This is a genomic window from Pseudomonas fuscovaginae SE-1 (assembly GCF_000364705.1).
In the GTDB taxonomy this organism is placed as follows: domain Bacteria; phylum Pseudomonadota; class Gammaproteobacteria; order Pseudomonadales; family Pseudomonadaceae; genus Aquipseudomonas; species Aquipseudomonas fuscovaginae_A.
The window spans coordinates 1-56,287 of the sequence record NZ_AQOH01000015.1 but is presented as its reverse complement, the minus strand read 5'-3'; the positions used below and the strand labels follow the sequence as shown (position 1 = coordinate 56,287).

Sequence of the window (56,287 nt, the reverse complement as noted above, 5' to 3'; positions counted from 1 at the left end):
CGGCTCGCCCAGCATCAGTCGCACCTCGAGCTGCCCATTGGCCTCGAACAGCTGCAATTGGCCGGTGCGCGCGTCGGCATTGCCCTTGAGCAGATAACGCAGCAGCGCCTTGGCGCTGTAGCTGAAGGTCGAAGGCGTCATCTGCGCCAGCACGCTCCACAGCCAGACGTCACCGTCAATCACGTCAAGGCATATATTGGGCTGCTCCTTCATTTCCAGCTCGATGGTACTGTGGCCGTCGAAGCGTCCCAGTTGCGTATCGGTGCAACCGCTGTACAACAGCGCGGCCCGCAGGCGTTCGGCGATATCCATATTCTGCATGGGTACTTTTTCCTTCACAGGGTCTTGATGACATTGACGGAAACGGTCTCGCTGATCTCGCCGAAGGACATGACGTCCAACTCGCGAAATCGTCCTTCGACCAGTTTCTTGATATAGCGCCGCACATCCACCGAGCACAGCAGCACCAGGTCTTTCTGCGGCACATGCAGGCCTTCCAGGCCCAGGCTCAGCCGATCGATCAGGTCCTCGGATTGCGCCGGCTCCAGATTGAGAAAGCTGCCGCTGGAGGTCTGGCGGATGCCCTGGCGCACTACGTCCTCGAACTCCGCTGACAGCAACAGCACGCGCAGGTCGTTGCCGTGGGCGAACTTGTTGCTGATGTAGCGTCCCAGGCCGCCACGCACATGCTCGACCAGAGCGATGCTGTCCTTTTCCCTGGATGCCCAGTGGGCCAGGGATTCGAGGATCAGCTTCAGGTTGCGCACGGAGATCCGCTCGCCGACCAGGCGCTGGAGGATCTCGGCGATCTTCTGCACGGTGACGTGGCGATAGACCTCCTTGAGCAGGTCCGGGTAGCGCCCTTCCATTTCGTCCAGCAGCGCCTTGGTTTCCTGCACGCCGAAGAACTCGTTGATGTTGCGCGCCAGCAGGATCACCAGGCAGCGGTAGCACTCGTCGTAGGCGGCTCGCAACCGATAGCCCAGCTCGCCGACGGTGCCCTTGCCGGCCGCGGCGATCCAGATGCTTTCCAGGTTGTTGCTGTCGCGCCCGCGGACCAGCGGCAGGCCCATGGCGGCCAGTTCCGGCGAATAGTCGAGGATCCGCCAGTGATCGAAATGGATATCGAACTGGTCGGCACGCACTTCGTTGATCAACACCGCGACCTGGTGGCCAGGCAGCAGCTCGGAGGCGCGCAATTGCGGCAGTGGGATCTTCAGCCCGTAATCGACGAAGAACTGGCTGCGAAAGCGTTCGGCGATCCTCGCCGCACGCAACTCGTCCAGCCGCACCGTGGGCACCAGAAGGATCAGTGCCACGGTCTCGGTGGCGATCTCGTCGACGCTGTCCAGCAGCCCCAGTTCGCCATCCGCCAATGGCTCCGCCGGCGTCGGCAACTCGCCCTGCCGGGCCTCGCCAACGGCGGCACGTGGCTTGCGCCAGCGCAGGAACACCACCAGCGCCAGCACCGCGGCAATCACCACGAAGGTCCCCAGCGGAAACCCCGGCAAGGTCCCGACCGCCACCGCCAGCAAGGCGGTGACCCCGACCACGAACGGGTTGGCGAACATCTGCGTGAGCATGTTGCGCCCCAGGTTGGCCTCGTCGCCATTGACCCGGGTGACGATGAAACCGGCGCCGATGGCGATCAGCAGCGCCGGGATCTGCGCCACCAGGCCGTCGCCGATGGTCAGCAGGGTGTAGATCGACAGGGCCGCGCCGAAGTCCATGCCCAACTGGCCGACCCCGATGGCGATGCCGCCGAGAAAGTTGACGAAGATGATGATGATTCCGGCAATCGCATCGCCCTTGATGAACTTCATCGCCCCGTCGAAGGAGCCGTAGAGCTGGCTCTCGCGCTCCAGCACGTTGCGCTTCTCGCGTGCCTGGTCGGCGTCGATGGCACCGGCCTTGAGGTCACCGTCAATGCTCATCTGCTTGCCCGGCATGCCGTCCAGGGAAAAGCGCGCCGCCACTTCGGCGACCCGCTCCGAGCCCTTGGTGATGACGATGAACTGCACCACGGTGACGATCGCGAAGATCACGAAGCCCACCACCAGGTTCTCGCCGATCACGAACTCGCCGAACGAGGCGATGATCTCGCCGGCATCCGCCTGGGTCAGGATCAACCGGCTGGTACTGATCGACAGCGCCAGGCGGAACAGCGTGGTCAGCAGCAGCAGGGCCGGGAAGGTGGAAAAGCCAAGGATGCGTTCGATGTAGAACGAGCCCATGAAGATCAGCAGCGAAATGACGATGTTCAGGCCGATCAGGAAATCCACCAGGGACGTCGGCAGGGGAATGATCAGCATCGCGATGATCATCACCATCAGCGACAGGATCAGCAGTTCGGGGCGGGCCGAGACCGCGCGCAGGAATCGATCGGGCATGGCCGGCTAGTTTCCCGACGCGTCAATCGGCGACACGCCGCGCCGCCGCTCGATCTGCTCATGGACCAGCACCCCTTCGGCCAGCGCAAGAAACCGTTGCGCCAACTGCTGCGGGGCGTCACCCTCGGCGAACAGCTCGTGGGGCAGCCGCAGGCAGGCCCGCCGCACCACCTGCAGCAGTGCCGAACGCTCGCGGTACAGCGCCAGCAGCAACCGTTCGCCGAACACCCCGGACAACAGCTGGTCGAGCTCGCCGGGGTACCTGAGCACACCGAAGAAAAACACCAGCCAGTCGGCTTCCTCGTCGTTGAACCGGCACACCAGTTCATCACCCAACAGCCTGGCGACAAACCCGGCATCGGCCGAACGCAGGCGTTTCAGATCGGTGAGACGGGCCAGCAGGGGGCCGAACTCCTGGCGCGAGCAACTGGGGTCCTGGGCGGCGATATCCGTCAGCAGCGCCGCCTCGATGAAGGCCAGCACCGTGGCCCGCCGCCCGGCACCGAACAGGGCCACCCAGTCCTCGTAGCAGGCGACCGCCGCGGCTTCGCTCTCCAGGTAGTCGCGGTAGGCCTCGCGCAGCAGCCCGGCGCGCAACGCCATCGCCTGGCCAAACAAACGGGCTTTCAGCGCACTGTTGATACCGGCCTTGAGTCGCCGGGGCGACGCCTGGGCGACCACGGTTTCCAGCAACTGTTCCAGGCGCTGGCGGGTGTCAGCGTGCAGCTTGCCGCGTCGCAGCAGTTCACGCAGTACCAGCACCAGATCGCTGTCATCGGGGAATAACCCACGGGCTGCCTGCAACAGCCACTCGACAGGCTTGTCCGTCGACTGGGCCAGCGCCAGCACCTGACGGGCCTTGGGCAGCACATCCTCGTCGAGGACCGACTCGAAGCTCTCCGGCCGGTTTTCAGCCTTGAGCTCGAAATGCCGGCGCTGGCGAAAACGCGCCAGTGCCGCGGACATCTCGTCGCTGTTCTGGATAAAGCGCTGCAACAGTGCCACCGGGTTCGCATCCGGGTCATTCGATTCGGTGTCGGGCTGCGCCCGGGCATCCTGCCGGGCGGCGTCGAGGCGGGCCAGGAAGGCACGGTTCGAAAGGGAATCGATCGCCGCCATCAGCCATCCACCGCCCGCATGAAAGCCCGGCGCACCGCTTCCTGCTGTTCGGCGCTCATCAGGCCCTTGCCCAGGTCCTGGGTACCTGCCTGCAGCGCGCCGAGAATTTCCCTCGGCTGGATCAGGAACACCCGGGCGGTGTTCGCCGAGCTGTCGACCCGGTAACGGAACAGCCCGCCGATCAGCGGGATAGAACCGAGCAGGGGAATTCGCGCGACCTGCTCGCTGTAGTCGTCACGGGTGAAGCCGCCGACCAGCAGGCTCTTGCCCTGCGGCACCCGGGCCACCGTGTTGATGCGGGTACGTCCGACCACCGGCAGCGCGCTGCCGTCGCCCTCGCTGCGCTCGACTTCACTGCCGTCCTCGATGTTCAGCGACATCTCGATTTCATCGGCGATGGCAAAGCGCGGCAGCACGCTGACCAGGGTCCCGTAGGTCACGCTCTGCAGATCGACGCTGCGCTCGCCAAGCAGTTGGGTATAGAAGGTGCGGTTATTGTCGAACAGCGCCGGTACGTTTTCCTGGGTCAGGATCACCGGCCGCGCCACCACGTTGGCGCGTTTCTTCCGGGCCAGGGCCATGACGCGGGTCATGAAGGATACGCCATCCAGGGTGGTCACCGAGCCGGCGTTGAGCGACACCTGCAACTGCGAACCGACCTTGATCCCGCCCTGCCAGCTCACCCCGAGCTGATTCAGCTCGTCCTGGTTCAGGTCGATGATCCACAGTGACAGTTCGACATGACGCTTGGGCACATCCAGCGCCGCCACCAGGTTCTCGATGAAACGCACCTGTTCGGGCAGGCCCTTGACCAGCAGGCTGTTGGTATCCGGGTACGCCACCACGCGGATATTGCCGGCAGCGGCTTCCCGCGCCAGTACCCGAGGAGCGGTGGGGTCGTCCGGGGAAATCGGCGTCGCCAGCCCTTCCAGGGGGAACTGCGGCATGCGCAACGGGCTGCCGGAGACCGTCTTGACCTCGACCTGGGGCTCGACTCCGCCAGGTTCGTTCTTGAGCAGACTCTCGATCACCGTGGCCATGCCGGGAATCGACACCTTGCGATCGCGCTGTTCGTACTCGCGGTCACCGACGAAGGTATTGAGCAGATGGATCACGCCGATCCGCTGCTGGCCGAGCAGCAGCTCCGAAGGCCGGTTGTCCATCAGTTGCGCCGCCTGCATGACCAGATCGACATAGATCGGCGGGCCGGAGACGTAGAAGGTCCGGCGCCCGTCATTGCGCAGGGGATAACGCGAATCCTCCAGGCCCGACTGGCGCAGGAACTGCTTGAGGGTGTCGACGCTGATCACCCGCAGCGCCACCACCGAGCTTTTCACCTCGGAGGCGTCGTACAGGTAGATGGCCTGGCCGTCGCTGTACCAGATCAGCCCCAACTGGGCGACGATGCGGTCGAAGGTCTGACGGGCCGAATGCAGCGCAAACTCGCCAGTGATACGTTTGGCGGCGGCGGCCTTGCTGACAATGATCGGTTTGCCCAGCGGGGCCGACAGGGCGGAAAAGAAACTGCGCAGGCCTTCTTCGCGAGCCACGTAATCGCCGCTCTTGCCCGGCGCGGCACTGACGCTCCAGCACAACGGGCAAAGCAGCAAGGCGCCAAGCCAATGCCGCATCGCTCGCAACGCGCGCCCTCTCAATCCGGCTGCTCCACGATATCGAGCAGCCGGCTGGGGGCGACGCCGAGCAACTCGCGCACCTCCTTGGAGAAATGTGACGAGGAAGCATAGCCATATTCCAGTGCCACGTCGGTCAGCGAGCTGCCCCCGCGGATCATCCGCAGCAGCGCCTTGGCCGCGCGCCAGTCACGCAGTTCCGGCTTCGCCGCGCCCCCCAGCGCCTGATGGCACAGACGCCGGAAATGCGAGACCGAGACCCCATAGCGTCGGGCCAGGCCGATCAGTTTTTCACTGGCGGTCCCCTGTTCCAGCAGAAACCTTACCAGCCAGTAGCTCGCACTCTGGCGCAGGACACTGGCGAACAGCCGGTAGTCGGGATCGTCACGCAGGGCACGTTCGATGTACCAGCGCTCCAGGCACGCCCGGCTGCGCCCCGCCGCCATCGGCATCGGCAAGGCGGCCCAGGGCTGCGCGCACGGGCGATCGCGTTCGAAGGCGACCCCCATGTCGATGAACACCTGCAGCTTCACCAGACAGGTGCCGGGCAACACCGCGCTGCTCCAGCTTCCGGAGAGCACTTTCAACGCACTGCGCCCCACTACCAGACCCTGCCATCCGGGCGGCAGGTACCAGCAGACCATGAGTTCGTCGAGGGACAGACATACCCCGGCATCGCCGGCCCGCATGAACGACACCCGCTGCGCGGAGAGCCCTCCGGGACACATCATCGCGAAGCGTTCGTCAGCCTGCACCCTGCACACTCCACCTGTCTGTCGATCAATCGAGACCGATGATGGCTCGATCGCCGCAACAGATCATGATGAGAAGCTGATGGCCGCCCAAGGCCGCCGACGACAGTGGCATATGCCTTGCTACAACCCTGAAAACCCTGGCCAACGGCGGCCCGGCTGCAAGGACAAAGACGTCGTGACCCGCCAGTGCCCAGGGCACCGGCCGGGTACGACGTTTTTTTATGAAGAGTGAAAGCCGATGAACGAACTCCCCGTCTCTCCCCTCGCCTGGGTTAACGGTAGCGATGCGCCGGAGAAGCCCAGCCTGGAACTCGGCTTCATGCCCCTGAGCGACTGCGCCTCGCTGGTGGTCGCCGCCACCCAGGGCTTTGCCCAACCGTACGGCCTGACCCTGAATCTCAGGCGCCAGCCGTCCTGGGCCAGCCTGCGCGACAAGCTGGTCAGCGGTGAGCTGGACGCCGCCCACAGCCTGTACGGACTGATCTACGCCGTGCACCTGGGTATCGGCGGCAGCCCGGCCACCGACATGGCGGTGCTGATGGGGCTGAACCAGAATGGCCAGAGCATCAACCTGTCGCCGGCCCTGCAGAAGGCCGGCGTGACCAGCCCTGAAGCATTGACCCGGCACGCGCACCAGAATGGCGCAAGGCTGACCTTTGCCCAGACGTTCCCCACCGGCACCCACGCCATGTGGCTGTATTACTGGCTCGCCAGCCAGGGCATTCACCCCTTGCGCGACGTCAACAGCGTGGTGGTGCCTCCGCCCCAGATGATCGCGCACCTGCGCGCCGGACGGATCGACGGCTTCTGCGTCGGCGAGCCCTGGAGCGACAGCGCGGTCAGGCAGGGGCTGGGCTTCACCCTCGCCACCAGCCAGACGATCTGGCCCGATCACCCGGAGAAGGTGCTGGGCTGTACCCGGGCGTTCGTCGAGCGATACCCAAATACCGCGCGGGCCCTGGTGATGGCGGTACTCGAGGCCAGCCGGTTCATCGAGCAGAGCCCGGAGAATCGCCGCGGCACCGCGCAACTGCTCAGTGGCAGCGACTATCTCGATGCACCGCTGGAGCACATCCTGCCGCGCCTGCTCGGCGACTACGAGAACGGCCTCGGCCAACGCTGGCAGGATCCCCACGCCTTGCGTTTCCACGCGGCCGGCGCGGTCAACCTGCCGTATCTGTCGGACGGCATGTGGTTCATGACCCAGTTCCGCCGCTGGGGACTGCTGCGCCAGGACCCCGACTACCTCGGCGTCGCCCGCCAGGTGCAGCAACTGCAACTGTATCGCCAGGCCACCACCGCGCTGGGCATCGAGCACGGACCTGACGCGATGCGCGGCAGCCGCCTGATCGATGGCCAGGTCTGGGACGGCAGCGACCCGGCCGGCTATGCCCGCAGCTTCCGGCTGCACGCCATGAGCGACGAGCCCGCCGTGCTCGTCCGTCACTGATCGGAGGACTGAAGATGCTGCGTATCCTGCTGATCAACGACACCGCGAAAAAGGTCGGGCGTCTGCGAACCGCCCTGGTCGAGGCCGGCTTCGACGTCATCGACGAGTCGGGACTGACCATCGACCTGCCCGCACGCGTGGAAAGCGTGCGCCCCGACGTGATCCTGATCGACACCGAATCCCCCAGCCGCGACGTGATGGAGCAGGTGGTGCTGGTCAGCCGCGACCAGCCCCGGCCCATCGTGATGTTCACCGACGAGCACGACCCGGGGGTGATGCGCCAGGCCATCAAGTCCGGGGTCAGCGCCTACATCGTCGAAGGCATCCAGGCCCAGCGCCTGCAGCCGATCCTCGACGTGGCCATGGCCCGTTTCGAGAGCGACCAGGCCCTGCGTGCCCAATTGCAGGCACGGGACCAGCAGTTGGCCGAACGCAAGCGCATCGAACAGGCCAAGGGCCTGCTGATGAAAATGAAGGACTGCAAGGAAGAAGAGGCCTATACCCTGATGCGGCGCCAGGCCATGAGCCGCCAGCAGAAACTGATCCAGGTCGCCGAACAGATCATCGCCATGAGTGAGCTGCTCGGCTGAAGCCCCACGGGTATGGCCCGCCTCTTGCTTATTCGAACCTGCAGGTAACCAACGGCGGTTGCCCCACTTTACGACAAAGACGTCGCCCACCCCTTTCGCGCCAGCGCAGCGGGTGGCGACGTCTTTTGCGTTTCGGTCCCGCAAACGGGGGCCAGTGGTGCAGCCGTGCAGGCGCATCACCGGCCCCTTGCGATAGCCCCCCTGAGACTCTTACCGCTGAGGTGCGTGATGAATGCAAGTTTCTGGAAGTCCGGCCATACCCCAACCCTGTTTTCGGCCTTTCTGTATTTCGACCTGAGTTTCATGGTCTGGTACCTGCTCGGCCCCCTCGCGGTGCAGATCGCCGCCGACCTGCACCTGACCACCCAGCAACGCGGGCTGGTAGTGGCCACGCCGATTCTGGCCGGTGCGGTCCTGCGCTTCCTGATGGGCATGCTGGCCGATCGGCTGTCGCCCAAGACCGCCGGGATCATCGGCCAGGTCTGCGTGATCGTGGCGCTGCTGGGTGCCTGGCAACTGGGCATCCACAGCTACGAACAGGCACTGCTGCTGGGCCTGTGCCTCGGTATGGCCGGGGCCTCGTTCGCCGTGGCCCTGCCCCTGGCCTCGCAATGGTACCCGCCACAGCACCAGGGCAAGGCCATGGGCATCGCCGGCGCCGGCAACTCGGGCACCGTGTTCGCCGCCCTGATCGCGCCGCTGCTCGCCGCTTCCTTCGGCTGGATCAACGTCTTCGGTTTTGCGCTGATTCCGCTGGTCGCCACCCTGCTGGTGTTCGTCCTGCTGGCGCGCAACGCCCCCCAACGGCCCAAGGCCAAGTCCATGGGTGACTACATGAAGGCTCTGGGTGACCGCGACAGTTGGTGGTTCATGTTCTTCTACAGCGTAACCTTCGGCGGTTTCATCGGTCTGGCCAGTGCGCTGCCCGGCTACTTCAACGACCAGTACGCCCTGAACCCGGTGACTGCCGGCTACTACACCGCCGCCTGCGTATTCGGCGGCAGCCTGATGCGTCCGCTGGGCGGCGCCCTGGCCGATCGTTTCGGCGGTATCCGCACCCTGCTCGGCATGTACGCCGTGGCCGCGACCTGCATCGCCGCCGTGGGCTTCAACCTGCCCAGTTCCTATGCCGCCCTGGGGCTGTTCGTCCTGGCAATGCTCGGCCTCGGGGCCGGCAACGGCGCGGTGTTCCAACTGGTGCCACAACGCTTTCGCCTGGAAATCGGCGTGATGACCGGGCTGATCGGCATGGCCGGTGGCATCGGCGGCTTCGCCCTGGCGGCCGGCATGGGCGCGATCAAGCAGAGCACCGGCAGCTATCAGTTGGCCTTGTGGTTGTTCGCCAGCCTGGGCTTGCTCGCCTGGTTCGGACTGCATGGGGTCAAGCGCCGCTGGCGGACCACCTGGGGCTCGGCGGCCGTGACCGCGGCCCGGGTCTGAGCGGCCGATGGCCTTGCAACTGAGCTTCGCCCAGGCCAGCGCCACCGGCCCGCGCACGGAGAACCAGGACGCCGTGCGTCTGGTCACACCGGCACCGGAGCTGGCAGCGAGCAAGGGTTACCTGTTCGCCATCGCCGACGGGGTCAGCCAGTGCGCCGATGGCGCGCTGGCGGCGCAGGCGACCCTGCAGGCGCTGGCACTCGACTACTACGCCACACCGGCGACCTGGGGCGTGGCCCAGTCGCTGGACCGCCTGCTGCTGGCGCAGAACCGCTGGCTGCAGGCCAATGGCGGCGGACAACCGCTGCTCACCACCCTGAGTGCCGTGGTCCTGCGCGGACGGCGTTTCACCCTGGCCCATGTCGGCGATTGCCGGGTCTATCGCTGGCATGGCGACCAGTTGCAGCGGATCAGCCAGGACCACGTCTGGGACCAGCCGGACATGCGGCACGTGCTCAAGCGCGCGCTTGGCCTGGACCAGCATCTGGTGGTCGACTATCTCGATGGCGAACTGCGCCAGGGTGAGAGCTTCGTGCTGCTCAGCGACGGCGTCTGGGCCACCCTCGGCGATGGGGCGATTGCCAGCATCCTGCGTGAACAGCCCGAGCCGAACGATGCGGTGAAGACCCTGGTCAGTGCCGCACACCTGGCCGGCAGCCAGGACAACGCCAGCGCCCTGCTGGTGAAGGTCGAAAAACCGGGGGAAAACAGTCTCGGCGATACCCTGATCCAGTTGCAGCAATGGCCATTGCCGCCACTGCTCAAGCCCGGCCAGCCGTTCGAGGGTTGGCAGGTCGAGAGCCTGCTGAGGCAGACCCGGCAATCGCTGCTCTATCGGGTCCGGGATCCCCAGCAGCAGCCCTGGCTGCTCAAGACCCTGCCGGAAAGCCGGCATGTCGAGCCCGACGCGGGCCAGGGTCTGCTGCTGGAAGAGTGGTTCCTGCGCCGGGTCGCCGGACGGTGTTTTCCCGAAGTCCACCCCGCCCCGCAACGCCAGCACCTGTATTACCTGATGCGCGAGTATCCGGGGCAGACCCTTGCCGAACTGTTCCGGCAGCTCGGGCCGTTGCCGCTGGCGCAGTGGCAGGAGTTGGCCAGGCGCACCCTGCAGGCGGTCGGCATGCTGCATCGGCGCAATATCCTGCATCGCGACATCAAGCCGGAAAACCTGCACCTGGGCAGCGATGGCGAATTGCGCTTGCTGGATTTCGGCCTGGCCTATTGCCCTGGGCTGAGTGCGGAGCCTGGCCCGGAACTGCCGGGCACCCCCGGCTACATCGCACCGGAGGCCTTCGACGGACAGCCGCCGGATGTCCGTCAGGACCTCTACAGTGTCGGCGTCAGCCTGTTCCATCTACTGACCGGGCATTACCCGCACGGTGAAATCGAGGCTTTCCAACGCCCGCGCTTCGGTACGCCGGTCAGTGCCGCCCGTTACCGCCCGGACCTCCCCGAATGGCTGGCCCACAGTCTGAATCGGGCGGTCACGGTGGATCCCGCGGAACGCTACGAGACGGCCGAGCAATGGCTGCTGGAGTTGGAGAAAGGCGAGCGCAACGTGCTGGACGTGCGCCCGCGACCGCTGCTGGAGCGCGAACCGCTGAAAGTCTGGCGCACGGTGGCGCTGCTGTCGTTGCTGGCCAACCTGGCCCTGCTGCTCTGGATGCTGAAACCCTGAGCGTTGAATCGCAGGCAAAGAAAAGCCCGGCAAAAGCCGGGCTTTTCGCAACACCAGGCTAATTACTTAGCTTGGGCTTCAACGGAAGCTTCTACGCGACGGTTGATCGCACGGCCAGCTTCGGTAGCGTTGTCAGCCACTGGACGGGATTTACCGTAGCCAACCGACTGAACGCGGTCAGGAGAGATGCCGTCTTTGACCAGGATTTGCTTGACAGCGTCAGCACGACGCTGAGACAGCTTCTGGTTGTAGGCATCGGTACCGATGCTGTCGGTGTGACCGGCAACGGTGGTGGTGGTTTGTGGGTACTGCTTCATGAAGTCAGCCAGGTTCTTCACGTCGCCGTAGCTGTTAGGCTTGACCACAGCCTTGTTGAAGTCGAACTTCACGTCCAGCTCAACCTTGACCACTTCAGCAACTGGAGCTTCTGGAGCAGGAGCTGGCTCTTGAGCAACTGGAGCTGGAGCAGGTGCTGGAGCAACCTTGCCGCCGTTGCCACCGAAGTTCACGCCCAGACCAACCAGAGCAGCGTAGTCCCACTTGCCGTTGTCCAGCTTGTAGTCGGCTTCAACGCCAGCACGGGCGTAGAAGTTGTCGGTGATGTACCACTTGGCGCCAGCGCCGGTGGTCAGGAAAGTCGACTGGTCACGACCGGTGTGGCCGTCAGCAGCAACGTTGGTCAGGCTGCCGTGGGCAACGCCGCCTTCAACGTATGGACGGATCGCATCGCCAACGGTACCGAAGTGGTACTGACCTTTCAGACCGAACTTGTCACCGCCCAGCTTCTGGTTGCCGGTGCCGTCGTTCGAACGGGTGTGGTTGGTCTTGTCGTAGGTCAGGTTGACCGATACGTCGTCGGTGATGAAGTAGCCCAGCGAAGCGCCTGGGTTGTAGCCGTCTTCGACGTGCTTGACGCTGTCGTTGTACTGCTTCTTGTAGAACAGCTCACCCTCGACTGCGCCTTGGCCTTGTGCCAGAGCGCCGAACGAAGTTGCGGCTACAAGTGTACCAACGGCAATGCCCAAGGTGTTTTTCAGTTTCATCCGTTAAATCCCCATCTGGTGATTGTGAATCAGTCCCCAAACCGGGGGACAACTCGGCGACAAGTCTAGCAGAACTTGCCTGAACGTAAGAGGTATTTGCGTCGAACTAAGTTTCAGCAATGCCCGCAAATTTCTCACGCAATTTATCAAGCGCCCTCTTGTAGCGCATTTTCGTAGCACTCAGGCCCATGTGCATGATGTCGGCGATCTCCTGAAATTCCAGCTCTGCGACAAAACGTAGCACCAGGATCTCCCGATCGATCGGATTCACATGCACCAGCCAGCGGTCAAGACCACCTTTTTCTTCGGGCGCCGGCGTCTTCTCCTCGGATGCCTCCTCGAGCGGATCGAGGCTCAGGGCATCCATCAGACGACGCTTGCGCCGCTCCTTGCGATACTGGGTAATGCATTCGTTGTAGGTGATGCTGTAGAGCCACGTCTTGAACTTCGATTTACCCTCAAAGTTCTTAAGGCCATACAAAACCTTCAACATCACTTCCTGACAGACATCATCCGCATCACGATCGTTCCCTAAATACCTTGAACAAACGCTGAACAAAGTTCGTTGATAGCGCCGCATCAACTCTTCGTAGGCGCGAGTCACGTGAAACAGCTCCGCATGCGAACGCGCCACCAGCTCCTCATCGGTGAGCTCGCGGGGGTCGTAACGCATCGATAGCGATTGGGTTTTATTCAAAACGAGTCTTGCCGACAGTCAGGTCAATGTCCGCCGCCGCCCCAGGCTGGGGGGCTTTTTTGCGGCGGCATACATTAGCAGGGTTTGCCGGATTAGCGGCTACTCACATGCTGTTCCAGCAGGATCCGATTGGAGAGAGAGACTAGCTCCCCCTCATCGGTCAGCAATGTGGTCTTAACCGTGCCGATCTCTTCGATCTGCCCTTCGACCTCGCCAACTCGCACTTGTTGCCCAACCTGATACAACTCGCGCACATAGATGCCCGCCAGGATCTGCCCGGCAATTTCCCGGCTGCCCAGGCCCAGGGCCAGCGCCACGGCCAGACCGACGGTAATCAGCACGATCACGATCACGTGGTTCAGCAGGTCGGTCTTGACCTCCAACTGACTGATCGCCACCGAAATACTGATGATCACCACCAGGCCCTGGGCCACGCGCCCCAGGCCACTGGCGTAATCCAGGCCCACTCCTTCGGCGGCACCACGCACCAGGCCATTGACCAGTTGCGCCAGCAGCATGCCGACCAGCAGCACCAGCGCCGCACCGAACACCTTGGGCAGGTACAGCGCCAGCATGTCGAGCGTTGCCGAAACCCGCTCCAGGCCCAGCGACTCCGCCGCGGAAACCAGGAAAATCAGGAGGATGAACCAATAGACGATCTTGCCGATCAGCGTCGAGATCGGCACCTGGATGCCCGCCCGACCAAGCAGCTTGGTCAGGCCGGTACCGGCCATCAGGCGGTCCAGCCCCAGTTTGGCCAGCAGTTTGGACAGCAGGGTATCGAGCAGCTTCGCCACGACGAAGCCCAGCAGTACCACGACCAGGGCGCCAAACAGGTTCGGGATGAAGTTCGCGACCTTCGTCCACAACGCTGTCATCGCCGTCACCAGACTCCGAGTCCAGAGATCAAGTTCCATATTTTCAATCAGCCTTATCCGCAGAGCGGGAACCAGGGGTACGACGAGAAACCGGCATCACATGGGCCGATCCATTGTTCAGGGCGATCATCAGCGCCTGCAGCCAGCGCCCCAGCAGACTGAAGAGATCACCCGCGCCAACCTGGCGGTTGGCGGTTTTCAGCACACGCCCCAGGCACGCATCGTCGTCACGGGGAGTGGACGGCGAGGCCTTGAGCATGTCGCGCAGAGACTGTTCAAACGGATCGTGCATAAGCACCTCTCGGGATGTCTTGAAAAGACGCGATCGGATTTTTCCGGGTCACATGCAACATCCTTCAGAACCAGCGCAAACGACGAAACAGCCACCACTGCCCGAGCGCCACGGCGACGATCAGCAGGCAGGCGATGACAAAACCATAGGGGTCCTGCGACCCCGGAATTCCGCCGACGTTGATCCCCAGCAGGCCGGTGAGAAAGCTCATCGGCAGGAAGATCCCGGTGATGATCCCGAAGCGGTACATGATCTTGTTCATGTGCTGGTTCAGGCGCCGGTCCTCGGCGTCAAGCAGCAGCCCCACGCGCTCGCGGGTCAGTTCGAGCTCCTCGAGGTAGCGGGTCAGGCTGTTGTTCAACTCGTTCCAGTAGTCGGCATCGTCATCGGCGAACCAGGGTAAGCGGATCCGGGTCAGTTGACCGAAGATGTCCCGCTGCGGAGCCAGGAAACGCTTCAGTCCGGCGGCCCGACGACGGATCTGCAGAACCGCTCCGTGCTCGGGACAATACCGTTCGTCGGAATCTGCCTTTTCTTCCTCGGCATCGACCACTTCCGAGAGTTCGCCGACCAGATCCTGGACCTTCATCGTCAGGTGCTGGGCAATGTACAGGATGAGTTCGGAAGCGGTTTTCGGCCCCTGCCCCTCCTCCAGTTGCGCCAGCAACTCATCGGTGGCCCGCAACGGGCGCAGGCGCAGGGAAATCACCTGGCGGGCCGAGGCGAAGATCCGCACCGAGACCATATCCTCGGGCTCGGCCCCCGGATTGAGGTTGACCCCGCGCAGGAACAGCAGCAATTCGCTGTCCGGTAGCGGCAGCAGGCGCGGGCGGGTGTTCTCCTCCAGCAGCAGATTGCAGCTGAACTCACTCAGGCCGCTGGAATGGCGCAGCCAGGTGCGGGTCTGCGGATGGCTGCGATCCCAATGCAGCCAGAGGCTTTCCTCCGGCTGCAACTGCAGGTCATCCAGCTCGGTCCGAGCAATCGAGCGCGCACCACCCCTACCATCGAGAACCAGGGCATGGACCAGCCCCCACTGCGCGTTGTCTTCCTCGAACATCCCTACCCCTGTGGTCGACTTTCGAAAAAATTACTCAGGCATCTTCAACGCACTGGGCGAGACGATAATTCCGTTGTTGTCCGCGTAAACGTACTCGCCCGGGCGGAACGTGACGCCGGCGAAAGTGACATTCACGTTCAAGTCACCGATTCCGCGCTTGTCGGTCTTCATCGGGTGGCTGGCCAGGGCCTGTACGCCCAGATCGGTCTGCGCGATCACATCGACGTCGCGAATGCAGCCATAGACCACCAGACCTTCCCACCCATTCTTCGCCGCCTTCTCGGCCAGCATGTCCCCGAGCAGCGCGCGACGCAGCGACCCCCCACCATCGACGACCAGGACCTTGCCGCGACCATCGGTCTCGACCTGCTCCTTGACCAGGGAGTTATCCTCGAAACACTTGATGGTCACGATCTCGCCGCCGAAGGAGTCACGACCACCAAAGTTACTGAACATCGGCTCGAGCACCTGCACCAGTTCGGGATAGGCATCGCACAGGTCGGGAGTGACGTAATGGTTCATGGACAAACTCCTGTAGATGAGACCGCAATCGAGGTGCCAATCCTTCCCGGCATCTCCTGAAGAAACGCTCTACCCGGCCGATTGTTTAGACAATGACCAGAAATGCTCAATGCGTCATATGTTAGCCGCAACGTCCCTGAAGCGGAATGCCCTTCTCAGGACGCTTGCTGAACCTCGCCTGACTGAGGCGCCATAAAAGCCTGCTGATCGCGCAACCAGTCCGCCACCAGCGGCCACACCTCGGTTTGGGCCGGCTTGCTCACCAGCATCTCCACATGCCCGAATGCCGAGCTGAAACCGGCCGCTCGCCCCAGGCAGATGAAACGCTTGAGCGGCGAGCCGATCTGCTCGAACAACTTGCGACAGGCCCAGGCCGGATCCTGCCGGTCGCCCTCGGCGCTCACCGCCAGCACCGGCACGTCGACCTCCGCCAGGCCCTCCCACCAATTGCGCTCCTTGTCGCCGAAGCGGCCGAACAGGCCGTACCAGCGCATGCTTTCCAGGGCCAGGCCGATCGGCTCGTCCTCCGGGCCGCGCTTGAGACGCGAGCCGGACAGGTGGGCGAAGCGCTTGAGCAGAAAACGCCCACTCCACTCCACCACCGGAATCTTCAGCGGCCAGTAGGTACGGCTGACCTGGCTGCCGAACAGCGCGGCCGAAGCCACGGCGGGCGCTCCCAGGTGCTGGCCGCCGAGAGCCGCCGCCAGGGTCGTGCCGCCCAGGGAATGGCCGATCCAGTGAGGAATCTGGCCACTCTGTTCCCGAACGAACGCCGCGATTGCCGGCAGGTCATAACGGGCGTAATCGGCGACGCGATTCTTGCGATAGTCCTGGTTGCGCACGGACAGGCCATGACCACGCATTTCCGGCACCCAGACATCGAATCCGGCGCGCGCAAGATAAGCGCCCAGGCCAACCCCCTTGGGCGAAAACCAGAAACGCCGATTGGAAAAACTGCCGTGCAGGAGAATGACCGGCACGCCACGGGCCTGCGGTTCGTCGGCCATGCCCAGGCGGGTCACCGCCAGCTCGACCGAGGCATCGGGACTGTTGCCCGGTTTCAAACGATAGACGTCTTCGCTCAGATCGCCACGACGCTCGGCGCTGAGCAAAGCCACCGGAAAAAGATCACTGCTGCTTTGCATAAGGCTCTTGCACAAAAAAGGGCGATGCCTGTGCGGCTTCGCCCCATATGACACAAGGTACCGAGCGACCTCGGCGCCTGCCGCCCCACAGGGGATCAGGCAGCGCCTGGACGCCGGTACCCTCTCTCGGACTTACGCCTGGCCTTCGGCCAGGAAGAACCAGGTTTCCAGCACGGTGTCCGGGTTCAGGGAGACGCTTTCGATGCCCTGCTCCATCAGCCAGCGCGCCAGGTCCGGGTGGTCCGACGGGCCCTGGCCGCAGATGCCGATGTACTTGCCGGCCTTGTTGCAGGCCTGGATGGCGTTGGACAGCAGCTTCTTCACCGCCGGGTTACGCTCGTCGAACAGGTGCGCGATGATCCCCGAGTCGCGGTCCAGACCCAGGGTCAGCTGGGTCAGGTCGTTGGAACCGATGGAGAAACCGTCGAAGTGTTCGAGGAACTCCTCGGCCAGGATCGCGTTGGACGGCAGTTCGCACATCATGATCACGCGCAGGCCGTCCTGGCCACGGGCCAGGCCGTTGGCCGCCAGCAGCTCGACCACCTGGCTGGCTTCGCCCAGGGTCCGGACGAACGGCACCATGATCTCGACGTTGGTCAGGCCCATCTCGTTGCGCACGCGCTTGAGGGCACGGCACTCGAGCTCGAAGCAGTCACGGAACGACTCGCTGATGTAGCGCGAGGCGCCACGGAAGCCCAGCATCGGGTTTTCTTCTTCCGGCTCGTAGAGCTTGCCGCCGATCAGGTTGGCGTATTCGTTGGACTTGAAGTCCGACAGGCGCACGATGACTTTCTTCGGCCAGAACGCGGCGGCCAGGGTGCTGATGCCCTCGACCAGCTTCTCGACATAGAAGCCGACCGGGTCGTCGTAGCCGGCGATGCGCTTGTCGACGCTTTCCTTGATCTCCAGCGGCAGGCCGGCGTAGTTCAGCAGCGCCTTGGGATGCACGCCGATCATGCGGTTGATGATGAACTCCAGGCGGGCCAGGCCCACGCCGGCGTTCGGCAGTTGCGCGAAGTCGAAGGCGCGGTCCGGGTTGCCGACGTTCATCATGATCTTGAACGGCAGCTCCGGCATGGCGTCGACGGAGTTCTTCTTGATGTCGAAGCCCAGCTCGCCTTCGAAGATGTAGCCGGTGTCGCCCTCGGCGCAGGACACGGTCACGCCCTGGCCGTCCTTGAGCAGCTCGGTGGCGTTGCCGCAGCCGACCACCGCAGGAATGCCCAGTTCACGGGCGATGATCGCCGCGTGGCAGGTACGGCCGCCGCGGTTGGTGACGATGGCGCTGGCGCGCTTCATCACCGGTTCCCAGTCCGGGTCGGTCATGTCGGAGACCAGCACGTCGCCGACCTGGACCTTGTCCATCTCGGTCACGTCGCGAATGATGCGGACCTTGCCGGCGCCGATGCGCTGGCCGATGGCCCGGCCCTCGACCAGCACGGTGCCCTTTTCCTTGAGCAGGTAGCGCTCCATGACGTTGGCGCTGGCGCGGCTCTTCACCGTTTCCGGGCGGGCCTGCACGATGTACAGCTTGCCGTCGTCACCGTCCTTGGCCCACTCGATGTCCATCGGGCACTGGTAGTGCTTCTCGATGATCATCGCCTGCTTGGCCAGCTCGCTGACTTCGGCGTCGGTCAGGCAGAAACGCGCGCGATCGGCCTTGTCGACCTCGACGGTCTTGACCGAACGACCGGCCTTGGCCTCGTCGCCGTAGATCATCTTGATCGCCTTGCTGCCCAGGTTGCGGCGCAGGATCGCCGGGCGGCCGGCGCTCAGGGTGTTCTTGTGGACGTAGAATTCGTCCGGGTTGACCGCGCCCTGCACGACGGTTTCGCCCAGGCCGTAGGCGCCGGTGATGAACACCACGTCACGGAAGCCCGACTCGGTGTCGAGGGTGAACATCACGCCGGCGGTGCCGGTTTCCGAACGGACCATGCGCTGCACGCCGGCCGACAGGGCCACCAGCTTGTGGTCGAAGCCCTGGTGCACGCGGTAGGAAATGGCGCGGTCGTTGAACAGCGAGGCGAACACTTCCTTGGCCGCGCGGATGACGTTGTCCACGCCACGGATGTTCAGGAAGGTTTCCTGCTGGCCGGCGAAGGAGGCATCCGGCAGGTCTTCGGCGGTCGCCGAGGAGCGCACGGCCACGGCCATGTCCGGGTTGCCGGCCGACAGCGCGGCGAAAGCGGCGCGAATCTCGGCATTGAGGCGCTCGGGGAATTCGGCCTCCATGATCCACTGGCGAATCTGTGCGCCGGTCTTGGCCAGGGCGTTGACGTCATCGACGTCCAGTGCGTCCAGCGCGGCGTGGATGCGGTCGTTCAGGCCACTCTGTTCGAGAAAATCGCGATACGCCTGAGCCGTAGTGGCAAAGCCGCCGGGAACCGACACGCCGGCGCCCGCGAGGTTACTGATCATCTCGCCAAGGGATGCGTTCTTGCCCCCTACGTGCTCCACATCATGGACGCCGAGCTTATCGAGGGAAACTACGTACTCTACCAAGGTGATCTCTCCACTGACTGTGTTGGATGAAGCTCAGGGCGGGCCATTTCAAATGGCTGGTCGATCCGCTCTGTGGCCTGGACCTGGAAAATAAGTGAGAATGCCAGCCATTCCAGGCCGGCAAATCCTGCCTATCATATCCAAGAATCGTCATCAGCTTAAGGCCCAAGGTGCAAATGAAACGATCTGCTTTCTTCATCTCCGATGGCACCGGCATCACCGCCGAAACCCTGGGTCAAAGCCTGTTGGCGCAGTTCGAGAACATTACCTTCGCCAAATCCACGCAACCGTACATCGACAGCGTGGACAAGGCCCGGGCCATGGTCCAGAAGATCAACAGCGCCGCCGAGCGGGACGGTTACCGCCCGATCATCTTCGACACCATCGTCAATCAGGACATTCGTGAGATTCTCGCCACGTCCAATGGTTTCATGATCGACATCTTTTCCACCTTCCTCGCCCCGCTGGAGCAGGAGCTGAGCGAGCATTCCTCCTACTCGGTGGGCAAGTCCCACTCCATCGGCGGCAACTCCAACTACATGGAGCGGATCGAGGCGGTGAACTTCGCCCTCGACAACGACGACGGCGCCCGCACCCACTACTACGACAAGGCCGACCTGATCCTGGTCGGCGTGTCGCGCTGCGGCAAGACGCCGACGTGCCTGTACATGGCGATGCAGTTCGGCATCCGCGCGGCCAACTACCCGCTGACCGAGGAAGACATGGAACGCCTGCAGTTGCCGACGGCCCTGCGCGCCCACCAGCACAAACTGTTCGGCCTGACCATCGACCCGGACCGCCTGACCGCCATCCGCAACGAACGCAAGCCCAACAGCCGCTACTCGAGCTATGCCCAGTGCGAATTCGAGGTGCGCGAGGTGGAAAACCTGTTCCGTCGGGAAAACATCCCGCACATCAACTCCACGCATTTTTCCGTGGAGGAGATTTCGGCGAAGATCCTCGTGGAGAAGGGTGTGGAGCGGCGGTTCAAGTAAGGATCCGAAAGGTGTGGTGGCAGGGTGGGCCTCTTCGCGGGCAAGCCCGGCTCCTACCGGGACGGGGTGATCCGCAGCCCCGCATACGACCCCCATCATGCAGGAGCCGGGCTTGCCCGCGAAGAGGCCCGCCCTGCCACCACGCGACCTAAAAAGCGTCGCCCGGCACCCGCACCCAGCCTTCCATCAATACCCGCGCACTGCGGCTCATGACGGCCTTGATCACGGTCCACTCGCCGTCGACCTCAGTCGCTTCGGCACCGACCCGCAACGTTCCCGACGGATGACCGAAACGTACCGAACCCCGCGCGCCGCCGCCCGCCGCCAGGTTCACCAATGTGCCGGGAATCGCCGCCGCCGTGCCGATGGCCACTGCCGCGGTGCCCATCATCGCGTGGTGCAGCTTGCCCATCGACAGCGCCCGCACCAGCAGGTCCACATCACCCGCCACCACGGCCTTGCCGCTCGACGCGGTATAACCGGCCGGCGGCGCGACGAAGGCCACCTTCGGCGTGTGCTGGCGCTTGGCCGCTTCGTCGAGATGGCCGATCAGCCCCATGCGCAACGCCCCGTGGGCACGAATGGTCTCGAAACGCGCCAAGGCCTCGGGATCGCCATTGATATCGCCCTGCAACTCGGTGCCGGTGTAGCCGATATCCGCAGCATTGACGAAGATCGTCGGAATCCCGGCGTTGATCAGGGTCGCCTTGAAGGTGCCGACACCCGGTACTTCCAGGTCGTCCACCAGGTTGCCGGTCGGGAACATCGAGCCGCCCGCGCCCTCTTCCTCGGCCGCCGGGTCCATGAACTCCAGCTGCACCTCGGCGGCGGGAAAGGTCACGCCATCGAGTTCAAAATCGCCGGTTTCCTGCACCTGGCCGTCGGTGATCGGCACATGGGCGATGATGGTCTTGCCGATGTTCACCTGCCAGATCCGCACCACCGCCACGCCATTGCGCGGAATCCGCGCGGCGTCCACCAGGCCGGCGCTGATGGCGAACGAACCGACCGCCGCCGACAGGTTGCCGCAGTTGCCGCTCCAGTCGATGAACGGCTTGTCGATCGACACCTGGCCGAACAGGTAGTCGACGTCGTGGTCGGCCTTGATGCTGCGCGACAGGATCACCGTCTTGCTGGTGCTGGAAGTCGCCCCGCCCATGCCGTCGATCTGTTTTTCGTAGGGATCGGGGCTGCCGATCACCCGCAGCAACAGCGCATCACGCGCCGCACCGGGCAGTTGCGCGGCCTCGGGCAGGTCGCTGAGGTTGAAGAACACCCCCTTGCTGGTGCCGCCACGCATGTAGGTGGCGGGGATTCTGATTTGTGCGGCGTGGGTCATGACATCTCCTGCACGATCCAAGACATGAATGGGGTCAACCGTTGACGCGGAGCGTCAAGGGCTGTGTTCCCACGCAGAGCGTGGGAACGATCGGGTTTGCCGTCAGCCGACGACAGCGGACTGCAGGAAGTCCTGGGCAAAACGCTGCAGCACACCGCCAGCCTCGTAGATTGACACCTCTTCAGCGGTGTCCAGGCGGCAGGTCACCGGTACTTCGACCTGTTCACCGTTCTTGCGCTGGATGACCAGGGTCAGGGTCGCCCGCGGCATACGCTCGCCAATCACGTCGAACGTCTCGGTACCGTCGATGCCAAGGGTCTTGCGATCGGTGCCCGGCTTGAACTCCAGCGGCAGCACGCCCATGCCGACCAGGTTGGTGCGGTGGATGCGTTCGAAGCCTTCGGCGACGATCGCCTCGACCCCCGCCAGCCGGACGCCCTTGGCCGCCCAGTCGCGGGACGAACCCTGGCCGTAGTCGGCACCGGCGATGATGATCAGCGGCTGCTTGCGCTCCATGTAGGTCTCGATGGCTTCCCACATGCGCATGACCTGACCTTCCGGTTCGACCCGCGCCAGCGAACCCTGCTTGACCTTGCCGTTCTCCTGGACCATTTCGTTGAACAGTTTCGGGTTGGCGAAGGTGGCACGCTGGGCGGTGAGGTGGTCGCCACGGTGCGTGGCGTAGGAGTTGAAGTCCTCTTCCGGCAGGCCCATTTTCGCCAGGTACTCGCCGGCCGCGCTGTCCAGCAGGATGGCGTTGGACGGCGACAGGTGGTCGGTGGTGATGTTGTCCGGCAGCACCGCCAGCGGGCGCATGCCCTTGAGCGACCGCGCTCCGGCCAGGGCGCCCTCCCAGTACGGCGGACGGCGGATGTAGGTGCTCATCGGCCGCCAGTCATAGAGCGGCTCGACCTTCGGCCCGTTGTCCTCCTGAATGGCGAACATCGGCGTATAGACCTTGCGGAACTGCTCCGGCTTGACCGAAGCCTTGACCATCGCGTCGATTTCCTCGTCGCTCGGCCAGATGTCCTTGAGGCGGATTTCCTTGCCCTCGGCATCCCGGCCCAGCACGTCCTTCTCGATATCGAAGCGGATGGTGCCGGCGATCGCGTAGGCCACCACCAGCGGCGGGGACGCCAGGAACGCCTGCTTGGCGTACGGATGGATGCGCCCGTCGAAGTTGCGATTGCCCGAGAGCACGGCCGTGGCGTAGAGGTCACGGTCGATGATTTCCTGCTGGATCACCGGATCCAGCGCACCGGACATGCCGTTGCAGGTGGTGCAGGCGAAGGCCACCACGCCAAAGCCCAACCGTTCCAGCTCGTCGGTCAGCCCGGCTTCATCCAGGTACAGCGCCACCGCCCGGGAACCGGGTGCCAGCGACGACTTGACCCACGGCTTGCGGGTCAGGCCCAGCCGGTTGGCGTTGCGCGCCAGCAGGCCGGCGGCGATGACGTTGCGCGGGTTGCTGGTGTTGGTGCAACTGGTGATGGCGGCGATGATCACCGCGCCGTCGGGCATCTGCCCCGGCACTTCGCTCCACTGCCCGGCAATGCCCTTGGCCGCCAGGTCGCTGGTGGCGACGCGGGCGTGCGGGTTGCTGGGCCCGGCCATGTTGCGCACCACCGACGACAGGTCGAACCGCAGGCCGCGCTCATATTGCGCGCCCTTGAGGCTGTCGGCCCACAGGCCGCTCTCGCGGGCGTAGGTCTCGACCAGTTGCACCTGTGCGTCTTCACGGCCGGTGAGCTTCAGGTAATCGATGGTTTGCTGGTCGATGTAGAACATCGCCGCCGTGGCGCCGTACTCCGGGGCCATGTTGGAAATGGTCGCGCGGTCGCCCAGGGTCAGCGCACTGGCGCCTTCGCCGAAGAACTCCAGATAGGCCCCGACCACCTTCTGCTTGCGCAGGAACTCGGTCAGCGCCAGCACCATGTCGGTAGCGGTGATACCCGGTTGCAACTTGCCGGTCAGCTCGACGCCAACGATCTCCGGCAGGCGCATCCAGGAAGCACGACCGAGCATCACGCTCTCGGCTTCCAGGCCGCCGACACCGATGGCGATCACGCCCAGCGCATCGACATGCGGGGTGTGGCTGTCGGTGCCGACGCAGGTGTCGGGAAAGGCCACGCCGTCACGCGCCTGGATCACCGGGGACATCTTCTCCAGGTTGATCTGGTGCATGATGCCGTTGCCCGGCGGGATCACGTCGACGTTCTTGAACGCCTTCCTGGTCCAGTCGATGAAGTGGAAGCGGTCTTCGTTGCGGCGGTCCTCGATGGCGCGGTTCTTGGCGAACGCATCCGGGTCGAAACCGCCGCACTCCACCGCCAGCGAGTGGTCGACGATCAGTTGGGTCGGCACCACCGGGTTGACCTGGGCCGGATCACCGCCCTGGTCGGCGATGGCGTCGCGCAGACCGGCCAGGTCCACCAGGGCGGTCTGGCCGAGGATGTCGTGGCAGACCACGCGGGCCGGGAACCAGGGGAAGTCGAGGTCGCGCTTGCGTTCGATCAACTGTTTGAGGGAATCGGTCAGCGTCGCGGGCTCGCAGCGACGCACCAGGTTCTCGGCCAGGACCCGGGAGGTATAGGGCAACGTGGCATAGGCTCCGGGCTGGATCGCATCGACCGCCGCGCGGGCATCGAAGAAGTCCAGGTGGCTGCCGGGCAGCGGTTTACGGTATTGGCTATTCATGGTCTGGGACTCGATCACGGTAAGGTCAACGGCAGGTGCAGGCCCTCGGAGCCCCCTGGTACTCATCCGTGGCGAGTGGGCTTGCCCACGCTCGACGGCAGAGCCGTCGCAGAACCAGGCGGCGCGTGCTCACGGGGAGAACGCATCGCCTGGACTCGGGGTTGCTGCGCAACCCAGCGGGGGCAAGCCCCCTCGCCACAGTCCGAGGTGACAGGCAGGCCTCAGGTAAGGCTCGCGCCCTCCAGTCAGCGACGCTCGATTGGCACGAACTTGCGCTGCTCGACGCCGGTGTACTCGGCGCTCGGACGGATGATGCGGTTGTTGGCACGCTGCTCGAACACATGCGCCGCCCAGCCGGTCAGGCGCGAACAGACGAAGATCGGCGTGAACAGCTTGGTCGGGATACCCATGAAGTGATACGCCGAGGCATGGTAGAAGTCGGCGTTGGGGAACAGTTTCTTCTGCTCCCACATGGTCTTGTCGATGGCTTCGGACACCGGGAACAGCACGGTATCCCCGACTTCATCGGCGAGTTTTCTCGACCAGCCCTTGATCACCTCGTTGCGCGGGTCGCTGTCCTTGTAGATCGCATGGCCGAAGCCCATGATCTTGTCCTTGCGCGCCAGCATGCCGAGGGTGCCCTCGATGGCCTCCTCGGGCGAGCCGAAACGTTCGATCATCTCCATCGCCGCCTCGTTGGCGCCGCCATGCAACGGGCCGCGCAGCGAGCCGATGGCCGCGGTGACGCAGGAGAACAGGTCGGACAGGGTCGAGGCACAAACCCGCGCGGTAAAGGTCGAGGCGTTGAACTCGTGCTCCGCGTAGAGGATCAGCGACACATCCATGACCTTGCGGTGCAGCTCGCTCGGCGCCTTGCCATGCAGCAGGTGCAGGAAATGCCCGCCCAGGGACTCCTCGTCGGTCACGCAGTCGATACGCTTGCCTTCATGGCTGAAACGGTACCAGTAGCACATGATCGCCGGGAAAGCGGCCAGCAGGCGGTCGGTGGTTTCATGCTGGCGGGAGAAGTCGCCCTCGGGTTCGATGTTGCCCAGGAACGAGCAGCCGGTGCGCATCACGTCCATCGGGTGGGCCTCGGCCGGAATGCGCTCGAGCACCTCTTTCAGCGCCTGTGGCAGGTCGCGCAGGGTACGCAGCTTGCCCATGTAGGCCGCCAGCTCGGTGGCGTTGGGCAGCTCGCCGTACAGTAGCAGGTAGGCGACTTCCTCGAAGCGCGCCTCGGCGGCCAGTTCACGTACGTCATAGCCACGGTAGGTCAACCCGGCACCGGCCTGGCCCACGGTGGACAGGGCGGTTTGCCCGGCGACCTGGCCGCGCAGGCCGGCACCGCTCAATACTTTTGCTTCAGCCATTGCTTTCTCCAAATTCTTGTAGGTTGTCGGGGACTCGGCAATTCGTTTTTTTTGTAGGAGCCGGCTTGCTGGCGATGATATCGACGCGATTGCCATGATCCACCGCGTCGCCTGGATCGCCAGCAAGCCGGCTCCCACAAGCAGGGGTCTGGCTTCAGACCTTCTTCTGGGCGAACAGCGCATCGAGCTTCTGCTCGAAGGCGTGGTAGTCGATGCGATCGTAAAGCTCCATGCGCGTCTGCATGGTGTCGATCACGTTCTGCTGGGTGCCGTCACGACGAATCGCGGTGTAGACGTTTTCCGCCGCCTTGTTCATGGCGCGGAACGCCGACAGCGGATAGAGCACCAGCGACACGTCGGCGGATGCCAGTTGCTCGGTGGTGTACAGCGGCGTCGCGCCGAACTCGGTGATGTTGGCCAGGATCGGCGCCTTCACACGGTTGGCGAACAGCTTGTACATGTCCAGTTCGGTGATGGCTTCCGGGAAAATCATGTCGGCACCGGCCTCGATGCACGCAGCCGCGCGGTCCAGCGCCGACTCCAGCCCTTCCACCGCCAGTGCATCGGTGCGCGCCATGATCACGAAGCTGTCATCGGTACGGGCATCGACGGCCGCCTTGATGCGATCGACCATCTCCTGCTGGGAGACGATTTCCTTGTTCGGCCGGTGGCCGCAGCGCTTGGCGCCGACCTGGTCCTCGATATGGATCGCCGCCGCGCCGAACTTGCTCATCGAGCGCACGGTACGGGCGACGTTAAAGGCCGAAGAGCCGAAACCGGTGTCGACATCCACCAAAAGCGGCAGGTCGCAGACATCGGTGATGCGCCGCACATCAGTCAGCACATCATCCAGGCCGGTGATGCCCAGATCCGGCAGGCCGAGGGAACCGGCCGCAACGCCGCCGCCGGACAGGTAGATCGCCTTGAAGCCGGCACGCTTGGCCAGCAGCGCGTGGTTGGCGTTGATCGCCCCGACCACCTGCAGCGGATGTTCGCTGGCGACCGCCTCGCGGAAACGCTGACCGGGCGTGTTTTTGTTGGAACCCTGACTCATGACTCACCTCGTGGAGTGGCTGTCGGTTTCGCGCCGTCCTGGTAGTGACGCGCAATATTGCGTTTCGACGCGCCGATGTGACGGCGCATCAACAGTTCGGCCAGTTCGCCGTCGCGATCGGCGATCGCATCGAGAATCCGGTGGTGCTCGGCGAAGGCCTGGCGTGGCCGGTTGGGTGTCGCGGAAAACTGGATGCGATACATGCGCACGAGCTGATAGAGCTCGCCGCAGAGCATCTGGGTCAGGGTGCGGTTGCCGGCGCCCTGGATGATCCGGTAGTGGAAGTCGAAGTCGCCTTCCTGCTGGTAGTAGCCGACACCCGCCTGGAACGCTGCGTCACGCTCGTGGGTGTGCAACACCTGACGCAGTTCTTCGATCTCCTCACTGGTCATGCGCTCGGCGGCGAGGCGGCAGGCCATGCCTTCGAGGGACTCGCGGATTTCGTAAAGTTCGATCAGCTCGGCATGGCTGAGCGAAACCACCCGCGCCCCGACATGGGGTACCCGGACCAACAGGCGCTGCCCTTCCAGGCGATGGATGGCCTCGCGCAGCGGGCCACGGCTGATGCCGTAGGTGCGCGCCAGCTCCGGCTCGGAGATTTTGCTGCCGGGTGCGATCTCGCCCTTGACGATAGCGGCCTGGATACGCCGGAAGACGTTTTCGGACAGGGTTTCCGAATCTTCCTGAGGAGTCACCAGCGGCTCCAGATTTTCCAGCATATTGTCGACACCTTAAAAATCAATGACAGTAAAACTAGCCAATAAGGCTATGACAGTCAAAGAATTAATGGATATTGTCGACAATAGTCTAAGAACACTGAAAAACGCCGGATCATGACAGCGACAGCCACCCCGGCGCTGGCGCCATAAAACCAGCATGTTAGAATGCCGCGCGCATCTGACGATGCCATGCCTGTCATCTTCATCTGACAGACGCACGAGGAAGCTTGCGCGGTATTGCCAGTCACCTTGAATACGCGCCAGGACTTATGAGACTCAAGCCCTTCCCTCTACTGCTTTTGTTCCTTCTCTGCCTGCCGGGCCTCGGCAGCGCGGCCGAAAAGACCGTGTACGGGCTGAACGAGTACGCGACCCTGGCCGGCATCGACCTCGAAGTCGCGGCCAAACTCGATACCGGTGCCAAGACCGCCTCCCTCAGCGCCCGTGACATAAAACGTTTCAAACGCAACGGTGAAAGCTGGGTACGCTTCTACCTGGCCATCGACACCGCCCACTCGCACCCCATCGAACAGCCGCTGGCCCGGGTCAGCAAGATCAAGCGCCGCTCCGGCGACTACGACCCGGACGAGGACAAGGCCTATACTGCCCGCCCGGTGATCACCCTGAATGTCTGCATGGGTACGGCCTTACGCACCATTGAAGTGAACTTGACCGACCGAAGCGCTTTCCAATACCCGCTTCTGATTGGCTCCGAGGCGCTCAAGCGCTTCGATGCGCTGGTAGACCCCAGCCTTAAATACGCTGCCGGCAAACCCGCCTGCACCGCCGACGCTCTCACCGCCGAGTAATTCGCATGCGTTCTCTTACCCTCCATCTGAAAGTCCTGATCGCCATCCTGGTGGTGCTGGGTATCTCGGTCACGGCCTATCAGATTTTCGTGCTGGGGATACCGGTCACCGAAGATGCCACCGACGACCTGTGGAACATCGACGCCAAGGTCGAGTTCGTCGCCGCCAGCAAGGACCCGGTGAAGATCCAGATGTTCGTGCCGCCCCTGAGCCGCGACTACGTGAGCCTCAACGAGAGTTTCATCTCCAACAACTATGGGGTCAGCGTCAACCGTACCGATGGCAACCGCAAGGTCACCTGGTCGGCCCGCCGGGTCAGCGGCAAGCAGACGCTGTACTACCGCCTGGTGCTGACCAAGCGCTACACCGGTGAAAAACCCAAGGTGAAGGGCCCGACCTTCCGTGACAGCATGGCCATCGAAGGTCCGGAGAAAGTCGCCGCCGAAGCGCTGATGGCGCCGATCCGCCAGCACTCGGCCGATGTCGAGACCTTCATCAGCGAAACCATCAAGCGCGTCAACAACCTCAATGACGATAACGTCAAGCTGTTGCTGGCCGGCGATCCATCGACCCCGCACAAGGCGCAGATCATCGAACTGCTGCTGTCCATCGCTCACGTGCCGCTGGAGAAGGTCCACACCATCCGCCTGGTGGCCGACCAGCCGCAGACCCCGGAACTCTGGCTGCGCAGCTTCAACGGCAACGACTGGCTGTACTTCAACCCGGACACCGGCGAGCAGGGTCTGCCGGAAGACCGCCTGGTCTGGTGGACCGGCGACGACAACCTGATCACCGTCGAGGGCGGCAAGAAGGCCAGCGTCAACTTCAGCCTGAACAACAGCGAAATGAACGCCATCCGCCTGGCCAAGCTGACCGACGAGAACTCCGACGCCAACTTCCTCGAGTACTCGCTCTACGGCCTGCCGCTGCAGACCCAGCAGACCTTCATGATCATGGTGATGATCCCGATCGGCGTGCTGGTGATCCTGATCCTGCGCAACCTGATCGGCCTGCAGACCCTGGGTACCTTCACCCCGGTGCTGATCGCCCTGGCGTTCCGCGAAACGCAGTTGGGCTTCGGCATCGTCCTGTTCACCATCATCACCGCGCTCGGCCTGTCGCTACGCTCCTACCTGGAACACCTGAAGCTGCAGATGCTGCCGCGACTGTCGGTGGTACTGACCTTCGTCGTGGTGCTGATCGCCGCCATCAGCCTGTTCAGCCACAAGCTCGGTCTGGAGCGCGGCCTCTCGGTCGCGTTGTTCCCGATGGTGATCCTGACCATGACCATCGAGCGCCTGTCCATCACCTGGGAGGAACGCGGCGGCGGCCATGCGATGAAAGTCGCGATCGGCACCCTGTTCGCCGCCTCGCTGGCGCACCTGATCATGAGCGTGCCGGAACTGGTGTACTTCGTCTTCACCTTCCCGGCGATCCTGCTGATCCTGGTCGGCTTCATGCTGGCCATGGGACGCTATCGCGGCTACCGCCTGACCGAACTGGTGCGTTTCAAGGCCTTTCTCAAGGAAGACGCCTGATGTTCGGCCTGTGGAAAACCTGGAAGGCCCTGGAGGCCAAGGGCATCATGGGCATCAACCGGCGTAACGCCGACTATGTGCTCAAGTACAACAAGCGCAGCCTGTACCCGATCGTCGATGACAAGATCATCACCAAGGAACGGGCAATCGCCGCCGGCATCCACGTGCCGGAAATGTATGGCGTGATCTCCACCGAAAAGGACATCGACAAGCTCGACGAAATCATCGGCGGGCGCAGCGACTTCGTCATCAAGCCGGCCCAGGGCGCCGGTGGCGACGGCATCCTGGTGATCGCCGACCGTTTCGAAGGGCGCTACCGGACCGTTTCCGGACGGATCATCAGCCATGAGGAAATCGAGCACCAGGTGTCCAGCATCCTCACCGGGCTCTATTCCCTGGGTGGCCATCGCGACCGCGCGCTGATCGAATACCGGGTGACCCCCGACCAGATCTTCAGGAGCATCAGCTACGAGGGCGTGCCGGACATCCGCATCATCGTGCTGATGGGCTACCCGGTCATGGCCATGCTGCGCCTGCCGACCCGCCAGTCCAACGGCAAGGCCAACCTGCACCAGGGCGCCATCGGCGTCGGTGTCGACCTGGCGACCGGTCTGACCCTACGCGGTACCTGGCTGAACAACATCATCCGCAAGCATCCCGACACCACCAACGCGGTGGACGGCGTGCAACTGCCGAACTGGGACGGTTTCATGAAGCTGGCCGCCGGCTGCTACGAATTGTGCGGCCTGGGATACATCGGCGTGGACATGGTGCTGGACCAGGACAAGGGCCCGCTGATTCTCGAGCTCAACGCCCGTCCCGGGCTGAACATCCAGATCGCCAACGACTGCGGCCTGACCACCCGGGCCCAGGCGGTGGAAGCGCACCTGGAAGAGCTGGCAGCGGCCGGCCTCGGCGAAACCGCGGAGGAGCGGGTGCGTTTCGTCCAAGGCCTGTTCGGCCATGTAGCTCCACGGAATGCCTGAAAACGGAGGGAACCAACCCACCTGTGGGAGCCGGATTTATCCGCGAACCAGACGACGCGGCGGTACAGGATTACCGCGTTATCGTTCTTCGCGGATAAATCCGGCTCCCACGGTTTGCGGTGTCTGCCTGAACTCCAGGCCATGGATATAGCCAGTACCGACACCCCTCTAGGAGCATTTCCTACAGGAGACTACAATCGCCCTCCCCTGCGCCCAAGGCTGATCCACCCCGCATGTCGACCTGCTCCGTACACCCGCTGCCCTACCGCCCCGATCCCGCTGCCTATTTCGCGACCATTCGTCACGCCCCCGGCGCGGTGTTGCTCGACAGCGGTCGGCCGCTGGCTGAACGTGGGCGCTACGATCTGCTCAGCGCCTGGCCACTGGAGCAACTGACCGTCCTGCCGAACGAGGCGGGCGAAGATTTCCTCGTGCGCCTGCGTGGCACCCTGGCGCGCCTGGGCCGGGCCGAATTGCCCGCGGCGGTCGAACTGCCATTCGCCGGTGGCCTGATCGGTTACCTGAGCTACGATTTCGGTCGCCATCTGGAAGCCCTGCCCAACCAGGCCCGGGACGATCTGCAGCTACCCGATGCGCGCTTCGGCCTGTACGCCTGGGCACTGGTCAACGACCACCAGCAGGCTACCAGCCAACTGGTATTCCATCCGACGGTCGAGCAGGCCGAACGTGAGCGCCTGGTCCAACTGTTCAGCCAGGAGCCAGCTCCTGAAACCGGCAGTTTCCGACTCGACACACCGATGGCCGCCGACCTGGACGCCGAGTCGTACCGCCAGGCCTTCGAGCGCATCCAACAGTACATCCAGGCCGGTGATTGCTATCAGGTCAACTTCGCCCAGCGTTTTCGCGCGAGTTGCCAGGGCGACCCGTGGATCGCCTACCTGGCCTTGCGGGCCGCCTGCCCGACACCGTTCTCCGGTTTCCAGAGCCTGCCGGACAACGGCGCGGTGCTGAGCCTGTCGCCAGAGCGGTTCATCCGGGTCAGCGCCGGCCAGGTGGAGACCCGGCCGATCAAGGGTACCCTACCACGGGGCCGGGACGCCGCCGAAGATGCGGCCAATGCCGCGCAACTGCTGAGCAGCAGCAAGGACCGTGCGGAAAATCTGATGATCGTCGACCTGCTGCGCAACGATCTCGGTCGCACCTGCAGGATCGGCAGCGTGCGGGTGCCGGAGCTGTTCAGCCTGGAGAGCTACCCGAACGTGCATCACCTGGTCAGCAGCGTGACCGGGGAACTGGCCGACGGTCGCGACGCCCTCGACCTGATCGCCGGCAGCTTCCCGGGCGGCTCGATCACCGGCGCGCCGAAGATCCGCGCCATGCAGATCATCGACGAACTCGAACCGACGCGCCGTACCTTGTACTGCGGTTCTCTGCTGTATCTGGACGTGCGCGGCGAGATGGACAGCTCGATCGCCATCCGCAGCCTGCTGGTCAAGGACGGCCAGGTCAGTTGCTGGGGCGGCGGCGGGATTGTCGCCGATTCCGACTGGCAGGCCGAATACCAGGAGTCGATTACCAAGGTAAAGGTGCTGCTCGATACCCTGCAGACGCTCTAGCTGCCATCACTCGCAGCTTGTGGGAGCCGGCTTGCTGGCGATTGCGATTCAACCGTCGAAGCCTCTTTGCCTGGCACAATACTATCGCCCGCAAGCCGGCCCCACAGTGACCGCGCCAGACACAGGCCGTGCGGAAACCAGACACCATGCCCACAACCCTGGAATCTCCCACGGGCAGTATTTTGTTACTATTGCCGCCTATATGAGCGCAAAGCGCCAACGACTGTAGGAACCGCCTGATGAGTCAACCGTTCGACGTCGCCGAACTTGCCGCGACATACGCCACCAAATCCCCCCAGGACATCCTCAAGCTGGCCTTTTCCCAGTTTGGCGACGACCTGTGGATATCTTTCAGCGGCGCCGAGGACGTGGTCCTGGTGGACATGGCCTGGAAGCTGAACAAGAACGTCAAGGTGTTCAGCCTCGATACCGGCCGCCTGCATCCGGAGACCTACCGGTTCATCGACCAGGTGCGCGAGTTCTACAAGATCGATATCGAGCTGATCTCCCCGGATCACACCCGACTCGAGCCCTTCGTCAAGGAAAAGGGCCTGTTCAGTTTCTACAAGGACGGCCATGGCGAATGCTGCGGCGTGCGCAAAATCGAACCGCTGCGTCGCAAGCTGTCCGGCGTCAGCGCCTGGGCCACCGGCCAGCGGCGCGACCAGAGCCCCGGCACTCGCAGCCAGGTGGCGGTGCTGGAAATCGACAGCGCCTTTTCGACCCCGGAACGTACCCTGTACAAGTTCAACCCGCTGGCGCAAATGACCAGTGAGGAAGTCTGGGGCTACATCCGCATGCTCGAACTGCCCTACAACAGCCTGCATGAGCGCGGCTTCATCAGCATCGGCTGCGAGCCCTGCACCCGTCCGGTCCTGCCGAACCAGCACGAGCGCGAAGGCCGCTGGTGGTGGGAGGAAGCCACGCAGAAAGAGTGCGGCCTGCACGCTGGCAACCTGATCAGCAAGGGCTGACCAGCGCGCTCCAAGCAGACAGGCAAGCATGAAAAAGCCCCGAACCAGCCGGGGCTTTTTCATGGCCGGGAATCAGTGGACCGGCAGTTCGACACCGTCAAACAGCTCTTCCAGCTCCTGCTTGTTGTGGCACTGGATGGCCTTGGCCATCACTTCGCGGGTCAGGTGCGGCGCGAACTTCTCGATGAAGTCGCACATGAAGCCACGCAGGAAGGTACCGCGGCGGAAGCCGATCTTGGTGATGCTGGATTCGAACAGCTCACTGGCATCGAGCACCACCAGGTCCTTGTCGAGCACCGTGTCGACCGCCATCTTCGCCACGATCCCCACCCCCAGGCCCAGGCGGACATAGGTCTTGATCACGTCGGCGTCGGCGGCGGTGAACACCACTTTCGGCGTCAGGCCACGATGGCTGAAGGCCTCGTCCAGCTTGGAACGTCCGGTGAAACCGAAGACGTAGGTGACGATCGGGTACTCGGCCAGGGTCTCCAGGGTCAGCTTCGGCAGCTTGGTCAGCGGGTGCCCCTGCGGTACCACCACGCAACGGTTCCAGCGATAGCACGGCATCATCACCAGGTCGCCGAACAGCTCCAGCGCCTCGGTGGCGATGGCGAAGTCGACAGTGCCGTCGGCGGCCATCTCGGCGATCTGCATCGGCGAGCCCTGGTGCATGTGCAGGGCGACATCCGGGTATTGCTTGATGAAGCTGCTGATCACCGGCGGCAAGGCATAACGCGCCTGGGTGTGAGTGGTGGCGATCGACAGGGTGCCTTTCTTTTCGTTGGAGAATTCCTGGGCGATCTGCTTGATGCTCTCGACCTTGCGCAGGATCTCGCCAGCGGTGTTGATGATGCGCTCACCGGCTGGGGTGACACGGGTCAGGTGCTTGCCACTGCGTGCAAAGACTTCCACGCCCAGCTCGTCTTCGAGCAGGCGGATCTGCTTGCTGATACCTGGCTGTGAGGTGTAGAGGCTTTGCGCCGTCGCGGAAACGTTGAGGTCGTGGTGCGCCACTTCCCAGATGTAGCGCAGTTGTTGGAGCTTCATATGTATCCCTCAAAGCAGGTAGACGCCACAGGCAGCAGCGGCGATATATAACTATATGAAAGGTTCGAAGAATAAATCTAGAACTTTTTATCAATTCACTGAATTTCACTTCAGTTGTCGTCATGCCGACGGCGCTGCAACAACGGCACGAGGTACACCGGCACCCGCGACAGTTGCAGGACACGCGCGGCGGTACGGCCCAGATGCTCCTCCGCGCCGGTACCATGGCTGTGACTTCCGACAATCAGCAGATCGACTGCCAGTCGTTGCGCGTGGGTGAGAATGACCTGCGAAGGATCCCCCTGGATGACCTGGACCGAATGGATCATCGCCAGGTCCTGCTGCCCTTCCCCCAACTCCTCGCGAAAACTGTCCAATACCCGCTGCTCGATATTGGCCATCACGGTGTTAAGACCCTGGCTGTGCAATTCGTTCAATGCCTGCTCGTCCAGATAGCTCTGCAACACCGACTCCGCAAACAGCCCCATGGGTTCGACCGCGTGCACCACATGCAAGTCGGCCTTGAACGTTCGAGCCAGCCCCAGCGCATGCTGCATGACGTAAGGCGCATACAGGCCGAGGTCGGTGGCATACAGCATCGAACGAATCATGGGACCTCCTCGATTGCCAGAATGGCGGAGATGGATTGAGCTTAGCAGCGCGCCGGACAGTTCGGCGCCCTGCTGGTCGGGCTAATCCGTAGCCTGTGGCTCGTTGCTGATGCCGTGGGGAACATGACCGGTGGCAACCACTTCGCGAGCTCTCTCGCAGTGTCCGGTCTGGTCGTCGAAAAACACGTCCGCGGCAAAGGCTTCGAGGAACGCCGACTTGTCCAGGCCACCGAGGAACAGCGACTCGTCGAGGCGGATATCCCATTCGCGCAGGGTACGAATCACCCGCTCGTGGGCCGGAGCGGAGCGGGCGGTGACCAGCGCGGTACGAATCGGACAGGCCTCGTCGGCAAACTCGCGCTGCAACAGATTGAGCGCCGCCAGGAAGCCCTTGAACGGCCCACCGCGCAGCGGCTCGCGGGCCGACTGGCGCTCGTTGGCCTGAAAAGCCGCCAGGCCGCCGAGCTGGTAGATCCGTTCCGACTCATCGGAGAACAACACGGCATCGCCATCGAAGGCAATCCGCAATTCGGCACTGGCCGCGCGCCGCGCGCCACCAGCCAGGATGGTCGCGGCGGCAAAACCGGCGTCCAGCGCGCTGCGCACATCATCGGGATGCGTCGACAGAAACAGATGACAGCCAAACGCCGCCAGATAAGGATAGGGCGTGCGTCCGCCGGCAAACGCCGCTCGGGAAATATCCAGGCCGTAATGCTGGATCGAGTTGAACACCCGCAGGCCGGTGTCGGCACTGTTGCGCGACACCAGCACCACCTCGACCCGGGAACGCCCCAGGCTGGCATTGAGGCTCAAGAGCTTCTGCACCAGCGGGAAAGCCTCACCCGGTTCGAGGATCTCCTCCTCGTGTTCGATCTGATACTTGCGATAGGCCTCGACGCCCTGGGTCAGATAGACCTGATGGCTTTCACTCAGGTCGAACAGCGCCCGCGAGGAAATCGCCAGTACCAGCTTGCCGCCAAGGCTGTTTGCCATGATGTTCTCCCAATGCTCTCAGCGATTGTGCCCGTCGATGAAACCCAAGGCCTGGTACAAGGCGCGGATCTTCGGCAACTCGCAGCCGGCCTCGAGGGCGGCGGCCAGGGGACGGGCGTAGATCGCCTCCAGTTCCAGTGCCCGCCTGTGGATAAAGTCGTGATACATGCTCGGCCAGTAGTCCGGCATCCTTTCCGTGAGCTTGAACAGATGTTCGGCATAGCCGGCCGGCAACAGGTGTCCACACGCCCGCGCGCCCAGCACCACCTCGGCCATCAGCGCCTGGACCAGCTCGCGGCTGCGGGTGTCGCTCATCAGCGGCGTGGTGCTGGCCCGCAGCAGCACCGAAAGGCCGTTGTAGGGCACGTTCCACACCAGTTTCTGCCAGCGAGCCTGCTCCAGATCGGCCATGGCCTGGGATTCGATACCGGCCTGGCGGAACAGCGCGGCCCCCTCCTCGACCAACGCCTGGCGGGCACAGTCGTCATCGAACAGCGGGCCACTGTGATAACCGAGGTTCACCGAGCCCAGCGCCTGATGCACCACCGCCCCGGGGCCGGCGCGATGCACGCAGATGAAACACAGCCCGCCGAGCAGGTGCAGGGAGTCGGGCAGCAACGGACGCAACTGTTCCTCGACACCCAGGCCATTCTGCAACAACAGCACTCGGGCGCCGGGCGCCGCGACCCTGGCGATCAGCGGGGCGAGCTCGGCGTTGGCGGTGGCCTTGGCGCCCACCAGCAGCCAGTCGCAGGGCGGCAGGTCGTCGGCCGAGGCATAGGCCTGCACCGGGTTCAGATGCAGTTGACCGTGGACGGCACTGTCGATCCGCAGCCCGTTGTCGGCCACGGCGGAAAACTCGCCGCGCAGTAGAAAATGCACATCGAAACCGGCACGCGCCAGCATCACCCCGTAGAACCCGCCGATCGCACCGGTACCGATAATGCCGACGCGCGGCCTGATGGTTGAAACTTTCATGGCAACTCCTCGGGAATACGTGCCAGGGCCTGATGCAGGGCTTCGACGAGTTCGCGCCGGGCCAGTGGGGCCCGCAAGGCGCCCTGGAACTCACCGTCCCTGACCACGAACAGCGCCGGCAGGTGAAAGACCTCGTAGCGCTGGACCAGCCCACCATTGTCACCGGCATCGATCCAGCACAGGCGGTCGACCGGCAACTCCAGAGCCGGCAGCGCCTGCCGGGCAAAACGGCAGGACGCGCACCCGGGGCTGGTGAAAACCAGCAACGAAACACCCGGGAGGTCGAGCAGTTGGCGGTCCGCATCGAAATCGGACAACTCGACCCCCTTCACTATACTGGGGAAAGGTTTTTCCGGAGACCGGCACACGGAGTCGTTTGTCATGGTGCGCTTTCTACCTCATCCCGTAGACGTTCCAGTGAAACTGACCTTGCTCGAACACTCGTGCATCGCGCGACATCGCCTGCGCAACCTCAGCCTCGGCGGCATCGCCTGTCACTCGCCGCGGGCCTGGCGACAGGGCTCGGCCCTGGAAATGCGCATCCCGAGCCTGGGCGACAGTGCATGTTACTCCGGCTACGTGGCCTGGTGCCTGAAACGCAAGCATGTATTTCTGGTGGGTATCGCCTTCGTCGACGAACAGACCCTGTTCGGCGCACGCATGGGCGAGCAGATCTGCCAGATCGAACGCTACCGGCGCACCCGTCAGCAACTGGACGCCGGGCCGCAGAGCATCGAGGCCATTGCCCGCGAATGGGTACAGCGAAATGCCGGCGATTTCTCCCACGCCAGTCTCGGACAACCCTTTACCCGGGCCCTGCTGGATTAATCCGGCCTTTGCCCATTGCCCGGTCACGGCCTAACGCGCTAAGGTTCGGCTCCCCGACACGCTCATATCGCTGTGCTCCGCCGCGCGGGGCTGGCGACGGCACCCGTGACCTGACGAGTAACACGATGGCTGATTTACCGATCAACGACCTTAACGTCGCCTCCAACGAGACGCTGATCACGCCTGATCAGCTCAAGCGTGACATTCCCCTGAGCGAGGCTGCCCTGCGCACCGTGACCCGGGGCCGCGAGGTGATTCGCAACATCCTCGATGGCAAGGACCATCGCCTGTTCGTCGTCATCGGGCCCTGCTCGATCCACGACATCAAGGCTGCCCATGAGTATGCCGAGCGCCTCAAGGTGCTCGCCGCCGAAGTCTCCGACAGCCTGTACCTGGTGATGCGCGTGTACTTCGAGAAGCCGCGGACCACGGTCGGCTGGAAAGGCCTGATCAACGACCCGTACCTGGATGACTCGTTCAAGATCCAGGACGGCCTGCACATCGGTCGCCAACTGCTGCTGGACCTGGCGGAAATGGGCCTGCCCACCGCCACCGAAGCTCTCGACCCGATCTCGCCGCAGTACCTGCAGGACCTGATCAGCTGGTCGGCCATCGGCGCCCGCACCACCGAATCCCAGACCCACCGGGAAATGGCGTCCGGCCTGTCCTCGGCGGTCGGCTTCAAGAACGGTACCGATGGTGGCCTGACCGTGGCGATCAACGCCCTGCAGTCGGTCTCCAAGCCGCACCGCTTCCTCGGCATCAATCAGGAAGGCGGCGTCTCGATCGTCACCACCAAGGGCAACGCCTACGGTCACGTGGTGCTGCGCGGCGGCAACGGCAAGCCCAACTATGACTCGGTGAGCGTCGCGCTCTGCGAGCAGGCGCTGACCAAGGCCGGGATCCAGAACAACATCATGGTCGATTGCAGCCACGCCAACTCCAACAAGGACCCGGCCCTGCAACCACTGGTGATGGAGAACGTCGCCAACCAGATCCTCGAAGGCAACCAGTCGATCATCGGCCTGATGGTCGAGAGCCACCTGAACTGGGGCTGCCAGGCCATTCCGAAAGACCTCGCCGACCTGCAGTACGGTGTCTCGATTACCGACGCCTGCATCGACTGGGACAGCACCGAGAAAACCTTGCGCAGCATGCACGCCAAGCTCAAGGACGTGCTGCCCAAGCGTGGCCGCGGCTGATCGCGCAGCGATTGCGCAGAAACAAAAACGCCGGGCAATGCCCGGCGTTTTCATGTCTGTTCGATAGGATCAGCTCTTCGCGGCGTGCCGCTGATGCCGTTCCATGTAGCGCTCCACATAGGAGCAGGAAGGGATGACGGTGTACCCCATGCGCTCGGCGTACTCCAGCGCCTGCTCGGTCAGCGCCGCCGCAATGCCTCGACCACGCAACGCGTTGGGCACGAAGGTGCGGTAGATATCCAGGGTCTGCTTACCCAGGTCCATATAGGTCAGGTAGGCACGATGACCGTCCACATTGGTCTCGAACTGATGACCAGCCTGGTCATGGTGGATGGACAACGCCTCGCTCATCACTACTCCTCGCGGGTCTTGGTGTTCGACCCTACCTTACCGATGTTTTTCCGGCGAAGGAACCTCTACGCCACCCCCGTGCCTGTTTGGACAACGAGAAAAGCCGACCGCTCCCTGAAAAAACGAGCACGTATCAAATAGTAGGCACCCTTGGCAAAAATGCTCAAGACACGCTCGTCACGTCGCCCGGCGCCGTTCGGATCATAGCGCGGGCAAACATTCCCTTGCGGGTGAAAAGCTGAACACGGGCTGAAAATTGCCGGAATGTCATGTTGTGTGACGTACAGTCCGGGTTAAAGTCACTTTTCAATTGGCAAAAGATACTCCCCGCCCCGTGGACGGTAGGGAACAAGAGTTGCCCGTTGTGGTCAGAACGGAGCCTGGATACACCGGACACTTGCCACCCGTTACCTGACAGGTCGGCAGAAGATCGCATAAAGCGCTCGGAACGGGCTTTACAACTGTATATTTTTTATACAGCACCAGGCAAAGTTAGCTGAAAAACATTCTGTACCAAGAATTTTTTTTGCTTCTTGCGTTACGTCAGTTTACTTACTACAAGTAATGGGTAGTATGTACGCCGGCTATTTCCTCACTCTGGGGTTATGGTCATTAATAGAAAGTCCTTGAAGGGGAACACGATGAACAACGTTCTGAAATTCTCGGCTCTGGCCCTGGCCGCTGTTCTGGCTACCGGTTGCAGCAGCGCATCGAAAGAAACCGAAGCTCGTCTGACTGCTACCGAAGACGCAGCTGCTCGTGCTCAGGCTCGTGCTGACGAAGCCTACCGCAAAGCTGATGAAGCTCTGGCTGCTGCTCAAAAAGCACAACAGACTGCTGATGAAGCTAACGAGCGCGCTCTGCGCATGCTGGAAAAAGCAAGCCGCAAGTAATAGTCCCTCGGGGCTGTTATCAAGCCGATCCATCATTGGATCGGCTTTTTAATGCCTGCCGGTTTTGTCCACGGGCATGAAAAACCCGCCTGGCGCACAAGGCCCCAGGCGGGTCGTTCGGAGCCGTTACTGCTGCAGATCGATCGGCGCGCTCGATACCACCGGTGCCGCCCCCGGCACGGCAATCTCGGTCGGCAGGCCATCCTCGGCCGCGACCACGTCGCGCACCTCGTCCCAGTTCACCCGCAGATTCTTCGCCAGGTCATCACGCTTGAGCAGGGCGTTGATCACCGCGGTGTGCTTGTCGACCACCGACGGGTTGCCGTTGTCGTCCAGTGGCGTGTGCGCCTCCAGGTAGACCTTGCCGCCACTGATGCCGAACTTGTAGGCCTCGTTGATGATCCGCACCGAGGTGCCGACCGGCACCATGTCGGCCATCTCCAGCACGTTGTTGTTGAACATGCGGAAGCAGCCATGGCTGGTACGGGTGCCGATACCGAACTTCATGTTCGAACCGTGGATCAGGTAGCCCGGCGTGCCGAGGGTGAACTTGAACGGGCCCAGCGGGTTGTCCGGGCCGGCCGGCACCACGTTGGGCAGCGGATCGCCGTTGGCGGCATGCTCGGCCTTGATCGAGGCCGGCGGCGTCCAGGTCGGGTTCGGCGTCTTGGCGATGATGGTGGTGTGAGCGATCGGCGAGCCCCAGCCTTCACGCCCGATACCCAGGGGGAAGGTGTAGACCACGTTGCGGCCCTTGGGGAAGTAGTACAGGCGATATTCGGCCAGGTTGATCACGATGCCTTCGCGGGGCCCTGGCGGCAGAATGAAGCGGGTCGGCAGGACGATATCGGTGCCCGCGCCCGGCAACCAGGCATCGACCCCCGGGTTGGCCGCGACCATCTCCGAGTAGCCCAGGTCGTAGGTGGTACCGAGGTCGGCAAAGGTATCTTCATACTTGGCCTTGATCACCTGGACCTGGCCGACGATATCCTCGCCCGGCGGCGGCAATGGCAATTCCAGCGCGGAAACGGGACCCGCCGCACACAGGGCGGCAATGGACAGGCAACGGGTGACGGCAGGAAAGCGCGACAACATCCGGGAAATCCTTCGCATGATCAACGGAGAAATAAAGTGCGATTGTACACCTGCCGCCAGCCGCCCGGCAGGACATTGGCGACACTTCAGCCGGCAGACAGGCAGGTTTTACAGTTCGAAACGCAATTCCGGCCAGATCGGTGGCGTGCCGCGTTTCTGGGACTCGAGAATCGCCCGACAGAACGGGCACAGGCGCTGGTCGCGGAAAATCGACTTGTCCACCCCCGACCAGCGCGGCTGTGCCGGCAGCAGGCTGCCGCAGAGCGTGCGATCGGCGGAGCCGCCCAACTCCAACTGACGCGCGACCAGATGCACCCGCACTTCCTGGCAGGCGAACAGATCCAACTGCTCGTCGGGCTCGATCAGTTGGTAGGCAAATAGGGACCAGGCGGGACGCTGCATCGGGGGCTCCTGACAGGGGGCGCCACCTTAGCCGAAAAACCGCCGGTAAAAAAGCTCAAAGCAGCGGTTTCAGGGTCGGCCAGACGTTATTGAGCAACTTGTCCTGACCAGCGGCCGCCGGGTGGATCCCATCGGCCTGCATCAGCTCCGGGTGACCGCCCACGCCTTCGAGAAAAAACGGCACCAGCGCGACGTTCTTCTCCTCGGCCAGGGCCGGATAGACCTCCGCGAACGCCTTGGTGTAGCGGGCACCGTAGTTGGGCGGCAACTGCATGCCGAGCAACAGCACCCTGGCGCCGCTGGCCCGGGAATCATCGATCATTGATGCAAGATTTTGTTTCAATTGTGTAGGAAGCTGCCCACGCAGGCCATCGTTGCCGCCCAGTTCGATGATCACCAGCTCCGGCTTGTGCTGCGCAAGCAGCGCCGGCAGCCGCGCCTGGCCGCCCGCACTGGTGTCGCCGCTGATGGACGCATTGACCACCTTGTCCTTGAAACCCTCGTCCCTGAGCCGCTTTTCCAGCAGGGCGACCCAGCCGACACGGGTATCCAGGCCGAAAGCCGCGCTGATACTATCGCCAACGATCAGGACCGTGCCCGCCGCCGCATTCTGAGCCATGCACATCAGGGCCAGGCCGGCACTCAAAAACCAAACTCGCATCGGATTCTCCATGGGCGAAAGCATTCTCACCGCGCAGAACCTTAGCAAAGTGGTTCCCAGCGCGGAAGGCGAACTGACCATCCTGCACCCTCTTTCCCTGCACCTGAACAGGGGCGACAGCCTGGCCATCGTCGGCGCGTCCGGTTCCGGCAAATCCACCCTGCTCGGCCTGCTGGCCGGCCTCGACCTGCCCAGTGGCGGCGATGTGATCCTGGCCGGACGCGCCCTGAGCAGCCTCGACGAAGACCAGCGCGCGCGCATCCGCGCCGAGCATGTCGGCTTCGTGTTCCAGAGCTTTCAACTGCTCGACAGTCTCAATGCCCTGGAAAACGTCATGCTGCCACTGGAGCTGGACGGCCGCGGCGACGCACGGGAACGCGCCCGCGACCTGCTGGAACGGGTCGGCCTGGGCAAGCGGCTGACCCACTCGCCACGACAGTTGTCCGGCGGCGAACAGCAGCGAGTGGCGATCGCCCGGGCCTTTGCCGCCGAGCCGGACGTGCTGTTCGCCGACGAGCCCACCGGCAACCTCGACAGCCACACCGGCGAGCGCATCAGCGACCTGCTGTTCGAGCTGAACAAGGAACGCGGTACCACCCTGGTGCTGGTGACCCATGACGAACGCCTGGCCCATCGCTGCCGGCGCCTGATCCGCCTTGATGCCGGCCAGTTGGTCGCGCCCCTGGAGCCTTGATGGCACGTCTGCCGCTGTTGCGTCTGTTCAGCCTCGCCACCCGCCAACTGCAGCGCGATGCCCGCGCCGGTGAGTTGCGGGTCCTGTTCTTCGCCCTGCTGGTTGCCGTGGCGGCCAGTACCGCCATCGGCTATTTCGGGGCCCGCCTGAACGGCGCGATGATGTTGCGCGCCACGGAGTTCCTCGCCGCCGACCTGGTGCTCGACGGTACCTCCAGGGCCCGTGCGGAGCAGGTCCAGAGTGGCCGTGAGCTCGGTCTCGAGCATGCCCGGGTGGTCGAGTTCTCCAGTGTGATCGCCACCGACAATGGCATCCAACTGTCGAGCATCAAGGCGGCGGACGAGCACTATCCCCTGCGCGGCGAACTCAAGAGCGCTGCCGAGCCATTCGGTGCCGAAACCGCCGGCGGCGGCCCGGCTCCTGGTGAAGCCTGGGTCGAGGCACGGCTGATGAGCGCCTTGAACCTGAAGATCGGCGACAGCATCGATGTCGGCATGAAGACCGTACGCATCGCCCGGGTACTCACCTACGAGCCGGACCGCGCCGCCAACTTCTACAGCCTGACGCCACGGGTGCTGATCAACCTGGCGGACCTGGAGGCCACCGGCGTGGTCCAGCCCGGTAGCCGGGTCAATTTCCGCGAGCTCTGGCGGGGCCCGGCCAGTGCCCTGGCGACCTATCGCGACCTGCTCAAGCCGGGACTGGCAGCCAACCAGCGGCTGCTCGACGCCCGCGACGGCAACCAGCAGATTGGCGGCGCGCTGGGCAAAGCAGAGCGCTACCTGAACATGGCGAGCCTGGTCGCGGTGCTGCTGTCCGGCGTGGCGGTGGCGCTCAGCGCCAGCCGTTTCGCCGCCCGTCGCTTCGATGCCAGTGCCCTGTTGCGCTGCCTCGGGCTGTCGCGCCGGGAGGCCATGACCCTGTTCAGCCTGCAACTGGCGATTCTCGGCCTGCTCGCCTGCATCAGCGGTGCGCTGCTTGGTTGGCTGGCGCAACTGGGCCTGTTCCAGTTGCTGCACAACCTGCTGCCCGCCGACGTACCGCCCGGCGGGCTGACCCCGGCCCTGGCCGGCATCGGTACCGGCCTGGTCGCCCTGGCCGGCTTCGCCCTGCCGCCGTTGGCGGCACTGGGCCGGGTACCGCCGCTGCGCGTGCTGCGCCGCGACCTGCTGCCGATTCCCGCCAGTACCTGGATGGTCTACGGCACCGCCCTTCTGGCCCTCGGCCTGATCATGTGGCGACTGAGCCTGGACCTGGTGCTGACCTTCGCCCTGCTCGGTGGTGGCGTGCTTGCCGCCCTGCTGCTCGGCGGCCTGATGCTGCTCGGCCTGCAGAGCCTGCGCCGGCTGCTGGCCCGAGCCTCGTTGCCTTGGCGCCTGGGCCTCGGCCAACTGCTGCGCCACCCGCTGGCCGCCGCGGGCCAGTCCCTGGCATTCGGGCTGATCCTGCTGTCCATGGCATTGATCGCACTGCTGCGCGGCGAACTGCTCGACACCTGGCAGAACCAGTTGCCGAAGAACGCACCGAACTACTTCGCGCTGAATATCCTGCCCGCGGACAAGGACGGTTTCCGCGATCACCTGATCAAGCTGTCGGCACAGTCGGCACCGATCTACCCGGTGGTGCCGGGGCGCCTGATCAGCATCAACGGCGAACCGGTGCAGGAGATCGTCAGCAAGGACAGTGCCGGCGACCGGGCGATCCAGCGTGACCTGAGCCTGACCTGGGCCGCCGACCTGCCATCGGGCAATACCCTCACGGCCGGCAACTGGTGGTCGAACCAGCCCGGCGGCGACATTCCCGAGGTCTCGGTGGAGGCCAAGGTCGCCACCAGCCTGAAGATCAAGCTGGGCGACCATCTGGTCTTCAGCGTCGGCGGCAGCCAGCGCGAGGCGCGGGTCAGCAGCCTGCGCAGTATCAACTGGGACAACTTCCAGCCGAACTTCTTCATGATCTTCCAGCCCGGCACCCTGCAGGATCTGCCGGCCACCTACCTGACCAGCTTCTATCTGGCGCCGGGTCATGACAAGGACATCGTCGAGCTGTCACGGGCCTTCCCGGCGGCGACCATCCTGCAGGTCGAGGCTCTGCTCGCACAACTGCGCAGCATCCTCGCCCAGGTCACCATCGCGGTGGAGTACGTGTTGCTGTTCGTCCTCGCGGCGGGGATGGCGGTGCTGTTCTCCGGGCTGCAGGCGACGCTCGACGAACGTATTCGCCAGGGCGCGCTGGCGCGGGCGCTGGGCGCCGAGCGGCGGTTGCTGGTCAAGGCGCGGCGGATCGAGTTCGGCCTGCTCGGAGCCGCCAGCGGCCTGCTCGCCGCGCTCGGCGCGGAACTGGTGAGCCTGGTGCTGTACCGGTTCGCCTTCGACCTGCCCTGGCACCCGCATCCGTGGCTGTTGCTGCTGCCGCTGCTCGGTGCCCTGATGATTGGCGGCGCCGGCGTCTTCGGCACCCGCCGGGCGCTGAATGCCAGCCCGCTGACAGTGCTGCGCGAGGGCTGATAGACTCGCGCCCTGTTTGTCCAATGGAATGACGATGAGCCGTTATCGCCCTCCCCGTACCGCCGGCACCGCCCTGATCACCCCCGAGGGCGAGGCGCGCATGCGCGCCGAACTGCATGAGCTGTGGCACGTGCGCCGGCCGCAAGTCACGCAGGCGGTCAGCGAGGCGGCCGCCCAGGGCGATCGTTCGGAAAACGCCGAATACACCTATGGCAAGAAGATGCTGCGCGAGATCGACAGCCGCGTGCGCTTCCTGACCAAACGCCTGGAAAACCTCAAGGTGGTCGGCGAACGCCCGAGCGATCCGAACAAGGTCTATTTCGGTGCCTGGGTCACCATCGAGAACGAGGATGGCAAGGAGTCGCGCTACCGCATCGTCGGCCCGGACGAATTGGACCTGAAGCTGAACCTGATCAGCATCGATTCGCCCCTGGCCCGCGCCCTGATCGGCAAGACGCTGGATGCCGAGGTGCGGGTGATGACACCGACGGGCGAGCAACTGGTGTACATCACCGCCATCGACTATCCCTGATCCGCGAAGGACTCACTTGAATCCCGACAGGCTCAGCGCCGGGTAATCAGCCCCTGTCGTGCCACGCGCGTCAACTGGTGAATCACCGTCTCGGCCTGCTCCGCATTCGGCGACTGGATCACCGCCATGTCGAAGCTGTCATCGGCAAAGCGCTCCAGCGAATCACCCTCTTCCACAAACTGGATCAGGAACGCCGAAGCCCGCCCCTTGCGCCGCGGCCAGCCGTCCAGGCAACGCAGCAGCGTTGGCTGGTTCTGGCCGCACAGGAGAATTTTCGGGTTGCGTTCGGGAAGGTTGGCCGTGATCGGCACCAGACGTACGACAGGGCGTGGATTGTTCAACGTGCGTGTCTCCGCCTCAACGATCTGCCGGGCAGGTGTGAGGCAACACCGAACCAGCGCTTTAGCGGTATTTCGAGACCTGGACCAGACCTCTGGCGGAGCGCTGTCGCCCCCCTGGCGCCCCGCAAGTAGCTGTTTAAATCGGCGCATGCACGGCATCCTAGAGAAGCGCGGGGGGCACTGTCAAGAATCGCGCCGGACAATGTCCCGTGCGAGCATGACAACGAAAAAGGCCCGCGAGGGCGGGCCTTGGGTGATCATCCGGAAAGATCAGCGGTTGATGATGCCATCGACCGAGGCCTTGCCGGCGCCTTCGATCAGTACGGCAAGGGTGCCACCCAGCAGGGCCAGGGCGAATTCATAGCCGTTGTTGCTCATGAACAGACCGTTGTGGAGGTGTACCGAGAGAATCGCCACCACCAGGGTGAAGGTCAGGCCCAGCGCCGCAGGACGTGCCAGCAGGCCGATGATCAGCGCCAGCCCACCGAAGAACTCGGTGCCACCCGCCAGCAGCGCCATCAGGTGGCCGGGTGCCAGGCCGATGCTTTCCATCCATTGGGCGGTGCCTGCCAAGCCGTAGCCACCGAACAGGCCGAAGAGTTTTTGCGCGCCGTGGGCGGCAAAGATGATCCCCACCAGAATCCGCAGGACGGTCAGGCCGTAGCCGGCACGGGTGTTCAGGACGCGTTGGGTCAGAGTGCTCATGGTTGAATCCTTAATTCAAATGTCGAGTTGATGGACGCCATATTAATCAGTTTTTAAAATTGAAAAAGCGCAAAAAACCTGACACAACAATCGAAATATCCGATCATTTCCGTGAAGCAACCTTCCTTCCGTTGTGTTCCAGAGAATCCCTTTCCAGGGAACCGCGCTCCCGATCGAACGCCAGATAGTACTTGTTCACACTATTAACATAGTTGACCGGAGCCATTCCCACCTGCTCCATCGCCACCCGTTCGACCTGGAAGAACCACTGGTTGGGGTTCAATCCACGCCGCCGCGCCTCGGCGCGCATGCCCTGGACCCGCTCGGGCCCCATGTTGTAGGCCGCCAGGACAAAGGCCATGCGCTCACGCTCGTTGAGCTTGGGGCTGGCGAAGAACTTGCGGCGGATCATCGCCAGATACTTGGCTCCGGCCTGCACGTTGTTATCGACATTCTGGATATTGCCCACGCCGACCCGTTGCGCCGCCGAGGGGGTGATCTGCAGTAGCCCGGTGGCCCCGCTCGCACCCCGGGCTGCCGGGTCCAGTGCCGACTCCTTGAACGCCAGTGCGGCCAGGTTCAGCCAGTCAAGACCCTGGGCCTGGGCATGCCGCTGCAGCACCGGCCGAAGCTTCTCCAGCTTCTGCCGGTCATCGCGGGCCAGCGGATAATGCACCTGATACAGGCGCCGATAGATGCGCAGGAACACCACGTCCTGGTCGGCCGGTGCCTTGTAGGTCCCGAGGAAACGGTCGATGCTGGCCAGCAGCATCGAGGCATCACGGCGCACGAACCAGCGCATCTGGCCCGGCTCGCCGACCAGTACCCGCCGGTCGAAACGCAGCTTGGGCATGACCCTCGCCCAGCGCTCGGCAATCGGCTGCTCGACGATGGTCAGGTGAAAGATCCCGCCCTGGACCATTTCCAGCACGTCCTCCACCGCCAGGCTCGCATCGACCCATTCGACCTTCACCGGCGACAGCTTGTGCAGGGCCAGCTTCTGGTTGATCTGCTCCAGCGCATTGGCGGCGGCGCTGCCGGTGCTCAGGGTCAGCGTGCGTCCGGAAAGCTGTTCGACCCGGGTAATGCGCTTCTCGCCCTTGAGTCCCACCAGCAACAGCGGCACCGGGCTGCCGATCGCCTCGCTGGCGCTGACGGCAGGCCCCGGTTGCGCATCAAGCAACTCACCCGGAGCGACTAGGTCGCCTTCGCCACGCTGCAGCGCGCCGAGCAACTGGTCCTTGGCCTTGGGAATGAGCTTGAGCGTGATTTGCTGATTATCCCGGGCATGCCCGTTCAGGTACTGCTCGAAGGCACGCAGGCGGTGATACTCGACGCCGATCGCCTCGCCCTGGATTTCTCCCGAACTGTTGCGACTCTGGTTGACCAGCACCCGCAGGACGCGGCTGCCGCGGATTTCCGCCAGGTCGCGGACCTTGCCCGGCTGGCCGATTTCCAATGGCCCGGCCAGCCGCGCAACCGCCGGCAACGGCAGCAGGAACAGGCACAGCAGGAGCAACAGCGAGGGTCGCTTCATCCATTCTCCGCAAAGAATACTGTCCCGCCGCAAGCCCCATGGCCTGGTACGGGTCGTTGGAACCGAGCGTCTCTGTGAACGCGAATCAAGGTGCGCAAGACGGGGACGGCAGCGGCTTGAAAGCTGGCACTGCTCGCTTGCGGCCTTAAAAGACAGTCATAACTCGTTGTAGTTCTTGGTTTTTATTATAAATCTACAGCTCTGATATGCTTTCCGGCCTGTGGCCTGAGGACGAACCATGCAACTCATCGATATCGGCGTCAACCTGACCAACCCGGCTTTTTCCGGCAAACACCGGGAAATACTCGACCGCGCACAGGCCGCCGGGGTCTGCCAACTGGTCGTCACCGGCACCAGCATCGAGGGCAGCGCACAGGCCCTGGAGCTATGCCGGACGCTGGATGAGAGCGGTCTGCAATTGTTCGCAACGGCGGGCATCCACCCCCACTCCGCCAGCGACTGGAACGCCGACAGTGCCGCCCGTCTGAAAACCCTGCTCAAGGAGACGAACGTCTGTGCGGTGGGTGAATGCGGATTGGATTTCAACCGCGATTTTTCGCCACGCCCGCAACAGGAAAAAGTCCTCGAAGAACACCTGGCCCTGGCAGTGGAACTGCAACGGCCGGTGTTCCTCCACGAACGCGATGCCAACCCGCGGCTGCTGGAGATTCTGCGCGACTACCGCGACCGCCTGCCGGCCGCCGTGGTGCACTGCTTCACCGGCGAACAACGGGCACTGTTCAGCTATCTGGACCTGGACCTGCACATCGGCATCACCGGCTGGATCTGCGACGAGCGTCGCGGCACCCACCTGCATCCACTGGTGCGCGAAATCCCCCGTGGCCGCCTGATGCTGGAAAGCGATGCGCCCTACCTGCTGCCTCGTAGCCTGCGCCCCAAGCCCAAGAACGGCCGCAACGAACCGGCGTTCCTCACCGAAGTGCTACGCGAGGTGGCCCTGCACCGCGGCGAAACCGAAGCCGACCTGGCCGCCCACAGCAGCGCCTGCGCCCGCACCTTCTTCGGCCTGCCGCCGATTGCTTGACCCATATCAAGAACTCCCCGGCTGGGGCATGGCACAATAATGGCACCTTGCTGTTTCCGCTCAATCAGAGAAGACCTTCCATGGGTGCCTGGCTTAGCAACATCTCACTGAAATACAAATTCTGGGCCGTCAACGCGGTGGCCTTCGTCACCACCCTGCTGCTGGTACTGTACGCGGTACAGCTGGAGCAGCACGCCCGCACCGACGACGCCCGCGCGGCCGCCCAGGCCGAGGCGCAGCTGCTGGCCAGTTGGCCCGCCGGCCAGCCGCTGCCGCGGAATGATCGGTTGCTGGTGTTCCAGAACGGCCAGGCCCCCAGCCTCAACGGCCAGTTGCTGTCGCGCCTGGGCGATGCCCAGGGCTGGGTCGGCTACGACTACATGCCGCTGTTCGGCGACAACCCATTGCTTGGGGCCGAGGTGATCAACCATGACAACCAGCGGGTGGCCGTGCTGGCCTACGCGCCGAGTCTGGCCCAGGTGTTCGGCGAGCGCTTCACCCAATACGCCGTGGCCGTGTTCATCCTGATGCTGGCGATGCTCTGTGCCTCGCAATTGCTGATCCGCTTTCTGCTCAGCCAGCTCAATACCCTCAAGGACGTGATGCTGCACGTGGAAAAGACCGGCGACCTGTCCGCCCGTGTGCCACTGGCGTGCAAGGATGAAGTCGGCCAGATGGCCAGCGCCTTCAACGCCATGCAGGCCGGCTACCAACGCGTGGTCGGCACCGTCGCGCGCACCGCCGCGCAACTGGATGTCGGCGCGGCGCGGCTGGCGTCGAGCATGAACGATGTGCAGCACGGCATGCTCGGCCAGCAGAGCGAAACCGACCAGGCCGCCACCGCCATCAACGAGATGACCGCGACGGTCTACCACATCGCCCAGCACGCCGGCGCCACCCGCGACCTGTCGAAAACCGCCGATACCCTGGCCGGCAGCGGCAAGGAGGTGGTCAGCCGTGTCCAGCAATCGATCGCCGGCCTGTCCAGCGGCGTGCAGCAGACCGCGGAGATGATCCAGCGCCTGGCCGAAGACAGCCAGAAGATCAATGGCGTGGTCAGCGTGATCCACAGCATCGCCGAGCAGACCAACCTGCTCGCCCTCAATGCCGCGATCGAAGCCGCCCGGGCCGGGGAAATGGGGCGGGGTTTCGCGGTGGTCGCCGATGAAGTGCGCAACCTGGCCAAGCGCGTACAGGACTCCACCGACGAAATCACCACCATGGTCTCGGCCCTGCAATCCGGGACCCGCGATGCGGTGGACTTCATGCAGGAAAGCTCGTTCAAGGCCGACGACTGCGTGCAGCAGGCTCAGGAGGCCGGGGCCGCACTGGCTGAAATCACTGGCGCGGTGGCACAGATGCGCGAGAGCAACACCCAGATCGCCGTGGCCGCCGAGCAACAAAGCCAGGTCGCCGAAGAAATGAACCGGGCCGTGGTGAGCATCCGCGATGTCACCGAAAACACCGTGCAGCAGACCGTGGACTCGGCCAGCACCAGCAATGAACTGGCGACCCTGGCCGGTGAATTGAACAAGGCCATTGGTCAGCTCAAGCTATAGGCGCGATAGCAAGAGTTGATTCGCCGCCGACGTTTGCCCGCCTTATTCTGGATCCATCGAATCCACGAACCAAGGGGCATCATCATGGGCAAACGTCATCCCGATTTTCCCGCCTGGCAATGGCGCGTCGCACCACACTCTTCGAACGACGGCACCCGCGAAGGCCTGCAACTGCTCTCGGTGGTCCTGTTTGCCCTGGCCTTCCTGCTGCTGGCCAGCGGCGTCTTCACCCAGGACCTGACCAACGTCGCCATCGGCGTGATCGGCCTGGTCGCGGCCGCCGGCCTGCAGCGCAAGCGTCATACGCTGGAGGCCTAGGCCCGGGGCGGAGACGTGCTGCCCTGTGAAAGCACGCCAACCTGTGGGAGCCGGCTGGCGGGCGATAGCCCCCTGCTATCACTGCAGATTTTGCTGGATGGCCGCCTAGGGCGGATCGCCAGCAGCTCCCACAAGGCTTCAGCCAAACACCGTGACGGTCTGCCGGCTCAGGGCGATCAAGCGGTCATCCGGGCTCCACAACGCCGCCGCCACATGGCCGTAGCCATCGCGGGCATGCTCGATCACCGCCAGGTATTTGCACCAGTCCAGGGTGCTGAGCTCCAGCAGCGGCTGGACGAATTCGATGGTCCAGGTCAGGCTGCTGCCGGCCGCCATTTTCTTCAGGTGCGACAGCAGCGCCGGTGGCCAGGCATCCACCAGCGCCAGCAAATGGGCCTCGTTCAGGACTTCGTCCTCGGCCTCGCGCAGGCGCACCCAGCCGCCCATCTGCCGTGAGGCGTTACCGGTGAACGGCAAGCCGCCGACGCCCCAGCGCATGGCCAGATGCCGCACGAACTCCGGGGTCACGCCCTGTACATAAGGCAGCTCCTGGCATTGTTCCCAGTGCTTCATCGCCGGAGCCGGCTCGGCCTCGACGGCCACTGTCGACTCCCGGGACGCGCCGAAACTACCCTGCACCAGGGTCGTCACCTGGCCGTTCTGCACCGCCCGCCCGAGCACCTGGCTGACCGCCTTGCCCTCGCGCAACACCTCGACCTCGAAGCTGACCGGCACCCGCGGCTCGACCGGGCCGACAAAGGTCACCGCCAACGAACGGACAGGGCGATCGCTCGGCACACGGGCGCGCATCGCCTCATACTGGAGCGCGACCACCAGGCCACCAAAAGACGCGCGCCCCTGGCCCCACTCGGCCGGAATGACCAGAGCCTGTGGATCGCGGCGGCCCCCCTCGAGCAAATCGGAAAAGCGCATGTACACCTCGGCTGACAAGTATTCCCTGAGATCCGCCGCAAGCCGGAAGCTTGCATCATGGAAGTGAATCTTAACCAGCCGCCGTGGGAGGTAAAGCGCCCATTCCGGCCAAATCACCTGTCATACAAGCCGTCGCCTCAGGCAAAGCAGTTCCTGCTCAGCTTCTCCAGAATCCTGTCGGCCTTGCCCTCGGCGCGGGCCATGGTGGCTCGCCAGCCATTGACGCAGGGCTGCAGATCCTGCTGGGTCTCGGCCTGCAGCAGCCACTGCCAGCAGTCATGCCAGTCGCCCAGGGCTTCCTGGGCCGCCTTGAGCCGACGCAACACCGATGCCGGCAACTGATCCAGCTGCGGATAGGCTTCGGCGGCGTAACGCACCCGCTTGATCAGCAGGCGCAGGCGATGGCGGTCATGACCCGGAGCGTGCAGGGCCTCCTCCAGGGCCCGCCACTGCTTCGCCAGGCGCTTCTCGATGCGCTTGCGCAAGCCCTTGAGCAGGCCCTGATGCTCGGCGGCACGCAGGAAGCGCGGGAAGGCGTCCAGCACATCGAACAGTTGCTTGAGCTCGGCGCTGCGCGCGACTCTCCAGTAGTCCTCGGACAGTTGCGCGGTACGGCGCGTGGCCGCGGCATGATGACCCTGGCGGTGCAGATAGGCCGCCAGTACCTCCCGGTCGCGGATCGGCGTGGTCAGCCGTCCCACTTCGGCGGCCGCCTGCTCCAGTTGCTCGACACCCGGCAAGCCGCGCAAAGGCCGCAGCAGGCTGCGCAGGCGGCGCACGGCGATGCGCAGGTCATGCAGAGCCTCGTCGTCGGTGAGCGCATCGACCCGCGCCTGACAGGCCAACAACCGCACCTGCAGGTTCAACACCTGTACCACCAAACGATCCACCAGGGCCGACATCGACAGTTCCTCCCAAATCGAACTTCAAAGACTGCGACGCAATGACTGCAACGCCTGTTGCAATACATCCATCGACGGGGTTTCTTCAGCATAGCGTTGGCTGACGAACGACTCGCCAAAGCGGCGGATGTCCCGCGCCTGCCGCGGCAACCGCATGGCCGCGCGCTCGACGAACGCCACTGGCCCCTCGCCCGGCTCGCGGACCAGGCCACGCTGGCGCAGCAGCTTTTCAAAAGTGGCGAAGGCACGCAGTTGCGGGTCGGCCTTCACCTGCCAGGGACGCAACAGCCATAACGACAGCAGTGCCAGGATCAGTACCAGACCGAGCGGCAGCATCACACCGGCCAGTTCGCCGAACCAGCGCCCGAGGGTCTGCAACTGCTGTTCGCCCTGATAACCCAGAACCCAGCGTTGCCAGGCGTAATTGAGGTTATCCCAGCCCAGGCGCAACTCGTTGAGCCAGGTCAGTTGGCGGTAACGCAGTGGCGAGAACGCCGAGGCCCCCGGTACGCCCTCATCGGCGGCCAGGGCCTGCTCCAGTCCCTGGTCGATGCGCTGCGGTGCCACCGCGTAGGTCGGGTCGACGCTGCGCCAGCCCTGTCCGGCCTGCCAGTACTCGATCCAGGCATGAGCGTCATACTGGCGTACGGTGAGGAAGCCGCCGGCCGGGTTCAACTCGCCGCCCTGATAACCGGCCACTACCCGTGCCGGGACTCCCGCCGCGCGCAACACGTAGGTCATGGCGCCGGCGAAGTGCGCGCAGAAACCCTGACGGCTGTCGAACAGGAAGCCGTCGATGCTGTCCGGTCCCAGGGTCGGCGGCTTGAGAGTGTAGTGATAGGGCTCATCATGAAAATGCCTGAGCAGCGCCGTCACCAGCGCCTCGGGCTGTGGATAAGTGCGCCGCAGTTCGCTCGCCCATTGGCGGGTCCGCGGGTCGCCCTGGGCCGGCAATTGCAGGGCACGGCGACGTGCCCGCTCGTCGAGCAGCGGGTCGCGGGGCACCTGCGGCCAGGAACTGGCCCGGTACAGCAGCGCCTGTTGCACCGGGCGCTGACGCTGCAGGCGGTAGTCCGCCAATTGACGCACGTCGCCCGCTTCGCCGCGGGCGACATCGAGTGCCGGCAACCAGGGCTTGCCGCTCGGTTGCAGGATGATGCTGTAGCGCCAGGGCTCACCGCTGGCCTGCCATTGCGGCGGCGGGCTGGAGGCTACGCCCGGCGACTGGCTCCAACGCCGGCCATCGAACTGCTCCAGGGTCAGGGCGCGCCAGTATAGCTCCCGTCGCGGTGGCAACGGGCCGTCGAAACTGGCACGAAACGCCAGTTCGGCGGAACGCCCGAGTTCGGCGACATCGGCGGGCGACATGTTTTCGGACAAACCGCTCAGGCCCTTGTCGCTCGGCAGCGGCAACGACCACAGCGGGGCGATCCGCGGAAAGAACAGAAACAGCAGCAGCATCAACGGCACGGCCTGCGCCAGCAGGGTCGCGGCCAGTTTCAAGGTCGCCAGCGGCCGGGTGCCGGGGCCCTCTTGCAGGCCGATCAGGGCCGCCAGCAGGGCACCGATCGGCAACAGGCTGTAGGCGGCCCACGGCAGGCTGTCCTCGAACAGATAGGCCACCGCCACGCAGAACAGCCCGAGAAATATCAGCACCAGCGCATCGCGCCGGGTGCGGGTTTCCACCAGCTTGAGGATGAACATCGCCACCAGCAGCACCGCGCCAGCGTCGAGGCCGATCAGGCTGCTGCGCGACATCCAGATGCCGCCGATGGTGAACAGCAGCAACAGCAGCGCCAGCAGGCGCCCGGGAAACGTCGCACGCATGCGATAGATCTGGACACGCCAGAAGGTGCAACCGAGCCAGAAGACGACCATCCACAACGGCACATGAAACCAGAACGGCACCATGACCAGCGCCTGGGCCAGCAGCAGCCAGACCAGGCTGGCGCGGGAAATCGTCGCCCCGTTGCTCATGATGTCTGCCCAAACAGTGCCAGGGCGCGCAGGCAAGCCTCGCAATGGGCCGCACCGCTATCGGTGGCCAGACGCCGCCCAGGCAATTGCAAGGCGAACGGCTGCTCGCGGCGGGTCAGTTCCAGTACCCAGTAGCACAGCCGTGACAGACGCTGCTCGACATCGCCCCCCAGGGCCAGGAAGTCCAGGCAATGTTCCTGGCCTTCAAGGCGGGCGAAGTCCTTGATCAGCGAACCCTGTCCACGGGAATAGGCCTTCCAGTGCAGGCGGCGCCAGGAGTCGCCGGGCTGGTAGGGTTTGAGCCCCTGGTAGTCGTCGACGCCTTGCCCGTGGGACCGCACGCCCTGCTCGCGCTCATCCTCCGGCACGCTGGACAGGGTCGGCAGCTCTCCTTCCAGCGGCTGTGGATAAACCAGCACGCGCTGGCCCAGGTCGACCCAGCTCCAGGCGCGCAGGAGGCCCAGGGGAAAGCTGCTGCGTACCCCGATAAGGGGAGCCGCCAACCAGCCGCGCGCCAGGGTTGGCCGGGTCAGTTCCAGCTCGCTGAAGCCCGTTGGCGGCACGTCCGTGGCCTGGGTCGGCTGGGCCGACCAGCCGAGTTGGATCGCCTGGTGGCGCTTCTCCGTGCTTTCCAGCCGGACCATGAAACGGGCTTGCTCCCCGACGAACACTGCCGGCCCACCCCCGGCGCTCAGCACCAGCCCCCGCAGGTTGCGGTAGGTGTGCAGGATCGCCACGACGAACAGCGACAACAGCAGGAAGCACAGGCCATAGGCCAGACTGTTCTGGTAATTGATCGCCACCAGCAGGATCAGCAGCAGCAAGGCGGCAAACACCCCGCCCGTCCGGTTGGGCAGGATGAAGATCCGGCGCCGGGTCAGCTCCACCCGCGCCGACGGCGGCAGGCGCCGGGCCAGCCAGGCCCA

At 64.0% G+C, this 56,287-nt stretch carries 53 protein-coding genes (1 of these 53 cut by a window edge); 19 read left to right on the top strand and 34 right to left on the bottom strand.

Annotated elements, in window-relative coordinates; genetic code table 11:
• The 5 genes in view from K675_RS0102370 to K675_RS0102350 are tightly spaced (at most 20 nt apart) and all read right to left on the bottom strand, a layout consistent with a single transcriptional unit that may run on beyond the window.
• On the bottom strand, positions 1–321 hold the 5' portion of the coding sequence (locus K675_RS0102370) for a hypothetical protein (protein ID WP_017901907.1). Its footprint begins 87 nt before the window's first position; the window shows 321 of its 408 coding nt (coding positions 1–321); the start codon lies at positions 319–321; the stop codon falls past the left edge of the window.
• A 14-nt stretch (positions 322–335) separates the two neighbouring features.
• Positions 336–2,390, bottom strand: coding sequence for an EscV/YscV/HrcV family type III secretion system export apparatus protein (locus tag K675_RS0102365; protein WP_017901906.1), 2,055 nt, complete (start codon positions 2,388–2,390; stop codon positions 336–338).
• 6 nt (positions 2,391–2,396) lie between these two features.
• Positions 2,397–3,509 (bottom strand): type III secretion system gatekeeper subunit SctW, encoded by a 1,113-nt coding sequence (sctW, locus tag K675_RS0102360; protein WP_017901905.1) that lies wholly within the window; start codon positions 3,507–3,509, stop codon positions 2,397–2,399.
• On the bottom strand, positions 3,509–5,140 hold the full coding sequence (sctC, locus tag K675_RS0102355; RefSeq protein WP_017901904.1) for a type III secretion system outer membrane ring subunit SctC: 1,632 nt from the start codon (positions 5,138–5,140) through the stop codon (positions 3,509–3,511). Before sctC ends, sctW begins: the two co-directional genes overlap by 1 nt.
• Positions 5,141–5,160: 20 nt before the next feature.
• Positions 5,161–5,829: a helix-turn-helix domain-containing protein gene (locus tag K675_RS0102350; RefSeq protein ID WP_017901903.1), complete on the bottom strand. Its 669-nt coding sequence runs from the start codon at positions 5,827–5,829 to the stop codon at positions 5,161–5,163.
• Positions 5,830–6,133: 304 nt separating this feature from the next.
• Here K675_RS0102350 and K675_RS0102345 point away from each other — a divergent pair, with 304 nt between their 5' ends.
• The 4 genes from K675_RS0102345 to K675_RS0102330 all read left to right on the top strand — a co-directional run bounded on the left by K675_RS0102345 (position 6,134) and on the right by K675_RS0102330 (position 11,053).
• The gene (locus K675_RS0102345; protein WP_017901902.1) at positions 6,134–7,345 is read left to right on the top strand and encodes a CmpA/NrtA family ABC transporter substrate-binding protein; all 1,212 of its coding nucleotides are present in this window, start codon (positions 6,134–6,136) and stop codon (positions 7,343–7,345) included.
• Positions 7,346–7,359: 14 nt separating this feature from the next.
• On the top strand, positions 7,360–7,935 hold the full coding sequence (locus tag K675_RS0102340; RefSeq protein ID WP_017901901.1) for an ANTAR domain-containing response regulator: 576 nt from the start codon (positions 7,360–7,362) through the stop codon (positions 7,933–7,935).
• 228 nt (positions 7,936–8,163) lie between these two features.
• Positions 8,164–9,375, top strand: a complete 1,212-nt coding sequence (locus tag K675_RS0102335) for a nitrate/nitrite transporter (RefSeq protein ID WP_017901900.1) — start codon at positions 8,164–8,166, stop codon at positions 9,373–9,375.
• A gap of 7 nt (positions 9,376–9,382) precedes the next feature.
• A complete protein-coding gene (locus K675_RS0102330) occupies positions 9,383–11,053 on the top strand; it encodes a bifunctional protein-serine/threonine kinase/phosphatase (protein ID WP_017901899.1) in 1,671 nt (556 codons plus the stop codon).
• A gap of 62 nt (positions 11,054–11,115) precedes the next feature.
• Here K675_RS0102330 and K675_RS0102325 read toward each other — a convergent pair whose 3' ends face one another.
• The 8 genes from K675_RS0102325 to ppsA all read right to left on the bottom strand — a co-directional run bounded on the left by K675_RS0102325 (position 11,116) and on the right by ppsA (position 19,192).
• Positions 11,116–12,096 carry an OmpA family protein gene (locus K675_RS0102325; protein WP_017901898.1) on the bottom strand — a complete coding sequence of 327 codons (981 nt, stop codon included), beginning with the start codon at positions 12,094–12,096 and terminating at the stop codon, positions 11,116–11,118.
• Between the two features lie 106 nt (positions 12,097–12,202).
• Complete coding sequence (sigX, locus tag K675_RS0102320; RefSeq protein ID WP_026007354.1) at positions 12,203–12,793, bottom strand: RNA polymerase sigma factor SigX; 591 nt, start codon at positions 12,791–12,793, stop codon at positions 12,203–12,205.
• Positions 12,794–12,885: 92 nt separating this feature from the next.
• Entirely contained in the window at positions 12,886–13,710 is an 825-nt protein-coding gene (locus K675_RS0102315) for a mechanosensitive ion channel family protein (protein ID WP_026144854.1), read from the bottom strand.
• 4 nt (positions 13,711–13,714) lie between these two features.
• Positions 13,715–13,963: a hypothetical protein gene (locus K675_RS0102310; protein WP_017901896.1), complete on the bottom strand. Its 249-nt coding sequence runs from the start codon at positions 13,961–13,963 to the stop codon at positions 13,715–13,717.
• A gap of 64 nt (positions 13,964–14,027) precedes the next feature.
• A complete protein-coding gene (locus K675_RS0102305) occupies positions 14,028–15,023 on the bottom strand; it encodes a zinc transporter ZntB (protein WP_017901895.1) in 996 nt (331 codons plus the stop codon).
• 30 nt (positions 15,024–15,053) lie between these two features.
• Positions 15,054–15,545, bottom strand: a complete 492-nt coding sequence (rraA, locus tag K675_RS0102300) for a ribonuclease E activity regulator RraA (protein ID WP_017901894.1) — start codon at positions 15,543–15,545, stop codon at positions 15,054–15,056.
• A gap of 155 nt (positions 15,546–15,700) precedes the next feature.
• Positions 15,701–16,690: an alpha/beta fold hydrolase gene (locus K675_RS0102295; RefSeq protein ID WP_017901893.1), complete on the bottom strand. Its 990-nt coding sequence runs from the start codon at positions 16,688–16,690 to the stop codon at positions 15,701–15,703.
• A gap of 132 nt (positions 16,691–16,822) precedes the next feature.
• A complete protein-coding gene (gene ppsA, locus K675_RS0102290; RefSeq protein ID WP_026144853.1) occupies positions 16,823–19,192 on the bottom strand; it encodes a phosphoenolpyruvate synthase in 2,370 nt (789 codons plus the stop codon).
• A gap of 176 nt (positions 19,193–19,368) precedes the next feature.
• On the opposite strand from ppsA, the gene ppsR reads away from it, so the two are divergent.
• The gene (ppsR, locus tag K675_RS0102285) at positions 19,369–20,187 is read left to right on the top strand and encodes a posphoenolpyruvate synthetase regulatory kinase/phosphorylase PpsR (RefSeq protein ID WP_017901891.1); all 819 of its coding nucleotides are present in this window, start codon (positions 19,369–19,371) and stop codon (positions 20,185–20,187) included.
• 148 nt (positions 20,188–20,335) lie between these two features.
• Here ppsR and prpF read toward each other — a convergent pair whose 3' ends face one another.
• From prpF to K675_RS0102260, 5 genes are all read right to left on the bottom strand, one after another.
• The gene (prpF, locus tag K675_RS0102280; protein WP_017901890.1) at positions 20,336–21,526 is read right to left on the bottom strand and encodes a 2-methylaconitate cis-trans isomerase PrpF; all 1,191 of its coding nucleotides are present in this window, start codon (positions 21,524–21,526) and stop codon (positions 20,336–20,338) included.
• 102 nt (positions 21,527–21,628) lie between these two features.
• Positions 21,629–24,223 carry a Fe/S-dependent 2-methylisocitrate dehydratase AcnD gene (acnD, locus tag K675_RS0102275; RefSeq protein ID WP_017901889.1) on the bottom strand — a complete coding sequence of 865 codons (2,595 nt, stop codon included), beginning with the start codon at positions 24,221–24,223 and terminating at the stop codon, positions 21,629–21,631.
• Between the two features lie 245 nt (positions 24,224–24,468).
• Positions 24,469–25,596, bottom strand: a complete 1,128-nt coding sequence (gene prpC, locus K675_RS0102270) for a bifunctional 2-methylcitrate synthase/citrate synthase (protein WP_017901888.1) — start codon at positions 25,594–25,596, stop codon at positions 24,469–24,471.
• Between the two features lie 154 nt (positions 25,597–25,750).
• Positions 25,751–26,650, bottom strand: coding sequence for a methylisocitrate lyase (gene prpB / locus K675_RS0102265; protein ID WP_017901887.1), 900 nt, complete (start codon positions 26,648–26,650; stop codon positions 25,751–25,753).
• The gene (locus tag K675_RS0102260) at positions 26,647–27,369 is read right to left on the bottom strand and encodes a GntR family transcriptional regulator (protein WP_017901886.1); all 723 of its coding nucleotides are present in this window, start codon (positions 27,367–27,369) and stop codon (positions 26,647–26,649) included. The genes prpB and K675_RS0102260 overlap by 4 nt, the downstream gene beginning before the upstream one ends.
• Positions 27,370–27,638: 269 nt before the next feature.
• On the opposite strand from K675_RS0102260, the gene K675_RS0102255 reads away from it, so the two are divergent.
• The 5 genes from K675_RS0102255 (at position 27,639) to K675_RS0102235 (ending at position 33,253) form a co-directional block, all read left to right on the top strand.
• Positions 27,639–28,178, top strand: a complete 540-nt coding sequence (locus K675_RS0102255) for an ATP-dependent zinc protease family protein (RefSeq protein ID WP_026144852.1) — start codon at positions 27,639–27,641, stop codon at positions 28,176–28,178.
• A gap of 5 nt (positions 28,179–28,183) precedes the next feature.
• Positions 28,184–29,716: an inactive transglutaminase family protein gene (locus tag K675_RS0102250; protein ID WP_017901884.1), complete on the top strand. Its 1,533-nt coding sequence runs from the start codon at positions 28,184–28,186 to the stop codon at positions 29,714–29,716.
• Positions 29,716–30,702 (top strand): alpha-L-glutamate ligase-like protein, encoded by a 987-nt coding sequence (locus K675_RS0102245; protein WP_017901883.1) that lies wholly within the window; start codon positions 29,716–29,718, stop codon positions 30,700–30,702. The genes K675_RS0102250 and K675_RS0102245 overlap by 1 nt, the downstream gene beginning before the upstream one ends.
• A 233-nt stretch (positions 30,703–30,935) precedes the next feature.
• Complete coding sequence (gene pabB / locus K675_RS0102240) at positions 30,936–32,279, top strand: aminodeoxychorismate synthase component I (RefSeq protein ID WP_017901882.1); 1,344 nt, start codon at positions 30,936–30,938, stop codon at positions 32,277–32,279.
• A 239-nt stretch (positions 32,280–32,518) separates the two neighbouring features.
• Positions 32,519–33,253, top strand: a complete 735-nt coding sequence (locus K675_RS0102235; protein WP_017901881.1) for a phosphoadenylyl-sulfate reductase — start codon at positions 32,519–32,521, stop codon at positions 33,251–33,253.
• Positions 33,254–33,325: 72 nt separating this feature from the next.
• Here the strand turns inward: K675_RS0102235 and cysB are convergent, their stop codons facing one another.
• From cysB to K675_RS0102210, 5 genes are all read right to left on the bottom strand, one after another.
• Positions 33,326–34,300 (bottom strand): HTH-type transcriptional regulator CysB, encoded by a 975-nt coding sequence (cysB, locus tag K675_RS0102230; RefSeq protein WP_017901880.1) that lies wholly within the window; start codon positions 34,298–34,300, stop codon positions 33,326–33,328.
• Between the two features lie 110 nt (positions 34,301–34,410).
• Positions 34,411–34,911, bottom strand: a complete 501-nt coding sequence (locus K675_RS0102225) for a universal stress protein (RefSeq protein WP_017901879.1) — start codon at positions 34,909–34,911, stop codon at positions 34,411–34,413.
• A gap of 81 nt (positions 34,912–34,992) precedes the next feature.
• Positions 34,993–35,904: a 5'-nucleotidase gene (locus K675_RS0102220; protein WP_017901878.1), complete on the bottom strand. Its 912-nt coding sequence runs from the start codon at positions 35,902–35,904 to the stop codon at positions 34,993–34,995.
• 18 nt (positions 35,905–35,922) lie between these two features.
• Positions 35,923–36,882 carry a putative 2-dehydropantoate 2-reductase gene (locus tag K675_RS0102215; RefSeq protein ID WP_017901877.1) on the bottom strand — a complete coding sequence of 320 codons (960 nt, stop codon included), beginning with the start codon at positions 36,880–36,882 and terminating at the stop codon, positions 35,923–35,925.
• Positions 36,879–37,265: a thioredoxin family protein gene (locus K675_RS0102210; protein WP_037006216.1), complete on the bottom strand. Its 387-nt coding sequence runs from the start codon at positions 37,263–37,265 to the stop codon at positions 36,879–36,881. Before K675_RS0102210 ends, K675_RS0102215 begins: the two co-directional genes overlap by 4 nt.
• Between K675_RS0102210 and K675_RS0102205 the strand changes: the two genes are divergently transcribed.
• The gene (locus K675_RS0102205) at positions 37,264–37,710 is read left to right on the top strand and encodes a PilZ domain-containing protein (RefSeq protein WP_026144850.1); all 447 of its coding nucleotides are present in this window, start codon (positions 37,264–37,266) and stop codon (positions 37,708–37,710) included. The genes K675_RS0102210 and K675_RS0102205 overlap by 2 nt on opposite strands.
• Positions 37,711–37,835: 125 nt before the next feature.
• A complete protein-coding gene (locus tag K675_RS0102200; RefSeq protein WP_017901874.1) occupies positions 37,836–38,912 on the top strand; it encodes a 3-deoxy-7-phosphoheptulonate synthase in 1,077 nt (358 codons plus the stop codon).
• 69 nt (positions 38,913–38,981) lie between these two features.
• Here K675_RS0102200 and K675_RS0102195 read toward each other — a convergent pair whose 3' ends face one another.
• Positions 38,982–39,263: a GNAT family N-acetyltransferase gene (locus K675_RS0102195; protein ID WP_017901873.1), complete on the bottom strand. Its 282-nt coding sequence runs from the start codon at positions 39,261–39,263 to the stop codon at positions 38,982–38,984.
• Between the two features lie 641 nt (positions 39,264–39,904).
• Between K675_RS0102195 and oprI the strand changes: the two genes are divergently transcribed.
• Positions 39,905–40,156 carry an outer membrane lipoprotei OprI gene (gene oprI, locus K675_RS32010; RefSeq protein ID WP_011335311.1) on the top strand — a complete coding sequence of 84 codons (252 nt, stop codon included), beginning with the start codon at positions 39,905–39,907 and terminating at the stop codon, positions 40,154–40,156.
• A 126-nt stretch (positions 40,157–40,282) separates the two neighbouring features.
• Here the strand turns inward: oprI and K675_RS0102185 are convergent, their stop codons facing one another.
• From K675_RS0102185 to K675_RS0102175, 3 genes are all read right to left on the bottom strand, one after another.
• Positions 40,283–41,251 carry a L,D-transpeptidase family protein gene (locus tag K675_RS0102185; protein WP_017901871.1) on the bottom strand — a complete coding sequence of 323 codons (969 nt, stop codon included), beginning with the start codon at positions 41,249–41,251 and terminating at the stop codon, positions 40,283–40,285.
• 108 nt (positions 41,252–41,359) lie between these two features.
• On the bottom strand, positions 41,360–41,653 hold the full coding sequence (locus tag K675_RS0102180) for a hypothetical protein (protein WP_017901870.1): 294 nt from the start codon (positions 41,651–41,653) through the stop codon (positions 41,360–41,362).
• Positions 41,654–41,708: 55 nt separating this feature from the next.
• Positions 41,709–42,314, bottom strand: coding sequence for an arylesterase (locus K675_RS0102175; protein ID WP_017901869.1), 606 nt, complete (start codon positions 42,312–42,314; stop codon positions 41,709–41,711).
• A 10-nt stretch (positions 42,315–42,324) separates the two neighbouring features.
• Here K675_RS0102175 and K675_RS0102170 point away from each other — a divergent pair, with 10 nt between their 5' ends.
• From K675_RS0102170 to greB, 3 genes are read left to right on the top strand one after another with little or no spacing between them, the layout of a single operon-like run.
• On the top strand, positions 42,325–43,008 hold the full coding sequence (locus K675_RS0102170; protein WP_017901868.1) for an ABC transporter ATP-binding protein: 684 nt from the start codon (positions 42,325–42,327) through the stop codon (positions 43,006–43,008).
• The gene (locus K675_RS0102165) at positions 43,008–45,512 is read left to right on the top strand and encodes an ABC transporter permease (protein ID WP_017901867.1); all 2,505 of its coding nucleotides are present in this window, start codon (positions 43,008–43,010) and stop codon (positions 45,510–45,512) included. Before K675_RS0102170 ends, K675_RS0102165 begins: the two co-directional genes overlap by 1 nt.
• A gap of 34 nt (positions 45,513–45,546) precedes the next feature.
• Positions 45,547–46,044, top strand: coding sequence for a transcription elongation factor GreB (gene greB / locus K675_RS0102160; protein WP_017901866.1), 498 nt, complete (start codon positions 45,547–45,549; stop codon positions 46,042–46,044).
• A 32-nt stretch (positions 46,045–46,076) separates the two neighbouring features.
• Here the strand turns inward: greB and K675_RS0102155 are convergent, their stop codons facing one another.
• The 3 genes from K675_RS0102155 to K675_RS0102145 form a co-directional block, all read right to left on the bottom strand.
• Positions 46,077–46,385: a hypothetical protein gene (locus tag K675_RS0102155; protein ID WP_017901865.1), complete on the bottom strand. Its 309-nt coding sequence runs from the start codon at positions 46,383–46,385 to the stop codon at positions 46,077–46,079.
• Between the two features lie 270 nt (positions 46,386–46,655).
• Positions 46,656–47,090 (bottom strand): DoxX family protein, encoded by a 435-nt coding sequence (locus K675_RS0102150; RefSeq protein ID WP_017901864.1) that lies wholly within the window; start codon positions 47,088–47,090, stop codon positions 46,656–46,658.
• A gap of 103 nt (positions 47,091–47,193) precedes the next feature.
• The gene (locus K675_RS0102145; protein WP_017901863.1) at positions 47,194–48,627 is read right to left on the bottom strand and encodes a transglycosylase SLT domain-containing protein; all 1,434 of its coding nucleotides are present in this window, start codon (positions 48,625–48,627) and stop codon (positions 47,194–47,196) included.
• Positions 48,628–48,865: 238 nt separating this feature from the next.
• Here K675_RS0102145 and K675_RS0102140 point away from each other — a divergent pair, with 238 nt between their 5' ends.
• The 3 genes from K675_RS0102140 (at position 48,866) to K675_RS30270 (ending at position 51,549) form a co-directional block, all read left to right on the top strand.
• A complete protein-coding gene (locus K675_RS0102140) occupies positions 48,866–49,672 on the top strand; it encodes a TatD family hydrolase (protein WP_017901862.1) in 807 nt (268 codons plus the stop codon).
• An 80-nt stretch (positions 49,673–49,752) separates the two neighbouring features.
• Positions 49,753–51,231 (top strand): methyl-accepting chemotaxis protein, encoded by a 1,479-nt coding sequence (locus K675_RS0102135; protein ID WP_017901861.1) that lies wholly within the window; start codon positions 49,753–49,755, stop codon positions 51,229–51,231.
• Positions 51,232–51,315: 84 nt separating this feature from the next.
• The gene (locus K675_RS30270; RefSeq protein WP_017901860.1) at positions 51,316–51,549 is read left to right on the top strand and encodes a hypothetical protein; all 234 of its coding nucleotides are present in this window, start codon (positions 51,316–51,318) and stop codon (positions 51,547–51,549) included.
• Positions 51,550–51,687: 138 nt separating this feature from the next.
• Here K675_RS30270 and K675_RS0102125 read toward each other — a convergent pair whose 3' ends face one another.
• The 4 genes from K675_RS0102125 to K675_RS0102110 form a co-directional block, all read right to left on the bottom strand.
• Positions 51,688–52,482, bottom strand: coding sequence for an acyl-CoA thioesterase (locus K675_RS0102125; protein ID WP_017901859.1), 795 nt, complete (start codon positions 52,480–52,482; stop codon positions 51,688–51,690).
• A gap of 137 nt (positions 52,483–52,619) precedes the next feature.
• Positions 52,620–53,384: a CHAD domain-containing protein gene (locus K675_RS0102120; protein WP_017901858.1), complete on the bottom strand. Its 765-nt coding sequence runs from the start codon at positions 53,382–53,384 to the stop codon at positions 52,620–52,622.
• 24 nt (positions 53,385–53,408) lie between these two features.
• Complete coding sequence (locus tag K675_RS0102115; RefSeq protein ID WP_017901857.1) at positions 53,409–55,361, bottom strand: transglutaminase TgpA family protein; 1,953 nt, start codon at positions 55,359–55,361, stop codon at positions 53,409–53,411.
• Entirely contained in the window at positions 55,358–56,278 is a 921-nt protein-coding gene (locus K675_RS0102110; RefSeq protein WP_051070730.1) for a DUF58 domain-containing protein, read from the bottom strand. The genes K675_RS0102115 and K675_RS0102110 overlap by 4 nt, the downstream gene beginning before the upstream one ends.
• Between the last annotated feature and the right edge of the window lie 9 nt (positions 56,279–56,287).

Bases quoted from the DNA above. Each gene is read 5' to 3' on its own strand.
- K675_RS0102365 (WP_017901906.1), bottom strand. From the start codon at position 2,390: ATGCCCGATCGATTCCTGCGCGCGGTCTCGGCCCGCCCCGAACTGCTG.
- sctW (WP_017901905.1), bottom strand. From the start codon at position 3,509: ATGGCGGCGATCGATTCCCTTTCGAACCGTGCCTTCCTGGCCCGCCTC.
- sctC (WP_017901904.1), bottom strand. From the start codon at position 5,140: ATGCGGCATTGGCTTGGCGCCTTGCTGCTTTGCCCGTTGTGCTGGAGC.
- K675_RS0102350 (WP_017901903.1), bottom strand. From the start codon at position 5,829: ATGCGGGCCGGCGATGCCGGGGTATGTCTGTCCCTCGACGAACTCATG.
- K675_RS0102345 (WP_017901902.1), top strand. From the start codon at position 6,134: ATGAACGAACTCCCCGTCTCTCCCCTCGCCTGGGTTAACGGTAGCGAT.
- K675_RS0102340 (WP_017901901.1), top strand. From the start codon at position 7,360: ATGCTGCGTATCCTGCTGATCAACGACACCGCGAAAAAGGTCGGGCGT.
- K675_RS0102335 (WP_017901900.1), top strand. From the start codon at position 8,164: ATGAATGCAAGTTTCTGGAAGTCCGGCCATACCCCAACCCTGTTTTCG.
- K675_RS0102330 (WP_017901899.1), top strand. From the start codon at position 9,383: ATGGCCTTGCAACTGAGCTTCGCCCAGGCCAGCGCCACCGGCCCGCGC.
- K675_RS0102325 (WP_017901898.1), bottom strand. From the start codon at position 12,096: ATGAAACTGAAAAACACCTTGGGCATTGCCGTTGGTACACTTGTAGCC.
- K675_RS0102315 (WP_026144854.1), bottom strand. From the start codon at position 13,710: ATGGAACTTGATCTCTGGACTCGGAGTCTGGTGACGGCGATGACAGCG.
- K675_RS0102310 (WP_017901896.1), bottom strand. From the start codon at position 13,963: ATGCACGATCCGTTTGAACAGTCTCTGCGCGACATGCTCAAGGCCTCG.
- K675_RS0102305 (WP_017901895.1), bottom strand. From the start codon at position 15,023: ATGTTCGAGGAAGACAACGCGCAGTGGGGGCTGGTCCATGCCCTGGTT.
- rraA (WP_017901894.1), bottom strand. From the start codon at position 15,545: ATGAACCATTACGTCACTCCCGACCTGTGCGATGCCTATCCCGAACTG.
- K675_RS0102295 (WP_017901893.1), bottom strand. From the start codon at position 16,690: ATGCAAAGCAGCAGTGATCTTTTTCCGGTGGCTTTGCTCAGCGCCGAG.
- ppsR (WP_017901891.1), top strand. From the start codon at position 19,369: ATGAAACGATCTGCTTTCTTCATCTCCGATGGCACCGGCATCACCGCC.
- prpF (WP_017901890.1), bottom strand. From the start codon at position 21,526: ATGACCCACGCCGCACAAATCAGAATCCCCGCCACCTACATGCGTGGC.
- acnD (WP_017901889.1), bottom strand. From the start codon at position 24,223: ATGAATAGCCAATACCGTAAACCGCTGCCCGGCAGCCACCTGGACTTC.
- prpC (WP_017901888.1), bottom strand. From the start codon at position 25,596: ATGGCTGAAGCAAAAGTATTGAGCGGTGCCGGCCTGCGCGGCCAGGTC.
- prpB (WP_017901887.1), bottom strand. From the start codon at position 26,650: ATGAGTCAGGGTTCCAACAAAAACACGCCCGGTCAGCGTTTCCGCGAG.
- K675_RS0102260 (WP_017901886.1), bottom strand. From the start codon at position 27,369: ATGCTGGAAAATCTGGAGCCGCTGGTGACTCCTCAGGAAGATTCGGAA.
- K675_RS0102255 (WP_026144852.1), top strand. From the start codon at position 27,639: ATGAGACTCAAGCCCTTCCCTCTACTGCTTTTGTTCCTTCTCTGCCTG.
- K675_RS0102250 (WP_017901884.1), top strand. From the start codon at position 28,184: ATGCGTTCTCTTACCCTCCATCTGAAAGTCCTGATCGCCATCCTGGTG.
- K675_RS0102245 (WP_017901883.1), top strand. From the start codon at position 29,716: ATGTTCGGCCTGTGGAAAACCTGGAAGGCCCTGGAGGCCAAGGGCATC.
- pabB (WP_017901882.1), top strand. From the start codon at position 30,936: ATGTCGACCTGCTCCGTACACCCGCTGCCCTACCGCCCCGATCCCGCT.
- K675_RS0102235 (WP_017901881.1), top strand. From the start codon at position 32,519: ATGAGTCAACCGTTCGACGTCGCCGAACTTGCCGCGACATACGCCACC.
- cysB (WP_017901880.1), bottom strand. From the start codon at position 34,300: ATGAAGCTCCAACAACTGCGCTACATCTGGGAAGTGGCGCACCACGAC.
- K675_RS0102225 (WP_017901879.1), bottom strand. From the start codon at position 34,911: ATGATTCGTTCGATGCTGTATGCCACCGACCTCGGCCTGTATGCGCCT.
- K675_RS0102220 (WP_017901878.1), bottom strand. From the start codon at position 35,904: ATGGCAAACAGCCTTGGCGGCAAGCTGGTACTGGCGATTTCCTCGCGG.
- K675_RS0102215 (WP_017901877.1), bottom strand. From the start codon at position 36,882: ATGAAAGTTTCAACCATCAGGCCGCGCGTCGGCATTATCGGTACCGGT.
- K675_RS0102205 (WP_026144850.1), top strand. From the start codon at position 37,264: ATGGTGCGCTTTCTACCTCATCCCGTAGACGTTCCAGTGAAACTGACC.
- K675_RS0102210 (WP_037006216.1), bottom strand. From the start codon at position 37,265: ATGACAAACGACTCCGTGTGCCGGTCTCCGGAAAAACCTTTCCCCAGT.
- K675_RS0102200 (WP_017901874.1), top strand. From the start codon at position 37,836: ATGGCTGATTTACCGATCAACGACCTTAACGTCGCCTCCAACGAGACG.
- K675_RS0102195 (WP_017901873.1), bottom strand. From the start codon at position 39,263: ATGAGCGAGGCGTTGTCCATCCACCATGACCAGGCTGGTCATCAGTTC.
- oprI (WP_011335311.1), top strand. From the start codon at position 39,905: ATGAACAACGTTCTGAAATTCTCGGCTCTGGCCCTGGCCGCTGTTCTG.
- K675_RS0102185 (WP_017901871.1), bottom strand. From the start codon at position 41,251: ATGTTGTCGCGCTTTCCTGCCGTCACCCGTTGCCTGTCCATTGCCGCC.
- K675_RS0102180 (WP_017901870.1), bottom strand. From the start codon at position 41,653: ATGCAGCGTCCCGCCTGGTCCCTATTTGCCTACCAACTGATCGAGCCC.
- K675_RS0102175 (WP_017901869.1), bottom strand. From the start codon at position 42,314: ATGCGAGTTTGGTTTTTGAGTGCCGGCCTGGCCCTGATGTGCATGGCT.
- K675_RS0102170 (WP_017901868.1), top strand. From the start codon at position 42,325: ATGGGCGAAAGCATTCTCACCGCGCAGAACCTTAGCAAAGTGGTTCCC.
- K675_RS0102165 (WP_017901867.1), top strand. From the start codon at position 43,008: ATGGCACGTCTGCCGCTGTTGCGTCTGTTCAGCCTCGCCACCCGCCAA.
- greB (WP_017901866.1), top strand. From the start codon at position 45,547: ATGAGCCGTTATCGCCCTCCCCGTACCGCCGGCACCGCCCTGATCACC.
- K675_RS0102150 (WP_017901864.1), bottom strand. From the start codon at position 47,090: ATGAGCACTCTGACCCAACGCGTCCTGAACACCCGTGCCGGCTACGGC.
- K675_RS0102145 (WP_017901863.1), bottom strand. From the start codon at position 48,627: ATGAAGCGACCCTCGCTGTTGCTCCTGCTGTGCCTGTTCCTGCTGCCG.
- K675_RS0102140 (WP_017901862.1), top strand. From the start codon at position 48,866: ATGCAACTCATCGATATCGGCGTCAACCTGACCAACCCGGCTTTTTCC.
- K675_RS0102135 (WP_017901861.1), top strand. From the start codon at position 49,753: ATGGGTGCCTGGCTTAGCAACATCTCACTGAAATACAAATTCTGGGCC.
- K675_RS30270 (WP_017901860.1), top strand. From the start codon at position 51,316: ATGGGCAAACGTCATCCCGATTTTCCCGCCTGGCAATGGCGCGTCGCA.
- K675_RS0102125 (WP_017901859.1), bottom strand. From the start codon at position 52,482: ATGCGCTTTTCCGATTTGCTCGAGGGGGGCCGCCGCGATCCACAGGCT.
- K675_RS0102120 (WP_017901858.1), bottom strand. From the start codon at position 53,384: ATGTCGGCCCTGGTGGATCGTTTGGTGGTACAGGTGTTGAACCTGCAG.
- K675_RS0102115 (WP_017901857.1), bottom strand. From the start codon at position 55,361: ATGAGCAACGGGGCGACGATTTCCCGCGCCAGCCTGGTCTGGCTGCTG.